This is a genomic window from Pirellulales bacterium, from assembly GCA_019636335.1.
Lineage (GTDB): Bacteria > Planctomycetota > Planctomycetia > Pirellulales > JAEUIK01 > JAHBXR01.
This window is the reverse complement of sequence record JAHBXR010000006.1, coordinates 115343-173013: the sequence shown is the minus strand read 5'-3', so window position 1 is coordinate 173013 and position 57671 is coordinate 115343. Positions and strand designations below refer to the sequence as shown.

Sequence of the window (57671 nt, the reverse complement as noted above, 5' to 3'; positions counted from 1 at the left end):
GTTTTTTCCGCAAAGAGCGAAGTCTGGGGAGGACCGTTTTGATCGCGCTCGGCTCTGCACGTTGCAGGCGTTGCAACCGGTTTGCTTGTCGCGGAATCGTAAGCAAGGCTACACTACGCAGCGCCTGCACGCCGCGAGTTTCTTCGCCCTACGCAAGGACAGCGCTATGCAATCAGAACAGTTCGAGACAGGTTTTGACATGACTGAATTTCCGACCGAACCGGCCGCGGCCGCCGGTGGTGGCATCATGGGGATGTGTTGCTTCGTCCTCGAGATCGCCATCCTGATCGTGGTCATCATTGGCCTCTGGAAGACCTTCCAAAAGGCTGGCAAGCCAGGTTGGGCTAGCATCATTCCCTTCTACAACATGTATGTGTTGACCGAGATCGCCGGCAGGCCGATCCTGTGGTTCATCCTGATGTTGATTCCCTGCGTGAACATCATCGCGCACATCGTGGTGTCGATCGATGTGGCCAAGAATTTTGGCAAAGACACGCTCTACGGGGTGGGATTGATTCTGTTTCCCTTCATCTTCTACCCTTTGCTCGGTTTTGGTGACGCCAAGTATCAGCCGGTGCAGCACGGACCGTAATGGCCACTGCCCCCAGCACATAACACAGCCTGCCGGCGGAGTGCCCAAGGCGCTTCCGTTCGGGTAGGATGGAACGGCATCGGATCGGGCTCGGCGAGCGTTTCGCCGGGCCCGGTCCTTTCGTCGAACACGTGTGGCGGGGGTCGCGTCTTGCTCGTCGGGCCGGTATTTACGCGCGAGGTACTGACCTCACCCAGACGCACGCGCACGTACGTTGCCCGCGCTGCCTATCCCGGCGTGCTGCTGGTCTTGATGTGTACGGCCTGGCTCTTGCTGGCCGGTATCCAGGTCGTGGAAGACACGGGCGAATTCGCCCGCTTTGGGCTGATGCTGTTCCAGGTGTTGGGACCGCTGCAGCTTGGCCTGGCGCTCTTCTGCTCGGCGCTGCTGGCGGCCGGCGCCGTGGCCCAAGAGAAGGATCGCGGCACGCTCGTGTTGCTGCTCATCACGCGTCTGACCAACGCGGAGTTGGTGCTGGGGCGATTGCTGGCCAGTCTGCTCAACATCCTGATTCTGGTCGCGGCGGCGCTCCCTTGCTTCATGTTGGCGTGCCTGTTTGGCGGCATCGCCTGGCAGCAGGTGCTGCAATCGTTCGCGGTGACGCTGGTAACGACGTTCGCCGCCGGAAGCTTGGGCTCGACGCTGGCTCTATGGCGCGAGAAGACGTTTCAAACGCTGGCCATGACGGCACTCGCTATCGTCTTTTGGCTCGTCGCCTGGGAAGTCGTGGCCCTGGGATTGCTGGGATCGAATTGGCTGGAAGTGCCCACGGCGACTTGGGCGACGGCCTTCAGCCCCTGGCAGGCGATCCTCGAAACGACGCGGCCCGCCACGTCGGCGGCCGATCTCGCGGCCTGGTGGAGCGGACCGGTCACGTGGTACATCGCCCTGGCGCTGATCGCCACGGCCGTGCTCAACCTGGTGGCCATCTGGCGCGTGCGTGTCTGGAATCCCTCGCGAGAAATCCAGGCCGTGCCGCGCGAGGCCGAGGATCGCGACAGCATCTGGGGACTAGTGCCGGTCGAGCAGTCGGCCGCCCCCGTAGCGGCGCCCGCGAAGCAACCGCTCCCCTCGCGCGAGGTGTGGGACAACCCCATCCTGTGGCGCGAGATTCGTACCCGGGCGTACGGCCGGCGGATGCTCGTCGTGCGCGTGGCGTATCTGCTGCTCTTTACCCTCAGTGCGGCTGGATGCTGGTATCTCGCCCAGACCGAGGCGGGGCTGACTCGCTGGAACGTCGCCGCCGTGCTCGTGCCGCTGGGCTTTCTCAGCCTCGTGCTGATCAACGCGCAGGCGGTCACTTCGCTCACCACCGAACGTGACGGGCGCATGCTCGATCTGCTGCTCGTGACCGACCTGACGCCCAAGGAGTTCGTCTTCGGCAAGCTGGCGGGCGTGGCTTACAATACCAAGGAGATGATCCTCTTGCCCCTGGTACTGGGCATCGGCCTGTGGCTCTCGCCGCGGGGGCTGCCGCTCGAGAACGTGATCTATCTCGTCGGTGGCTTGTTGGTCGTCGAGCTCTTCGCCATCACGCTCGGGTTCCACTGCGGCATGACCTATGCCAACTCGCGCGTGGCGATTGCCACGAGCATCGGCACGGTTTTCTTCCTGGTGGTAGGCATTGCCACCTGCATGCGCTTGATGGTCGCCTTCAGCGGCTCGTTCTCGGTTCAGTTGCAACCGTTCCTGGCGTTCATGCTGGGGGGGGGCGTGGGGCTCTACATGGCGCTGGGGGCGCGCAACCCTTCGCCCGCGATCGGTCTGGCGTCGCTGCTCTGTCCCTTTGCCACGTTCTACGCCATCACGAGCTTCATGCTCGACCACACGCTGACGGTGTTTCTCGTCGTCGCCTGCATGTATGGCTTTGCGACGGTGGCCATGCTCGTACCGGCGCTTTACGAGTTCGACGTCGCCACCGGTCGCACCACCTTGGGCGAGGAGTAGGCGCGCACGTCGGGCGCACGAGCTATTGCCGGGAAAGTTGGCGACGTACGAGAATCGATCGCAGCTTAGCGCTGATAACCCAGCGAGCGGAACACGCTGAGCAGTTCTTCGTACGTGATGAAGCGGCGGCGGTGCAGCAGCTTGTACTGATCGACGGCGGCGGCCAGCTCGCGCGCGTCGGGCGAGAGATCGTCGTGGCTGTTCGCAAACTGTCGCCGCTCGCGCCCGATGGGCTGCACCGGCGTCTCCCCGTGACGGCGGTCGATAAACGGACGCGGGGCTACCGGAACTTCCGCGGCGAAGATCATCGGATCCATAGTTTGCGACATGAGTTCAGCTCCAAACCGCCTGTTCGATGCCAGAAGATGAACGTGTCGCCAGACCGCTCGGCGACATGCAAACATAGATCGCAGCGGGCGCTTGTCAAACAGGTACTAGGCGTCGCGCCGGTGGTAGCGGTGGCGCGGGCGAACGGCCGCGAATATCCTCGGCAATCGCTACGGTCGCGGGCCGGCGAGTCTAGCTTGCCCCTGGCGTTCGTCAACGTAGCGTGGTGGGCGCGGGAGAGGGGGCCGGGGCTTGAGACGGAGTCGCCGGTCGTGCGGCTAGCGCCCGCGCGGCAATGGCCTGCTGCTCGAGCGCGGTGGCCTCGGCGTTCGCCCGGCTGGCCAGGTCGGTTCTTCCTGCGGCCTGCCAGATCGTGGCGAGCCGACGGCACACTTCGAGCGGGGGTGCGCCTCGTTCGCGCGCCGCGAGGAACGATTCGGCCGCCTCGTCGTACCGGCCGTTGGCATGATAGGCGCCCCCCAGGGCCATTTGCACGTCGGCCGGTTGCTGGCCGGCCTCGTACGTTTGGGCGAGCATCTGCCAGTTGATCAGCGATTTGTGCGGCAGATTCAGCTTGTCCTGCAGCTCGGCCAAGGCGCGCAGGGTGGCGCGATCGTCGGGGTCCATGACCAGCGCACGGTGATAGTACGTCAGGGCGTCGTCGGTCTGTCCGGCGCGCGCGCGCAATTGACCCAGGACGAGCCAGGCACTCGCCGAGTGGGAGTCGAGCACCAGCGCCCAGCGGACGTGGGCTTCGGCACGCTCGGGCTGCCCCAGGTCGAGCAGCATTTGAGCCGCGCGGACCTCGAGTGCCGGATCGTCGCCGCGGAGCTTGATCGCCTGTTCGATCTGCGCCAGCGCTGCTGCGCGTTCGCCGCGGTGCCAGAGGGTTTCGGCGTAGTGTTCGCGCGCGACGGCATCGACCGGACAGGTCTCGATCGCTTGCGAAAGCATCCATTCGGCCTCGGCCCAATTGCCCTGCTCGATCGCCAGCATGCCGCGCTGCGAATACTGGCGACACGTGGCGAGGGGTTCTGAGACGGGTCCGTCGCGCACCGGCGCCTTGCAACCGACGCAAAGGCTGCCAGCCAGCAGCAGCGTCGCCGCGATCAGCGCGCAGCAGCGATCGTCGGTCGCACGACCAGCGCCGACCTTGCGCAGAGACGACCATCGACGATCCGTCGTCACGCAGTGACTCCCAGACCTGCGCACGCGATTGCCCGAATTGAAGCCAAAGAGTTGTCGCGGTTACGGCCGGATCAACTGGCCGCGCACCCCGGAGGTGTCAACACGCGCGATCTAGACGAAATAGGGCGGAATGCTACCAACGGGGGCCGCTAGGAACAAGATCGGCCTCTCTAGGGTGCTTCCGCCAATCGGGCTCGAACGGGGTGGCAGCGCGGTGGCATCTGCGTAAAGCCTGACGTTTGCGGGAGATGAGACTGTGCCGGAGATGCCACTTTTGACGTCGAGGGACTCTTTGACGTGCAGGTCAGATTGAATGTTCCAACTACGGTGGGGCCGCCGATCCATCTTGCGAGGGGTACTCGCAACGCGGTTGAGGTCTCGCCGGAATCGACCGGTCGAGCTCGCTGCGGCTAGTTATCGGACAAGGCAGATCTTAGCGCGCCGTAACGCTAGGCGCGCGTCACGCGGCCGGGGCACAGTTACGAAGGGGGCAAGCGATGTTGCGACGCCAGAGGGGTGCGCGTTGCCTGGTGTTTTTTCTCGCCATGCAAATGGCGCTGCCGTCGCCGCTTTTGGCCGAGGGCTACATCTGGTCGGCGCTCGACGGCATGGCCGACCGGATCTTCCGCACGCGTAAGGCAGATATTCCCCCCGACGATCCCATGCTGTGCCTGGCGCGCTCGGTGACGTGCCTCGAGGACAGCATCCGCCGCGACGGGTCGATCACGATCAAGCAGCCCGACGTCTGGGGCGACGCCAACCTGATGCAGTTCATCCAGGAGTACGAGACGCAGATGAAGCGTCTGGGGGTCCGCGATGAATTCAAGCAAACGCTTCAGGCGATGATCGCCCGCAGCGATCAAATGGAGTTTCAAGCGACAACGGCTTTGGGAATAGCGAGCGGCAATCGTAATACGATCAACAACGACAAGCCGTCGACGACGGTGATACCGGTACCGAATGTGGCCGTTGCTGGAGCCACTGTAGAAGGGCAGGGAACAACCCCGGGCACGGTGACCGCAACGCCGATTGATATCAAGGAAGTGGATCTCTACAGCTTGTTGACGAAGTCTGCCGCAACCAGCGGAGTGGGGGAACTCAAGGTCGGCGTCGAGCCTACCGAATTCGAGCGACAGTTCGGCACTTATCTTTCCGTCAATCACGCGCTGCGCCGGCGCAACATGGGGGACGATAACAGCCGCATGCCCGGCTATGGCCTGTTCCTGTTTCGTGTGCCGGTTTCCGTCCTGCCTGGGAGAGAAACGTATCGCGGGCATTCGGCGGTCGTCACGTTGCGGGCGCAACTTCAGCTCGAAGCGACTCACTTGCGCAAGACGTTTCCCAAGCTCGCGATTGCCGATGCCGTCGATGCGTTGGCACCGGTGTTGTCCGCAGAATGGGATCGCAAACTCTCCGACTGCTACGTGGAAGAGTGTTGCGAAGGTAGCCATTCTCAGACACCTCCGAGTTCGAACTGGCAGTCTTTGGAAGCGCCAGATCAACAATTCCAAAGGGAAGACAAAGGCCTTCCTACTACCGAGAACATCAGCACGCCGGAGGTCGTTGCGGGGTTTGCGGGCATCTACGGAGAAGCGACGATCGAGGGCATTCTCCGGCGTGCGCGTTTCGAACTAGGCAAGGACAAACCAAAGCACGCGGAGTTGCGGGCCTTTCTATTTCGCTACTTCATGTCGTTGCAGGTGGGGCTCGAGCGGCGCGGCGTGTACGACCACCCTGGCATGCAGTGCCTGCTCGTCAATGTCGGCAAAATGCTCAACGCTGGGGCGACGTTGCCCGGCCTTTGTCAAAAGGACCGATGCGGTGACGAGCAAACGTTGACGAAGCTGCGAAAGTGTTGGATCGACTACGTGAAGGAATGCCTGCCTGCCGACGCCTGCCTAGCGGGCGCGTGCATGACGCCGAATTGCTTTCCCGATCCTGTCGGGCTCGATTTGTCGACGGCGGCCGCGACTTGGGTCCTGGCCGTCCACGCGGCTGAACTCGATGCGAATCTCAAGCTGTTGTTGCGCGACCTGGCGGACAACGGTCGCATTCCCCCGGATCATGGCGCTTTGCTCGAGCAGGTTTTCTTTTTCTCACCCGGCCGCTGCGAGGGAGTGGGGCCTACGACGGCGGCAGCCCGCATGTTGTGGGAGGAACTGGTCCGGCTTTCTTTTCCCTTGTACGTATTCGCGCTCGATCCCCAGGTTGAAGAGCAGAATGTCTGGGACGCCTTCTCGATGCGTCGCGAAATGCAACTGGCGCTCGCGATCGGCGTGGCGAGAAGTAACTTCAACATGGCACAGCGCGTGGCGTTGAGCCGTCAGCTTGGCCTCGACCAGGCCGGGATCGATTTGAATCGAACGGCAGTCGCCTTCACCCACGGCGCCGAGACCTTCGGCTGGTACTTCTATCCGCGCGTCCAGGCACCGCCCCCCGAAGAGAACAATCTGGCCGCGCTGACGCGCTTGATTTGGAAGGGGGGCCCCGGGCGGTGCTACGATCTCAATCACCGCGAGTTGGAACCGGGCATTCGCGAATGCGAGGTCATCCTTGTCATGCCGGGTTTCGTCAGCGGGGTGAAGTTCGACGTCACGACCAACTGGGAACTGCTGGCCAAACCGGGGACTACCTTGCGCAGCTACGAAGAAATGCTCGTGCAAGGTCGCCAGGTCATGGCGACGCGCCGGCAGGCCTTCGCCGGCGGCGATACGGGTTGCTACCGACCCGGCGATTACGAACGCCTGGTCAGTCGCGTCGATCAACTCGAACAGATGCTGGGGATGCAAACCTACGAAACCCGGGTGCCCTACGAATACGAGTTGGCCGGCCGCGATCTGTTCGACTTGGGCGATACGCAGCTACGGCCGGTGATCCACGACTTCTACGGCCTCGAGTACCTCAAGGATGGCGCCGGGTTGGCGGCTTCGTTCTTCCTGACGGGCAAGAACTTCCATCCGATACAAACCCATGCCATCGTCGGTGGTACCGAGATCCATACCACCGAGACGGAGATCGCGGCCAACGGAGTGCCCGTGACCCAAACGGACGTCGAGGTCATCAGCCGCGAGTTGATTCATGTACGCGTGCGCAGCCTGGTGCCAGAGTTGAGCCGGGTCGTCGGGGGCGTGCCGCAGTTCCAGGTGCGCGTCGGCACGCCCGCGGGCATCTCGAATGGATTGACCATTGACGGCAAAGCCGCGAAAGCCCCCGAGCAGGGCTTCGTCTGGGCGAACACCGGCCCCTTTCCTGCGACCTTTCAGTGTTGCGAGGGCAGCATCGACGTCGATCTTTCGTGCCTTGGTCCTTTGTCGCTCAAGTATTCGGGGGCGCCGCCGATCGATCTGAGAGCGGTCGGTGATGCCGACGTCGCGATCGAATTGAAGGGCACCGCCGAAGGAGAAACAGCCGCCGCATTCCGCGTCTATACAGGCGAAATCGACGCGAGCATCTCGAACGGGATCATTACGCTCGATCCGCGCGAGGCCCGCTCGAAAATCGAACAGGCGATCGAGTCTCTGCCGTGGATCGATCCGGCAAAGAAGTGGGGATTTACGGGGACGGCCCATCTGCGTTTCGGCGCGCACATGCCGTTGCACACGTCGATCTCCCCCCCGATCAAGCTGGTTTTGACCGTCGCGAACAAGGAAACCACGCCCTGCTGCGAAGAAAAAACGAGTAGTGTCGAGCGACTACCCGATCCGCTTGTCGTGGGACCGGCACAACCACTTGGACGGTAGTGGATGACGGCCCTCAGCGTGCGCTCGTCCCCGGGGCAAGTGAGGACTTGCTGCACGGTTAAAACGAAACGGCTACCGCCCGATCTTCTTCACGATCTGCTCGGCCTCGATCCGGGTCTTGCAGACTTGCGTGCGGAAGGCGTGGATCGTGCCCGGGTCGCTCGTGGCTTGTTCCTTTTCTTCCTGCTCCTTCCACTCGCGGGCGCGGCCGGGTGAAAGCGTGATCGCCACCGAGACGGTTGCCGTGCGGCCGCGCTTCGTCGTGTGGACCACGACGTAGTGCGTCTGGTAGATCATCGGGTCGCGGTAACTCTTCTGGATCTCGCCGCTGGTGAGGTGCCGCTGCACGGCCGTTTCGAGCGCGGCAAAATCGCTGCCGAAGTGCTTGGTGAAGAGCGAGTCTTCTCCCTCCTGGCGTTCGAGCGGACCCATGCGGCTGATCTCTTGCAGGTAGGCGCCGAAGGGCTTCTTGGCCTTCTCGGCCAGGTAATGTGTCAGCCCCCAGGCGAGCGCGTAGCCGTCGGCGTCGAGCTGTGGCGCGTTGACGATCCGCTGGATGGCGTCGCCACTCTTCGACGACATCTTGAGCAGCGCCGCCATCCGCAGGTCGTTCACCAGACCGGCCCGCGTCCACTTCAAGTTCCGCTGGGGCAGGGCCGCACCTTGTTCGTTCACCACCACCGAGCTGACGTTGATCGGGCAGAAATACTCGGGCAATCCTTCGCCCAGCCACGCGGGCCAGCCCGAGAGTCGCTGCTGGATGCCCACGTTGTGCAGGATCTGATGAACCCCCTCGTGAGCAATCGTGTACGAGGCCTCTTTCAGCGCGAACTCCGGCGCGCGGTCGGAAAGCAACGGATCTTCGTACAGCACGATGTGATTCGACAGACCACTGTAGTAGGCCGCCACTTCCGGTGGCATCGGCTTGAGGGCGTCGAATTCCTGCCGGTTGGGAAAGATCATCACTACCAGCGGCACCGACGGCGCCGTCGGCTGCAAGTCCCACTGCTCGAGCCGCGCGATCACGCCCGGGTAAAGCGATTCGAGAATATCGCGCGTCGATTGATAGAACTGCTCCGAGCAGGAGTAGACATAAAGATAGTGTTCGCTGGCCGCCGTCTTGAAGCTCGAGAATTTACCGGTGCGCAGACGGGCCATCATCGTCTGGGCATCGGCCGCCTGAAACGGCTTGTTCGAGGGGCGCGTGTCGACGCGCGGCACCAGGTTCAGCTTGCCGTCGGGGAGCAACACCAGGCATTGGTCGCCGATCGCACAGTGCAGCCGGCTGACGAGCGCCTTGCCATTCTCGTCCCGGACGTAGAGCAACTCGCCGCCGCCGGGCCGGACTTCGGCTCCACTCGCTAGCAGTTGGCTGAGCGAATCGGGCTCGGCCTGCGGCGCGGGGCGACGCTCGCCGGCGACCGGCTTTTCTTCGTCACCACCTTCCGCAACGGGAGACAGACCCTGGGCGCGGGCCACCGGGGCGAGACAAACAAGTGCCAACGCCACGCCGAGATGTCTCCAACGAACGAGCACGGGCGTACGCAGGCGCAGACCGGGAAATCGCATCGAAGATAAAAGCCCCTGCTGAGAAGTGATGGCGCTCTGTTGCGGCAGACCGAAGTTGTTCGGCGCCGCAATCTTCTGATTCCAGCGTTCAGGCTAACGCGCCGTTCCGCGGGAGGCCAGCATTCTTTGTCCGCCGCCGGCCCAGCCCGCGCGATCGATCGTGCGCCTTAGTGCCGGCGGTCGCGCGTCTAGGCCAGCACGTCGCGGACCACATTGCCGTGGACGTCGGTCAGGCGGAAATCGCGTCCCTGGAAGCGGTAGGTAAGCCGCGTGTGATCGATGCCCAGGCAGTGCAGGATGGTGGCATTCAGATCGTGAATGTGGACCGGCTTTTCGACGATGTTGTAGCTGAAGTCGTCGGTCTCGCCGTAGACGATGCCCGGCTTGATGCCACCGCCGGCCATCCACATGGTGTAGCAGCGCGGGTGATGATCGCGGCCGTAGTTCGTCTTGGTGAGCGTGCCCTGGCAATAGACGGTTCGCCCGAACTCGCCCCCCCAGATGACTAGCGTATCGTCGAGCATGCCCCGTTTTTTCAGATCGGCAATCAGCGCGGCGCACGGCTGATCGACGTCGTTGCACAGCGCTCCCAGGTCGTTCGGTAAATCGCCGTGCTGATCCCAGTCGCGGTGGAAGAGCTGCACGAAGTTCACCCCGCGCTCGGCCAACCGCCGCGCAAGCAGGCAATTCGCGGCAAACGTGCCGGGCTTCTGCACGTTCGGCCCATAGGCGTCGAGCACGTGTTGCGGCTCGTCTGCCGTGTTGGTCAATTCCGGCACCGAGGTCTGCATGCGGAAGGCCATTTCGTACTGCGCGATGCGCGCGTTGATCTCGGGATCGCCCACGGTGTCGTACTGCCGCTCGTTCAGTTGTGCGACCGCATCGAGCATCCGACGGCGCGTCTGGCCGCTCACGCCGGGGGGATTCGAGAGGTAGAGCACGGGATCGCCGATCGAGCGCAGCGCTACCCCCTGGTGGCGCGAGGGGAGGAAACCGGCCCCCCACAGACGTGCGTAAAGCGCCTGCGCGTCGCGTTTTTGCGAACCCATCGAGTGCAGCACGACAAAGGCCGGCAGGTCGGCATTCGAGCTGCCCAGTCCGTACGAGAGCCACGCCCCCATGCTCGGCCGGCCGGGAATTTGTGCGCCGGTCTGAATGTACGTGATGGCCGGATCGTGATTGATCGCCTCGGTGTTCACGGTCTTGATGACAGCCAGGTCATCGACGATCTGCGCCGTGTGGGGCAACAGCTCGCTGACCCAGGCGCCCGATTCGCCGTGCTGCGCGAACTTGAACATCGAAGGGGCCACGGGCAGACGCTTCTGCCCCGAGGTCATCGTCGTGATGCGCTGCCCCATGCGAATCGAGTCGGGCAGATCGGCGTCGAACAGATCGGCCAGCTTCGGTTTGTAGTCCCACATGTCGAGCTGCGACGGACCGCCCGACATGAACAGGTAGATGACGCGCTTCGCCGTGGGGGCAAAATGCGGACCGCCGAGAACGCCGCGATCGGCCGAGCTTGCCTCGCTGGCGCCGGCCGACAAGAGTTGCGGGTTCAACAGCGAGGCGAGTGCCGCGGCGCCGATGCCGCTGGCCGAGCGACTGAAGAAGTGCCGCCGCGTCAGCAAGAGGCGTTGTGTTTCAAAGTCGTGCATCGTGGCTTCCTCGTCGCAAGTTCGCGGCGACTATGTCTTGGCAGGTCATCGAGCGACTCGTGATCCGTTGCTTCAGGGCCGCGTCACCGTTTCATCCAGGTTCATAATCGTGCTGGCTACCATCGTCCAGGCGGCGAGCTCGGCCGCAGGGAGCGTTTCATCGCGCTTCGATTCGCCGACGGAGAGCAACGCGACAGCGGCCGCTTCGTCCGCCTGGTAGGTCGCCAGGTGGTCTTGGTAGGCGGCGAGCAGCACCCCGATCTCGCTGGAGCTCGGCGCGCGCGACGTGCCGAGTTGGAAGGCCCATTCGATCCGGCTCGTCGGGGTGGCGCCTCCTTCGCGCACGATGCGCTCGGCGAAATGCCGCGCCGCTTCGACAAACTGCACGTCGTTCAATAGTGCGAGCGCCTGCAGGGGCGTGTTGGTCCGCGCCCGGCGCACGGTACAGGCCTCGCGCGAGGGGGCGTCGAACGTCGCCATCGAGGCCGGCGGCGCCGTCCGCTTCCAGAACGTATACATGCTCCGCCGATAGAGCTTGTCGTCGTGGTCTTGCACGAACTTGGCCGTATTGCTCGTGGGGTAGCCCACCGCTTCCCAGATGCCCGGTGGCTGATAGGGCTTCACGCTCGGACCGCCCACCTGCGGGACGAGCAACCCACCGAGCGCCAGGGCATTGTCGCGCACGACTTCCGCGTCGAGACGGAAACGCGAGCCGCGGCTCAACAAGCGATTTTCGCGATCGTGCGCGTAGGCCTCGCTGCCGACATGCGACGTCTGCCGATAGGTGGCCGAGTTGACCATCAGTCGCACCATCTGCTGCACGTCCCAGCCATCGGCAATGAACTCGGTCGCCAGCCAGTCGAGCAGCTCGGGATGCGTCGGCCACTCCCCTTGCGAACCGAAATCTTCCGGCGTGCGGACGATCCCAGCGCCATAGAACTGCTGCCACAGGCGGTTCAACGTGACGCGCGACGTCAAGGGATGCGCCGGATCGACCAGCCACTGCGCCAGCGCCAGCCGGTTGGCCGGCGCTCCTTCGGGCAGCGGCGGCAACGAAGCGGGCACGCCGGGTTGCACCTTGTCCCCCGGCTTGTCGTACGCGCCGCGAACGAGCACGAACGAGTCGCGCGGCGCGTCCATTTCTTGCATGACGAGCGAGGTGGGGGCCGTCTGTTCCAGCTTGTCGCGTTCTGTGCGTAGCGCGGCGAGGGTGTCGGTGGCCGCCTTCCACTCGGGAGCCAACGTGGCACGGAAATACTCGGCCAGCCGTCGGCGGTCGTCCTCGCTGCGCTCGCCGGCCGGCTTCGAGAAGATCGTGGCGAGCGCCAGTGCCTCGCCGCCGCTGGCCTGCTCGAGCGACTGGAACGCGAACGCATACGCGCCGCTGTAGTTCACCACCTTGACGAGCAGTTGACTTTCGCCCGCGGGCAGATCGAGCGTAAGGCGGTCTTCGTCCGCCTTGAGGCCACGCTCGACGTTCTTCGAGTGGACGTTCTTGCCGTTGAGCCACACCTTCACGGCGTCGTCCGAGCCGAGCACGACGTCGAGCTTGCGAGCCTCCGGGGCGTGAATCGTGCGGTAGAGATAGGTCGCACACGATTCGCCCGGCAACCCATGCGGCACGCCATCGGCGAGATCGGTCCGCTCGCGCCAGACGAGTTGATCCGATTCGTACCTGGCTTGCAGATCGACGCCGTTTTCGGGTGGGTAGATTTTCTTGAACGCGCGGCTGCCGTTCGGCGCCGTGAAGGGACCGATCGAATGCCACGGGCCCAGCGACGTGGCGCGCAAGGCCGGATCGCGCGAGACGGCCAGCCGAAAACGGCCGATCCCATGCTGCGCGAATTGCGACTCGTGCCGCAGGCGGAAGCGGAGCGCCGTCCCTTTCTCGAAGCCGATCGGCTCGGCCGGCACGAAGACGGCGCTGCGCGGCTCGTGACGCTCGTAGCCCGCGATGGCCCAACCGTTCGTGGCGTCGCGGTTGCCGTCGATCGCCTTGGAAATGTGATAATCGCCGCCATCGGTCTTTTGCGAGAAGTCGGCTTGTGCGGCGACGAACGTCACCGGCCAGACCTGCGCCGGATCGGCGAGCGAGACGGCTTCGAGCTCGAATTCCGTCAGCACGAAGTTCGAGTTCGACGAGCGCCCCGGCCCGTTGTTGACGAGACTCGCATCGGTGAGGGCCTCGAGCCGCACGGCGGTGATGTCGGCCAGATCGGTGTCGGCCGTGATTTCGTAGACGTCGACCGCCGGGTTCTCTCCTTCGACCAGGATCGAATCGTCTTCCAGCTTGCGCAGCGTCGAACCACCGGTCGAGGCCATCTCGCGCGGCTGCAGGATCTGCCATTGCCCGGCGAGCTTGGCCGAGTGTTCGCTCTCCCAGGCGACTTGCGCTTGCTGCGCCTCCGGCTCGAGTGCCGCGAGTTTTGTCTGGGCGGCGGCGATCTGTTGATCGAGCTTGGCGATCTGCTCACGCAGCTCGCCGCTGGGGACGCGCACCACCGGGGGAGGCGATAGGGCGTTGCCGTCCATCGCGCGTTCCGTCTGGCTATTGAAGTAGGCAAAGAGCTGATAGAACTCGTGCTGCGTGAAGGGGTCGTACTTGTGATCGTGGCAGACGGCGCAGCCCAGGGTCAGCCCCATCCACACGGTCGACGTCGTCTCGACGCGATCGACCGCGTAGCGCACGAGGTACTCGGCATCGATCGAGCCCCCTTCACTCGTCGTCACGTTGCAGCGATTGAAGCCGGTGGCGATCTGCTGCTCGAGCGTGCGGTTGGGCAGCAAGTCTCCCGCCAGTTGCTCGACGGTGAACCGGTCGAAGGGCATATTGCGTTGAAAGGCGTCGATGACCCAATCGCGATAGGGCCAGATCGAGCGTTCGTTGTCGAGGTGCAGCCCGTGCGTGTCGCCATAGCGGGCGGCATCGAGCCAGTGACGCGCCATGTGCTCGCCGTAGTGGGGCGAGGCGAGCAAGCGTTCGACGACCTTCTCGTAGGCCTGCGGGCTGTTGTCGAGCTGAAACGCGCGGACTTCCTGCGGCGTCGGCGGCAGTCCCGTCAGGTCGAACGTCAGGCGGCGCAGGAGCGACGCACGATCCGCCTCGGGCGCCGGTTGCAGTTGTTCTTCTTCGAGCCGGGCGAGCACGAAATGGTCGATTGGATTGCGCGGCCAGTCGGTGAGCTTCACCGCCGGTAGCTCGGGACGCTGCGGCGCGACGAAGGCCCAGTGTTCGCCCCAGCGGGCTCCCTCGGCGACCCAACGTTTGAGCAGGGCCACTTCCTCGGCCGTGAGGGGTTTGCCCGTGTCGGCCGGAGGCATGCGCATCGTTTCATCCTCGGCCGAGATGCGGGCCACGAGGGTGCTGGCCTCGAGATTGCCCGGCACGAGGGCATGATCGCCTGAGGGGAGCTCGGCGAGCGCGTCGTCGCGCAGGTCCAGTCGCAAGCCGGCCTGACGCTGCCCGGCATCGGGACCGTGGCAGGTAAAGCACTTGTTCGAGAGGATCGGACGAATATCGCGGCTGAACTCGAGCTTCCGTGGCTGTGGGGTATCGTCGGCTCGGGCACTTTCGGCCGACTCTCTTGCTACCAGCGCAACCAACAACGGCAAAGCGAACGTTTTTAACGCAAAGACGCAAAGGCCGCGAAGGCGCAAGGGCGTGCGTGGCGGATAACGGAGACTTGCCAAGGCATGGTTGAAGTGGCGGGCGATGGGCATCGCGCGTCCTCGGGAGTGGCGATTTCTTCGAGGCAGGTACCCGGCCGCCAGGTGCGGTGCCAGGGCAGGGGAGGGCCAAGCCGCCAGTATAACACGGAACCGCGAGAAAAAGGTCAGTCCGTGTGTGCCGCCAGCCGTGTCAGGCAGGCTAATGAGCTGCAATTCAACGTTGGTAGCACCGACGAATCGGCGCAGTGGATTAGCAACTTAGGCGGCCTGAGTCGCCGAATCGTCGGTGTTGCGCAGCAACAAGAGGAGGGTGGAGGGCTCTTCCAGTGAGTTCGCGTGGCAACAACTCACACGACCTCTTGTAATTCCAAGACACCGAGATTGTCGCGCAACAGCCGTGCTTTCGGCCACTGTGTCATATCGCACATTACTTCAACCCCGACAGATACTCCACCACGTCCAGCACCTCGACCGGCGCCAGCGAGCCGGCCAATCCCTCGGGCATGCTGCTTTGCTTGAGCGTTTCGCGCTGGTCGATGTCCGCCTTCTTGATCGTCACGGCGTCTTTGCCGTCGAAGATCACCAGTTCCGTTTCCGTCTCCTGGGAGAGCAGGCCGGTGATGATGCGCCCGTCGCTCGTGGCGACCGCCGTTGAGTTGTACTTGGCGTCCACCTCGGCGTTCGGGTCGATCAGCGATTCGACGAGTTTTAATTTGGAGAGCTTTTTTCCTACCTGAGATAGGTCGGGCCCGTACTCGCGACCGTCGTGGCCGATTTTGTGGCAGGCCGTACAGGTGCGCAGGAAGACCTGCCGCCCGTTGTTCGCGTCTCCTTGCATGTCGGCCAGGGCCTGCATCGACTTGTTGCGTACCTCGTCGGGCTGCGTCTCCTGGCCGAGCAGGTTGCGCAGATAGGGGAGCGCCTCGCCGCCGGCCTTCGATTGCGAGAGGATGTGCGCGAGCAGTTCCTGCCCCGTCGGATTGTCGCTGGCGATTTGGCCCGTGAGAAACGGTTGCCGCCAGACGTTCTCATTGGCGGAGAGCGCGTGTTCGAGCGTGTAGCGCGTCCAGTAGTCGAGCGGCAGCTTGGCCGTATCCAGCAGCATCTGCACCGACTCTGGTGTCGAAATAAAGCTCAAACCGCGAACCGCCTCAGTACGGACGCGCGGATGCTCGTCCTGCGACATGCGTGCCAGAATGCCAAACGAGTCGGGCAAGCTATCCGCCGCCACGCGCGTTGCCGCGGCTCGGGCCTGGAAGCTGGGAAGCGCCAGCACCTGTTCCATCGTCGCCGCGTCGATCGAATGATGCGCCTGCTGAATCCACAGCGCCTCGGTCAACAGCCGGTCGTGCGCGGGATCTTTGGGATCGAGTCCCGCGGCCCAACTCGTTACGGCCGATAGGACTTCCTCTGTCGGGCGATCGCGCAGTTCGCGGCGTGCCCGTTCGCGCGTGCGCCATTCGTAGGTGCGAAGCTGTTCGAGCAGTTCCGGCACTGGCTTGCCGGCTTGCGTCACCGGCTCGACCAGTGGTCGAGCCTTTGCCACCAGGCGATAGATCCGGCCGCGCTGGTGATCGCGATTCGGATCGCGTTGCGAGTACTGCATGTGGCCGATGAGCGCGTTCGCCCAATCGCCAAACCACAACGCGCCATCGGGTCCGATCTGTGGATCGACCGGGCGGAAATGCTTGTCGGTCGAGCGAATCAAATCGTCGGGCTGACCGTCGGCCATCTTTAGACGGCTGCCGTCGAAGCCGGCGCCGTCGTCGTGGATCTCGAACCGCGGCAGGCCGTTCATGTTGATCACGCAGGCATAGATGAATTGCTTCTGCACGTCGTCGGGAAACTGTCGCGTGACCAGGAATTCGCTGCCGATGCAGGGACGCATGCCCTCGTTGTTGAAGATCGGCTTCAATCCCTGACGTTGGCCACGCTGCGCGCCCGACAGCGGCGTGTCCCAGTGCTGCACAGCGCCGGTGCCGTCGCCGACGATGCCTTGTCCCCACTCGTCGAAGATGTAGCACCAGGGGTTGCCGTAGCCGGGCGTGATGTAGTGCGAGAGACGATGCGCGGCCGGGTCGAGCACGTAGGCGCCCCCCGTGCCGAAATTACGGAACGGACCCCAGGGAGTCTCGACGGTCGTGCTCATGGCGATGCCTTCGAGCATGTGCAGCAGGCCGCCGTGATTCGTCTCGAACGAGCCCACCGTATGATGCGTGTCGTCGGTGGCGAAACCGTCGTACAGGTGGACGACTTCATCCGCACGATCGTCACCATCGTGGTCCTTGAGCCAGATCAACCGCGGCTGATCGACGACGAGCACGCCGCCGTTGAAGAAGTCGAAGCCGGTCGGGCAGTGGAGCTTGTCGTAGAACGTCTGGCAGTAGTCGGCGCGTCCGTCGCCGTCGGTATCCTCGAGAATGAGCAGCTTGTCGGCCGGCTTCGGATCGCCCGGCTTCCACTGCGGATAGCTGGGCATTGTCGAAACCCAGAGCCGTCCCTTGTTGTCGAACGACATCTGCACCGGCTTGGCCAGTTCGGGGAACTGCTTCTCGTCGGCGAAAAGCTTGATTTCAAAACCTTCGGGCACCGTGCAGGACTCGATAAGTTCATCGGGCGAGAGGTAGCGCAACTCGTCCGCTTCGGAATACTTCTGCCGCGGTTCGCCGAAGCGCGTCGCGGGAGTGAAGAGCTCGCCGGTATTGCCGTCATCGGGAGCGGCTGAAACCGTTTTGCCTTGTGCCAGGTCGCTCACGTAGCGATCGCGCACTTCGGCCATCTTGCGAATCTTGGCGTACTCGCGCGGGAAGGTCTCGGTATCCCACGTGCGTCGTCCGCCGTAGACGTACCAGCCGTTGAGCATGCGGTAGTCTTGCAGGTGGATCCAGGACTTGTCGTTCACCGCCGCGCGTAGCGCCTCGAATGCGGGTGAGCCAATCTCGGCTGGATGGTCGCCACCGAAGAGGGCGCGATCGAGCACTTCGGCGACGGCACGATCGCCCGCCTCGTTCACGTGCGCGCCATTGACCGTGAATTGCAGGCCGGGCTCGGCGGCGAAAAGCTGATGGGTCGAGTCGAAAACGTCGACGAAGGCCAGGTTGCGCTTTTTCGTCACGGCGGCCGCCGCGTCGCGATAGAGACGCAGATGCTCGTTTTCTCGTGTGCCGTCGGGCAGCAGTCGATCGGCGGGCGCTTCGAAGGCGATCGGCGAAACGATGACGAAGCGCGGCGTGGCGCCTGTGTCGTCGCGCGGATATTTCTGCGCCAGCTCGTCGAGCAGACGTTCGTAATCGGCCTGAAACTTTTCCACTCCCTCAGGTCCGGCGAACGATTCATTGAAACCGAAGAAGAGCAGATACGTATCGGCCGAAAAGGCCGCGATCGGATCGTCGAGCTTGTGGTAATCGCTGGGACGTTGGCGAACCGAGACTTCATCGGCGGGGCGGGCGAAGTTGCGCACCACCAACTCGAGCTCGGGGAAGCGCGAGTGAAGCAACGTTTCGAAGTGACCGAAGAGATTCATCCGTTCGGCCGTCGAGTTGCCCACCAGCGCGACACGTTCGCCCTTGGTCAGCTTCAGCGGCAATACGCTGGGGGGCAGGGCAGGGCGGGCCGGACGCGGTTGCGGCGTCAGCAATTGCTCGGCGCTCGGCTCAGGTTTGGCTTCGTCCGCGCCCGACTCGAGCACGGGAAGGATCAGCAGGGCAACGGCAAGCGATAGCGCAGCAAGTCCCAACAGGCGGACCGATCGAGAGCCGATCATCGACGAGAACTCCGATAGAACGCGTGAGCGCAAGAAGGCAGGTAAGTACAGCAGGCGGGCGACAAGTCACGCCGCACGAGGCGGGTGCGATTCGAACCTGGTCGCAGCGCGATCAGGTTTCGCTTCCGTTGGTCAGGCTACCAGCTTACGCAGGCGGCACCAACAAAGTACAACAGTCGTCTTCGAAGAAGTCGACCGGTCGCTGAATGCCTGACGAGTGGTCGCGGCAAGGCGTTCGCATCCGAGTCTTGGGAGGAGCAGTCGCAGCGCAAATCTCGCCCAACGCGCGACACGAATTTACTGAGCGCAGCAGCGAGACGTGTCGGCGGAGTCGCGTGGTCAGGCGTTGCAAAGAGGAGGGGCATCGATCGCCCAAAGTGTGGTTGACTTCTCGACTGGTTCGGATAAAAAGGATAAGGCGAGTTTGTGAAATTTGTCACAGTGTCGCGCCGTAAGTGCTATCAAACAGCGCAACTTGTTGTGGCATATTGGCTTGCTGCCGAGGGAGTGGTCGGCCAGGGATGTTCGCCTTCGGTACGGCACTGCGGGGGAATTCATGCCCGGCGGTGAAATGTACTGGTAATTGTCTCGCTGTGGAGTGAAGGTCAGCCGCATGGCAGACAAGAAAAAGATGTCGGTGGCGGATATTCTGGCCGCCGCACGACGCGCGGATGGTGGCGCAGCATCGGAGCCCCCCGCGAGCCCGCCCCCCGCAGAGGAATCGTCCGCTCCGGTCGAAGAGGCGACGGCTGCCGTGCCTGCTGAAGAAGCGGCCAGCGAGCCGGCGCCGAAGCCGGCGGCCCCCCAGCCGGCCGCGGGTGGTGCTCGTCCCAGTGTGAAAGACATTCTGGCGGCGGCGCGTTCCGGCGGTTCGGCCGGCGCGGCCAAGCCGGCTGCTCCCGCGCCGAAGAAAGAGGTCCCCGCCGCGGCCGCCAAGGCTGCTCCGGCGAAGAAGGAGCCGGCGGAAAAGAAGGTGGCTCCTGCCAAGGCCGCTGGCGCGAAGGACACGGCCAGCATTCTGGCCGCCGCGCGAAACCCGAACAAAGCCGGCCCGGTTTCGAAGGCCGAGGCTGCTGAAAAGGGAGTGGTCGCCAAGGAGAAGCCCGCCAAGGCGCCGCTCGTGGCGCCCCCCATGCCGGCGAAGCCCGCCGCGGTGGGCAAGCCCCCGGGCAAGGGCGCTGCGGCCGCGGATGCCGATCGTCGCGGCATTCTCGGTTTGATTCTGGGCTCGTTCCTGGGAGCGGGCTTTACCTCGTTGGCCGCCACCAGTGGCCTGTGGGGGTTGGGGGCGGCGCGTTTTGCGTTCCCCAATGTGTTGACCGAGCCGCCGAGCCGTTTCAAGGTTGGCTTTCCTAATGACTTCCCACCCGGCCAGGTGGCCGACAAGTTCAAGGCGCAATTCGGGGTCTGGGTCGTGAACACCGAGTGGCAGGGTCAGCAGCAGATCTTCGCCCTGCGCACGGTTTGCACGCACCTGGGTTGCACGCCGAACTGGCTCGAGGGTGAACAGAAATTCAAATGCCCCTGCCACGGCAGCGGTTTTTATAAGGATGGCATCAACTTCGAGGGTCCCGCTCCGCGTCCCCTCGAGCGTTATGCCATTCGGCTGGCAGACGATGGCCAGTTGGAAATCGACAAGAGCCGGATTTTCCAGGAAGAAATGGGTCAGTGGAAAGATCCCAACTGCTTCGTGATGGTTTGATCCAGTCGAGCAGGTGGGGTGTGGATGACCTTTGAGTTGTGAGTGTGAGAGCCCGCCTTTGCAGGGATGTTGAAGCGAGATCGAGCGGTAGTCCCGCTGTCGCCGGTTTCCGCGGTCGTTGTACCCAGGTAGTGAACCTCCCAGGCCCTTTTTGTTGAAAGACTCGACAACCGCTCATGTCCCTCGGCGAGACGATCCGCAATAGTCAGGTTTGGAAGAGCATCTTTCGGCACCCGATGCCGCAAGACCGTCGTAACCGCATCGTCGTGATGCTGACGAATTTCTTCCTGCATCTGCATCCCGTTTCGATCAAGAAGCAAGGCATCGCCCTCAGCTACACCTGGTGCATGGGGGGCGTGACCTTCTTCCTGTTTCTGGTCGAGACGGTCACCGGCGTGCTGCTCATGTTCTACTACCGGCCCACGCTCGAATGGGCCTACAACGACATTCTCGCGCTGCGCGACGTGACGTCGCTGGGCATCTTGCGCGAGATCCATCGCTGGGGCGCCCACGCGATGGTGATTACCGTCTGGTTGCACATGTACCGTGTGTTTCTCACGGGAAGCTATAAACCTCCGCGCGAATTCAACTGGGTCGTGGGGGTGATCCTGCTCTTGCTTACTCTGCTCTTATCGTTCACGGGCTACCTGCTGCCGTGGGATCAGTTGGCCATCTGGGCCATCACGGTGGGATCGAACATGGCTCGTGCCACACCGGTGCTGGGCTACGAGGGTCCGCTGCAGGGCATCTTGAACGTCAAGGGAATCGACATGATCAGCGATGCCTCGGACGCGCGCTTCATGCTGCTGGGTGCGCGCTTCGTGGGCGAAGAGACGCTGAATCGCTTTTATGTGTTGCACTGCATCGGCATTCCGCTGGCCGTGGCGCTGTTGCTGGCGATCCACTTCTGGCGGGTGCGAAAAGACGGGGGTATCAGCGGCCCGCTGTAGGCTTGCCGCACCGGCGCCGTCCGCCCGGGCTGCGGGTCGCCAGATGGCGACCGCGAGTCGGCGTGTAGCGGCGACGGGAAGCGGAAAGGTTTACGGTGCGGCTCGCCGGATGCCGTTGGGAATCCATTGAGTTAGCCAGCCAGAGCGCAGCGGTCGCGTGACTCGTGGCCGGCAAGCGTCGAGCAAGAATATCATGCACGGACCAGACCCCGCTGTCTTTGTCAACGACATCAAGGGGTTCCTCGGCTTCTACTACTTGTCGCTCAGCGTGATGAACGCGCTGGCGGCGATGTATCTCTGGCTGCGCTTGGATAAGATTCGTCAGGCGATCGTCTGGCTGGTCGTGTCGACCGCCTTTCTGGTGCTGGCCCCGCTGGCCTTCAGCGGCCGGCTGCCCGGTTTGCCCGAGGCGGTGCGCCATGCCATCGACGCGGCCAGTGGCGCCGTGACTTACACGCTCGGCACGACGATCGTGCTCGTCGTGCTCTATCTGGGGCGCGAATTCTTCGTCAAGCCGGTCGTGGCATGGACGGGTTTCAATCTGGCCCTGCTGCTGATGGGGCTGTCGATGGCGAACGCCAACTTCGCCTCGATCGTGACCAAGCCCGACAACGTGCCGATCGTGGGCCTGGTGTTCCTGCTGGGCTTCTTCACCTGGCTGGCGACGGCCAAGGCCGTGGAGAACGATCGCCGGCACGAGCAGGGGCTCGAGCCGCTCGAGAAGCTCGACAACGAGAAGGTGTTGGTATGGCCCGATCTCGTCTACACCGAGATGATCTGCATGATCGCCCTGACGGCGTTTTTGATCGTCTGGGCCATCGCCCTGCAGGCGCCGCTCGAGGAGCCTGCCAGCTCGGTGAAAACGCCGAACCCGTCGAAGGCCCCCTGGTACTTCCTCGGCTTGCAGGAAATGCTCGTCTACTACGACCCCTGGATGGCGGGCGTGGTGTTGCCGAGCCTCGTGCTCTTCGGCCTGATGGCGATTCCGTTCATCGACTTCAACAAGGCCGGCAACGGCTATTACACGATCAAGGAACGCAAGTTCAGCTACATCATGTTCCAGATCGGCTTTCTGGAACTGTGGATCACGCTGATCATACTGGGGACGTTCCTCCGCGGACCGAACTGGAACTTCTTCGGCCCGTTCGAGTACTGGGATCCGCACAAGGTGTTGGCGCTCAACAACATCAACCTGTCGGAGTTCTTCTGGGTGATTTCGCTCAATCGGGGCCTGCCGAAGGCCCCCGAGGGGGCGAGCTTTCTGACCCAGGCGCTGTTCATCGTCTATCGCGAGTCGCCGGGCATCCTCATTCTGGCGCTCTACTTCCTGCTGTTGCCGCCGGTCATGGCGGCCACGGTCTTCCGCAAGTTTTTCGTCCGCATGGGTTTCATCCGCTACATGATTCTGGCCAACCTGCTGCTGTTCATGGCGGCGTTGCCCTTGAAGATGTTGCTCCGCTGGACGTTCAACCTGAAATACATCGTCTACATTCCCGAGTGGTTCCTGAACTTCTGAACGAGAGCGTGCGAGAACGTGTCGTCCCTGCCGCGAACCGCGGTTGCCTGCTCCTTCTCGTCTGATTAGCAAAACATGCCAGCGAACGAACAAACTTGGCGCGATCAAAAGCTGTTGCACACTGCCTTCGGTGTGACCGGATTCTTGATGCTCGCCGGCACGATCTGGATGCTAGCGGCCGACCATACGCGCGAATGGAAGGGCTATCAACGCCGCTTCCGCGACGTTGAGGCCTGGACCAACAACGTGCGCCTCACGGCCGAAAAGACGCACGAATGGGGCGCCAAACGTCTTGAGCTCGAAGAGTCGCTCGCTGCGGCTCAGGCATCGGTTCCCGCGAAGAGCGACATCGACGAGTTCGTCGGCGTGACGAATGAGAACCAGCCAGGCGCGAACAGCGCGTCGATCGCCGATGCCTACGCCGCGCTCGAGGCCGCTCCCACCCCCGCTACACGTGCGACGCTCATTTCTGAGCTCGACGACGTGCTGGCCAAGGCCCGCGTCCGCGAGGAGAACGCCTCGCGCGAGATGAAGTTCCAGCGTGCCGAGCTCGACGTGGTGCGCAGCCAGTATGAGGCCGCCGTGGGGCACGAGGCGCCGCAGCCCGAACTCGACCGCATGCAGGAAGTGGTCAACAAGGCAAAGAATCGCGTCGATCAACTCACGGTCGATTACCAGCAGGCGAACACCTTCCGCAAGCAACTCGACGAGATTGTGGCGCGCATCAACACGCCGATCACCGATGCGACGAAGGCCTTGGCCGATCATGACGGCGCCGTGAAGCGGCTCGACGAGTCGCTCGAGGACGTGCGCTGGAATTGGGCCGACCAACTGTTGTCGATGCCGATCATCGACGGTTTCGGCCGCCCGCTGAAGATCGACCAGATCTGGCTGCCCAAGCTGACGATCAACAACAATTTCCGCGACGTGGCGCGTTTCGATCGTTGCACGACGTGCCACCAGGGAATCGAGCGTACGATGCCGGGCTCGCCGGCAGATCCGGCGTACGTCGCCGCCGAGGAAATCTCGATTTCGCTGGCGACCCCGGAAGAGAAGCCGGCCCCCGTCGGCCGCAATGCCGAGGATGAACCCGCCCCCCCCACGCTCGAAGATGTTTATGGCCTCGATTTGGCCGAGACGTCGCTCGAGCGCGGTGAAGTCACCGTGGGTGTCGTGCGTCCGCAGAGCCTCGCCGCGATGGCGGGCCTCTTCCCGGGGGATGTGATTGTCCGTGTGCGCGACGTGACGATTCTCAGCCGTGGGATGGTGGAAGAGTATCTGCTCGGCCGGGTCACGTGGGGCGAGTCGATTCCGCTCGTCGTGCGTCGCGGGGTCAGCCAGCCGTTTGCCTCGCATCCCCGCTTGGATCTCTTTATCGGTTCGCTCAGCCCGCACAAACTGGGCGATCTCGGCTGCACGATTTGCCATGAAGGGCAGGGGAGCGCCACGGACTTCCAGTGGGCCTCGCACACGCCGAATACGCCGCGCCAGATGGAAGCGTGGCGCAACGAACACGGTTGGTTCGACAACCATCACTGGATCTTCCCGATGTACCCGGAGCGGTTCATCGAGAGTACCTGCTTGAAGTGCCATCACGAGGTGACCGATCTCGAGCCGAGCGAGCGTTTCCCCGAGCCCCCCGCGCCAAAGGTGACCCAGGGCTACGACCTGGTTCGCACCTATGGCTGCTTCGGCTGCCACGAGATCCTGGGCTGGGACGGTCCGCGAAAGCGAATCGGCCCGGATCTGCGCACCGAACCGAATTACTTTGCGGCTGCCGAGCAGTTGCTCGCCACGCAGTCGTTGAGCGCGAAAGAACAGCAGCTTGCCCACCAGGTGGTCGAGCATCCCGAGTCGGAGCGTTCACGCAAGCTGTTGGCCGAGTCGCTCAAGCTGCGCATCCAGGCTCAAGAGAAGGCCAAGCAGGGTGCAGAACCGGAGGCGACCGAAGAAGCTGAAACGCCGGCCGAGGATCTCAAGCCGCTGACGCGCGAAGCCGCCAAGCTGGCCAACATGCTCGGCTCGGACGATGAGCTTCCCGGCAAGCAGCGTCGTGTCGGCCCCAGCCTGCGACATCTCGCGTCGAAGGTGGACATGAAGTGGGTCTACGACTGGGTCCGCGATCCGAAGAACTTCCGTCCTTCGACGCGGATGCCCAAGTTCTTCGGCCTGTGGGATCACCTCGAGCCGTTGCAGGAGGTCGACGCCGAAGGGAACCTCGTCTTCGAGCTGGATCCCGATGGTCGGCCGACCGACAAGCCGGTGATGGTCGAGTCGCCGGGGCTCGCCACGGCCAAGCTCTACGAACCGGTCGAAATCTATTCGATCTCGCACTACCTGATGCAAGCCAGCCAACCGTTCGAGTACCTGCCTCGTCCCGAGGGTGTGACGGAAGATCCCTCCCCCGAACGCGGCAAGCGCCTCTTCGAGCAACGGGGCTGCCTCGCCTGCCATCAGCAGTACGAGTTCCCCGCGGGCGAGGCCACCCAGGGTCCGGACCTGTCGCGTCTGGCGGGCAAGCTCAACACGCCCGACGGTCAGAAGTGGCTCTATAGCTGGGTGCGCGAGCCGAATCGCTATCACACGCGCACCGTGATGCCGAACCTGTTCCTCGAGCCGATCGCAAGCGAAGTGGACGGCCAGACAGTCGTCACCGATCCGGCGGCCGATATCACCAGTTACCTGCTGGCCAGCTCGGAGCCGTGGGAGGCGACCGTCGACGTGCCGAATGTCGAAAGCCTGGCCGCGCCGCTCGACGAATTGGCCTACCAGTATCTCTCCGGCACGTTCACCTCGGCTCAGGCCGAACGCTATCTCGAAAACGGCATTCCCGAGAGTCTCGCCGACAGCCTGAAGGGGGATGAAATCGTCCTCGTGGGCGAAGGCCAGATGACGCTCGAGAAGAAGCTGGCCTATGTCGGTCGCCGCTCGATCGGCAAGTATGGCTGCTTTGGTTGCCACGACATTCCCGGCTTCGAGGACGCCAAGCCGATCGGCACCGGGCTGGCCGACTGGGGACGCAAGGATCCGTCGCGACTGGCGTTCGAGCAGATTGCCGCTTACCTGCACGGTCATGGCACCGCGCCCGGTCACGGTGGTGGCCATGGGGCCGACCCGCACGCGGCGGCAGGGCAGGGCGATCATGGTGCCGCGGCGGCCGACGATCCCGCGGCCGATGCGTCGGCCGAGGACATCGGCTTCTTCATGCATGCCTTGTTGTCGCAGCATCGCTCGGGCTTTGCCTGGCAGAAGCTTCGCGCACCGCGCAGCTTCGACTTCCGCAAGACGGAGAACAAGCCCTACAACGATCGCCTCCGCATGCCGAAGTTCCCCTTCAATCAGGAGGAGATCGAGGCGGTGGTGACGTTCGTGCTGGGCCTGGTGGCCGAACCGCCGGCGAAGCAGTACGTCTACAATCCGAATCCGCGGCAAAAGGCGATCGTCGAGGGACGACAGGTCCTCGAGAAGTTCAACTGCGGCGGCTGCCACACGATGGAGATGGAGACCTGGAAGTTCGACTTCAATCCCCACACGTTCGAGGCGCCGCTGCCGTTTGACGACTACGGGTTCCTCAAGCCCCACTTCCCACCGTCGCAGCTTGCGGCTTCGGAGAAGGTCGATCGGCGCGGGCTCGGCAGTGCCACGGTATCGGGCATGCCGGTGATGGACGCCGAAGGCAATCCGATCGAAGGCGAAGACGACGACGGCAACCCCGTCTACTACTTCACACTGTGGAAGGATGTGCCGATCAACGGTCATGTCTGGTCGGTGGGTGGGGCCGATCTCCAGATCGGCGCGGACCAGATTACGGCGAAGCGTCCCCCGGTTGGTGGCGACTTCGCGCGGTTGATCTTCCCGCAGGTGTTGGAAGAAGAAAAACAGGTCAACCCGAACGTGAAGGATTCGGAAGCCTGGGGCTGGCTGCCGCCGCCGCTGGTGGGAGAAGGCCGCAAGGTGCAGTCGAACTGGCTGTACGAGTTCTTGCAGAACCCGTATCCAATTCGTCCGGCGGTCGTGTTGCGGATGCCGAAGTTCAACATGTCGCCCGACGACGCGCAGAAGCTGGTGGACTACTTTGCCGCGGTGGATGGGGCCTCGTTCCCGTACCAGTTCGATCCGCGCACGCAAGAAAGCCACCTGGCGATCGAGGAGACGGAGCATCCGGGCCGGCTGGACGACGCGCTCAAGATCGTCACGAACGGCAACTATTGCATCAAGTGTCACAACGTGGGCGACTTCGAGGTCGCGGGCAGCCCGAAGGCGCTGGCGCCCAATTTGAATCAGGTCCACTCGCGGCTGCGGCCCGACTTCATTCGCAACTGGCTAGCGAACCCGAAGCGGTTGTTGCCTTACACCGGCATGCCGGTGAACTTCCCGGAGGACAAGCCTGCCGATCAGGCGTTGTTCCCGGGGACCAGCCTCGATCAGATCGAAGGGGTGGTGGATCTGTTGTTGAACTTCGATTCGTTCTTGGCCGGCAAGACGTCGATCAAGCCGTTGATTCAGGCCCCCACGGTTCCCCCCGAACAGGCGGCGGGTGCTGGCGGTGGCGAGTAACCCTGCACGGCCCGGAGGATGACCCGATGGCTCGCCTGCGATGGTTCGCCTACAATTCGCTTTTGTTAGTTTCCTGCCTGCTCGCCGTACCTGGTTGCGGCGGCAAACCGTCGGAGCCGCCTCCCGGTGCGACCGAGGAGAACGCTCCCCCTGCCGTTGATCTCGGCGCGCCATCGGATTCGGGCGCGCCCACTTCGCCGCTATCGCCGGAAGGTGGAACGCCGGCGGATGGCCCTGGAGGTACTCAGCCATGAGTCGCGCTCGCTTTGCTTTACCTGCTGTGCTCGTTGCGTTGTCGGTGTTCGTGTCGTTCAACACGAGTGACGCCGCGCGTGCCGCGGACGATTGGGCCGATTTGACCGGCCGTTTCGTGTTCGACGGACCGCCGCCGGTGGCGCCGAAGCTCGTCGTCAATAAAGATCAGGAAGTGTGCGGGAAGCACCCGCTCGTCGACGAGTCGCTCGTCGTGGGGGATGACGGCGGCATTGCGAACGTGATCGTGTACGTTCGCTCGGCCAAGGTGAAGACGCACCCCGATCTGGCGAATCCCGAGCCGGAAGTGGTGCTCGACAACAAGGACTGCCGTTTCGAGCCGCACGTGTTGCCGGTGCAGCTTGGTCAAACGCTGATCCTGCGCAACTCCGATCCCGTGGGACACAACAGCAACGTGCAGCCGCTGGGCGACCAGGGAGTGAATCCCTTGATCGCGGCGGGGACCGACGCCAAGCACAAGTTCAACAAGAAGCAATTGTTGCCGGTGCCGGTGAGCTGCAACATCCACAACTGGATGAAGGCCTACGTCTTGCCGCGGGACAATCCCTATACCGCGGTGAGCGACGAGCATGGCAACTTCACGATCAAGAATCTGCCCGCTGGTGAGAAGCTCGAGTTCCAGGTCTGGCAAGAGAAGGCCGGATATCTCGAGGCCAAGCCGGAGTGGAAGAAGGGTCGCTTCGACATGACGCTCAAGAAGGGCGAGAACAAGCTGGGAGACATCAAGGTCAAGCCCGCCCTGTTCAAGAAGTAGGAAGCGTGTGATTGCACGCGACAGAAAGACTGCCATGCGTAACTTGTCATCGACTCGAAACTGGAAGCGGCCTAGTCCGCTCGGGGCGCTCGCCCTGGTGTTGAGCGCCGCCGTGTTGTGGGGGTGCAGCCGCTCGGCGTCGCAGGCCCCGCCCCCGGACCTCTCTGTCGCGGAGCAGATTCGCGGCGGCGCTGGCGAAGCGGCCGCCGAGAGTGGCGAGCCCGCCGCGGCGGCGGCGACCGGCGAAGGTTGGGGCGACCTGACCGGCACGTTTGTCTTCGACGGGGCCGTGCCTCAATTGGGCACGCTGGCCACGCAGGGGAAGGATGGCGCCGTTTGCGACGTGGCGCCGATTCCCAACGAGGCGGTCGTCGTCGATAGCGCCACGAACGGCATCAAGAACATCGCGGTCTATGTTCGCAAGGCCGGCCGCGTCAACGAGGAGTTGGCCGCGTTGGAGCCCGCCGAGGTGACCTTCGACCAGAAGCAGTGCTTGTTCCTCAGCCACGTGACGGGCATTCAGGTCGGTCAGAACTTGAAGATCTTGAATAGCGATCCCATCGGTCACAACACGAACATCAGCCCGCCGGCCGACACCGGCGCCAACGTGTTGTTGCCTGGTGGCGGTTCGGCCGATTTCAAGTTCAGCCGTCAGCAGGACACCCCGGTGGCGGTGCAGTGCAACATCCATCCCTGGATGAAGGCCTACGTGCTGCCGCGCAAGGATCCTTACTTCGCGGTGACCGACGCGGAGGGCAAGTTCACGATCAGCAAACTTCCCGCGGGCGAGGAGTTGGAGTTCCAACTCTGGCAGGAAAGCGCCGCGGGGGGGCCGAAGGGAGAGCTGGTCGTGCCAGGATTGACCGACAACAAGGGACGCTTCAAGCGGACGATTCCCGCCGATGGCGTTCTCGATCTGGAGACGGTCTCGATTCCGGCCGCTGCGTTCAAGCTGTAACAGGGGCAGCCTGGAGCCGGCCGTTCGAGACGAGTAGTGCTCGCGGTGCCCCCCGCACGGCGAGTGTGGATTCGCAACACAAGAAGATACGCACTTTCATCAGGAGCGCGGTGGTCGCGCCGTTGCACGTGTCGTTGCCGTGGTGGCGACACGCGGCGGGGGACAGCCACCCAGGGTTAGGTTAAGAACCATGAGCATTGCGTCGTTGGCCGGTTGGCGTGGCGTCGCGGCGATCTGCCTGGCGGCGTCGCTGCTGTTCGCGGCCGGTTGCGGTCAGGCACCCGTTCCCCAGTTCACGCTGAACATGGAGGGGGTCGATCCCGGCAACTTCCGCCTCACGGGGGGCGAAGAATCGGAGGACGAGGTCGACGAAAAGAAGCGGATGCAGGAAGGCCTGCAAAACCTCTCCACGGCGCTCTATGCCTTGTTCGGCACTCCCGACGCGCCGTTCGTCTTCCCCGAGTCGGGGCTTGACCTGCGCAAGCTCGAACTGGCGGCCGGTCCGGCCGGCGGCGATCGGCTCGGCAAGCGGCGTGGCCTGTACCGCGAGAATTGCGTCCACTGCCACGGCATCACCGGCAGTGGCGATGGTCCCACGGCGTTGTTCCTCAAGCCCTATCCGCGCGACTTCCGCCGTGGCATCTTCAAGTTCACTTCGACCGGACCGGGGGCTCGGCCGACGACCGAAGATCTGAAACGCACGCTGCAGAACGGTATTCCGGGTTCGGCCATGCCGAGCTTCGGCCTGCTGCCCGAGGACGAAATCGATGCCCTAGTCGAGTACGTGAAGTATCTGTCGTACCGCGGCGAGACCGAGCTGAGCTTGCGTTACTATCTGGATCAAGAAGAGCCCGTCCCGATGGAGCGCGATGCGCTGTTGGGGGAGATGATGGCGGTGGTCGATACGTGGAACGCCGCGGAGAGCGAGATTGTGATTCCCGATCAGGCGGCCCTTCCGCCCCATCAGACCGACACCGAGCTCGCGGCCTCGATCGCGCGCGGCCAGGAGTTGTTCCGCGACGGCAAGACGGCCCAGTGCATCAAGTGCCACGGACCGACGGGGCTGGGGGACGGCGGTCAGGAACTGTACGACGACTGGAACAAGGACAAGACCGCCGAGAACCTAGTCTTCTGGCGATTGCCCCCGCAGCGACTCGATCCACGTAACCTGCGCTTGGGCATCTACCGCGGCGGCCGGCGGCCGGTCGATATCTATCGCCGCGTCTACGCCGGCATCAAGGGCACGCCCATGCCGGCCGCGGGCAACGTTCTGCAACCGAACCAGATCTGGGATCTGGTGAACTACGTACTTTCGCTCCCCTACGACCACGAAAGCATGGCCCACGACGAGCAGATTACGCTCGATCGTCCGCGGCTTTGAGCGGAGATTCCGGCCAGCCGAATGACCTTTGTCGATGCCCCCCGGGCGAGTCATCGCACGCGACATCGCCAGCCGGAAGAAAAACTCTGAAGGAAGTAAGCACGTGAAACGACTTTGGGCCATCTTTTTTGCTCTGGTACCGATCCTGGGCGTGGCGCTCTTTGTCTGGGCGCCCAACAACAACCATTGGTTGCCGCGCGACATCTCGGAGCACGGCCATCAGATCGACCACCTGTTCCTGTTCATCCTCATCCTGACGGGCGTCGTGTTCGTCGCGACCGAGTTGGCCCTGGTCTGGTTCATGTGGCGCTACGAGCGCGATGCTCGCCGTGACTCGACCGCGTCGTACACGCACGGGAGCCACAATCTCGAAATCATCTGGACGACCGTCCCCGCGGCCACGCTGCTGTTCATCGCCTTGTATCAGATGAACGCCTGGGCGGAAGTAAAGATCAATCAGCCCGACGTGGCCCCCACGGTGCGCGTTACCGCACGCCAGTTCGAGTGGCGTCTGCAATATCCCGGCGCCGACGGCAAGTTGGGGACGTCGGACGATATCTACCACGTGAATGATCTGCACCTTCCGCTCGACGAGCAGATTTTGCTCGAGCTCGAGAGCGCCGACGTGCTGCACGATTTCTTCGTGCCGTCGCTCCGCGTGAAGCAGGACGCCGTGCCGGGCAGCCGAATCAACATGTGGTTCCGCGCCAAGGAGACGGGGTTGTACGACCTCGTCTGCGCCGAGCTATGCGGCTGGGGTCATTACAAGATGAAGGGGCGGATCACCGTCGAATCGCGCGAGAACTTCGAGAAGTGGCTCGCCGAAACCTACCAGAATCAAAACGCCACCGAGTAGCGACAGCCTGACGGCGCGGAACGCAACGCGGCCGCTCGCTGCGACGACTCTCCAAGAACGAAAACGTCCAAAGGTTTTGCGATGAGCACCACGGTCGCCGGTTCGCACGATTTTGAAGGGGCGCATGCCCACGGTCACGGCCACGCGGCCGGGTTCTTGCGAACCTATGTCTTTTCGCTCGATCACAAGGTGATCGGCATTCAATTTCTCTTCTCGACGCTGCTCTGGTTCGTCGTGGGGGGCCTGTTGGCGTTGGCCGTACGCTGGCAATTGGCGTGGCCCTGGTCGGACATGCCCGTCGTGGGTCGCATGCTCTTTGCCCACGAAGGGGGGCAGATCGCGCCCGAGTTCTACACGATGCTCTTCACCATGCATGCCACGGTGATGATCTTCTTCGTGATCATTCCGGTCTTGGCCGGCGCGTTCGGCAACTTTCTGATTCCGCTCATGATCGGAGCGGACGATATGGCCTTTCCGACGCTGAACATGCTCAGCTACTGGTTCATGTGGCCGGCCTTCATTTGCATGACGGCCAGCTTCTTCGTCACCGGCGGCGCCGCGGCGGCCGGATGGACGTCGTACCCCCCCTTATCCTCCGTGCCAGCCGCGGCACCGGGCAGCGAAGCGGGGCAGACGCTCTGGCTCTTGGGCCTCACGTTTGTCGGCGTTTCGTCGATGATGGGCTCGGTCAATTACATGACTACCATCATTCAGATGCGCGCTCCCGGCATGACGATGTTCCGCCTGCCGATGACGATCTGGGGCATGTTCATCACCGCCCTCTTGCAGGCGTTCGCCCTGCCGGTGCTGACCGCGGTCGGCTTCATGCAGTTGATGGATCGTACGCTCGGCACTGGTTTCTTCATTCCCGAGTTCCTCATCGTCAACAACACGCCGGCAGGGGCGGGGGGCGGTCAGCCGCTGTTGTGGCAGCACTTGTTCTGGTTCTATTCCCACCCGGCCGTGTACATCATGATCCTGCCGGCGATGGGCATGGTCTCCGACATTATGACCACCTTCGCCCGCAAGCCGCTCTTCGGCTACAAGCCGATGATCTACTCGATCGCCGGCATCGCGGGGCTCGGCTTCATCGTGTGGGGGCACCACATGTTCATGTCGGGCATGAATCCCGCGCTCGGCATGACCTTCATGGTCTCGACCATGATGATCGCGCTCCCCAGCGCCATTAAGGTCTTCAACTGGCTCGGCACCATCTGGGGAGGCAAGATCGAGTACACCACCTCGATGCTCTTTGCTCTCAGTTTCGTGGCGATGTTCATCATCGGCGGACTGTCGGGCATCTTCATGGCGGCCACGCCGGTCGACATCTTCATTCACGACACCTACTTCATCGTGGCGCACATCCACTACGTGCTCTTCGGTGGTACCGCCTTTGGCGTCTTCGGCGGCATTTACTATTGGTTCCCCAAGATGTTCGGCCGGACGATGAACGAGTTCTGGGGCAAGGTCCACTTTTTCCTCTCGTTCATCTTCTTCAATGGCACGTTCTTCCCGATGCACATCCTGGGGGCCGGTGGCTTCCCCCGCCGCCTGGCCGATCCGTATCACTACGAGGCCTTCGCCCATCTGCAGCCGATGAACCAGTTCATCACGATCTGTGCTCTGGGCATGGGGGCCGCGCAGTTGATCTTCGCGGCGAACTTCATCTACAGCTTGTTCTTCGGACCCAAGTGCGGCCGCAATCCGTGGCACGCCAACAGCCTCGAATGGATCGCCCCGAGCCCCCCGGGTCACGGCAACTTCGACGCACAGCCGATCGTCTACCGCGGACCGTACGAGTACAACTCGCCGGAAAGCGACGAGGATTACTATCCGCAGAACGTTCCGCCGAAGCCGGGCGCCCCGAAGCAGAAGCCCGCCCACTAACGTCTCGCTGTCGAGAACCATCCGTTGAACACGCTGCACGAGCAACCGATCAGTCGCTGGCCGCATCGCCTGGCGGTGGCGCTCGTTTGCGCGGTCTTCCCGTTGATCTGGGTCGGCGGTCTGGTCACCACGTACGAGGCCGGCATGGCTGTGCCCGACTGGCCTTCGACGTACGGCTATAACTTGTTTCTCTATCCTTGGCAGACGTGGCTCTTGGGCCCTTGGGATTTGTTCATCGAGCATGGCCATCGCCTGCTGGGCGCCCTGGCCGGCCTGCTCACGATGGCGGTGGTCGTGGCGGTGTGGATGCGAGACCGTCGCACGTGGGTGCGTTGGCTGGCCGTGCTCGCCCTGGTGGCCGTCTTGGCGCAAGGCGCCCTGGGGGGCATGCGGGTGCTGATGGACGAACGCCTGCTGGCGAAGATCCACGGCTGCTTCGGCCCGGCCTACTTCGCCTTGTGCGTGGCCCTGGCTGCGGTGACTTCGGTCCGCTGGCAGACGGCCCCGCGAGCGATCGTCGCCGGCCGCATCGACCGCTTTCGCCTGGCGGCTCTGCTGACCGCGGTATTGGCCTACTTCCAATTGGTGTTGGGGGCGCAATTGCGTCACCTGACGCTCGGAGTCACCGCGCAGACGTTTCAAGTGCTGGTGCTGTTTCACCTGTTGATGGCCTGCGTGCTGACGTTCTACATCCTGCGGCTGGCGGCGTTGGCGTGGCCGCTGCGACGCTCGGCGCCGTTCGTGGCGCGTCCGGCGCTTTGTCTGGCGCCGCTGCTGCTCGTGCAGCTTTTGCTCGGCGCCGGTGCGTGGATTACGAACTACGGCTGGCCGGTCTGGTTTGCCGATCGTGGTTGGGCGGCCGGTTATACCGTCACGGCAGAAGGTCCCTGGCAGGCGATGATCACCACGGGGCACGTGGCCGTGGGTTCGTTGATTTTGGTGACGGCGGTACTGACCGTGCTTCGTACGTGGCGATTCTTGGGCGGCCCCGCGGCCAACGATCGTTCGGCCAGTCCGTTGACGAAGGAATCTATGCCGCTCGTTCTGTTGGGCGCGGCCTGGGGGATGGCGCGATGAGTACCTCGGTCGTCTCCAGCTACGCAAGCCGCAGCCAGGGATGGGCGCTCGTGCGCGACTATGTCGAGTTGACAAAGCCGCGGATCGCCATGCTCGTGCTGGTCACCGTGGTGGTCGGGGCGTTCGTGGGAGGATGGGGGCCGAACGTCCCCCCCCTCGTTCTGCTGCATGCCCTGATCGGCACGACGCTCGTTGCCGCCAGTGCCAGTGCGTTCAATCAATGGCTCGAGCGGAAGACCGACGCGCGAATGGCCCGCACGGCCGATCGGCCGCTTCCCGCCGGCCGGCTCGGTTCGCGCGAGGTGATCGCCTTCGGGTCGGTCACCTTGTTGACGGGCGTCGTCTGGTTGCTGGCCGCCGTGAACCTGCTCGCGGCCTTGCTGGGCGTGGCCACCTGGGTGATCTATGTCTGTATCTACACGCCGCTCAAGTCGCGGACGACGCTCAATACCATCGTCGGCGCCGTGGCGGGCGCCTTGCCGGTGCTGATCGGCTGGGCCGCCGTCGAAGGTCGCATCGGACTACCGGCCGCCACGCTGTTCACGATCGTCTATCTGTGGCAGTTCCCGCACTTCATGGCGATCGCCTTCCTTTATCGCGAAGACTACGCCCGCGCGGGCTTGAAGATGCTCGGCAGCGTCGAAGGGACGCTCCCCCGCGCCGGCGCGCACGCGGTGACCGCGGCGCTGGCGTTGGTGCCGGTGAGCGTGTTGCCTTTTGTATTGCAACTGGCGGGGCCGATCTACTTGAGCGTGGCGGTAGCGCTGGGGGCCGCGTACGCCGCGGCCTCGTTGCGATTCGCGCGGACGCTCGACCGGGCGAGTGCCCGCCGGTTGTTGCGGGTGTCGCTGGTTTATCTGCCGGCGCTGTTGGTGTTGTTGATGTTGGTGCCGCTGTTTTATCCCTGGATTTAACTGGCCGTTGGCGAGCCGCCTGTCGGCGGTCGCGACGTCCGAGATAGCCCGAACGACGAAGGATCAGGTAAACGCCGATGTCTGTGGCTGCCCACGCACATGCCCCTGATGACGCCCACGCGCATCATTTGAAGTTGGAGTATCAGCCGGCGCTGCCGTTGCCCAACGGCAAGCTGTTCATGTGGCTGTTTCTCTCGACGGAAATCATGTTTTTCGCCGCGTTGATCGGCACGTACATCGTGCTGCGATTCGGTGCTCCGGTCTGGCCGCAGCCGCACGAGGTACACCTGAGCGAGCCGATCGGCGCGTTCAACACGTTCGTGCTGATCTGCTCGAGCGTGAGCATCGTGCTCTGTCTCGAGGCTGCCAAGGCGAACAAGACCGGCAACGCGCGCTTCTGGATGTTGCTCACGTTCGTGCTCGGCTCGCTCTTCCTGGGCATCAAGGCGTTCGAGTACCAGGCGAAGTTCTCGCACGGTATTTATCCGGCCTTGCCACGCAGCCGCATCTTCGAGAAGCCCGACCTGTACTACGCCTCGGCGGTGCGACTGCGCATTCAAGACATCAGTGCCGAATACACGGCCCGCGAAACGGCCCTCGCGCAGCGCGAGAGCAACGCCTCGGGCGACGAACAGGCCGCGTTGACCCAGGAGAAGGAACTGCTCGCCAAGGAGAAGCAGTTCTTCGACGGGCTGGTGGCCAACGAGCTGGCGGCGGCCAACAATCCCGATGCCACGCAGGCCGACCTGGTGGCGCTCTCGGATCGTATCGCCCCGGCGCCGATCCCGGGCCAGGCCGATCATGCCCACGGCCTCAACGACGCACACCCCTGGCTCAAGATGCCGTTCGTGATTCCGGGCGGCAACATGTGGGCCAGCACGTATTTTCTGCTCACGGGCTTCCACGCCATCCACGTGGCGGTCGGTTTGTTCGTGTTTGCCTTGATGATCCCCATGAAGCTGGGCGTCGCGGCGGCCGTGGCGGTCGAGAACATCGGCCTGTACTGGCACTTCGTCGACCTGGTGTGGATCTTCCTGTTCCCGCTCTTGTACCTGTTCTAAGCGGCGCGCGAGCGTCTCGATCGAAAGAGAAAAACATGTCGGACCACGCAGTGCATGCGGACGCGCACGACGACCATGGCGATCATGGCGTGGCAAAATACGTCTATGTCTTCCTCGCCTTGTGCGTGTTGACGGGCGCTTCGTTTTTCACCTATTCGGAACTGTGGCCCTATCGCGATCTGCCGGCGGTAGGTTGGGCCTTCATGATGGCCGTCTCCTGCACGAAGGCCATGCTCGTGATCCTTTTCTTCATGCACGTGAAGTACGAGGCGAGCTGGAAATACGTGCTGACGATCCCGGCGGCGATCATGTCGGTCTTCTTGTTGCTCGCGCTCATTCCCGACATCGGTCTCCGCATGCGGCACTACTCCGACGTCCGTCTGCGGCATGTCGGCACGCCCGAGATTCAGAATCAATTGATCAACGTAGAACGGGCTCACGAAGCGGCCGAGCACGCGGGCGAACATCACGAGTAAGCCCGCCGCGAGCACGGACGCCTCGTGCCTTTCGTACCGTGCCATGAATAGCTCCGCGATCGAGGTTGTCGACGTCGTCCACGAATACGGCTCGCGCCGCGCGCTTGACGGGCTGTCGCTCGGAGTCGAGCAGGGAGAGATCTTCGCTCTGCTGGGGCCCAACGGCAGCGGCAAGACGACCCTCTTCCGGCTGTTGTCGACCTTGATTCCGCTCCAGTCCGGGGCGATACGCGTGCTGGGGGACGACGTGCGCCGCGAGACGAACCGTGTGCGCCGCAAGCTGGGCGTGGTGTTTCAGGCTCCCAGTCTCGATCGCAAGCTCACGGTCTCGGAGAACCTGCGCCATCAGGGGGCGCTGTACGGTCTATCCGGCAGCGTGCTTGCCCAGCGCGAGCGCGCGATGCTCGAACGGCTGGCGCTGGCCGATCGTGCCCGCGATCTCGTCGAGACCCTCTCGGGCGGATTGCGCCGCCGCGTGGAACTGGCCAAGGGCATGCTGCACGAACCACCCATGTTGATCCTGGACGAACCGAGCACGGGGCTCGACCCCGCCGCGCGAACCGACTTGTGGAATTACCTCGCCGAGGTGCGCCGCGAGGGAGTAACCGTCGTGCTCACGTCGCATCTGCTCGAAGAAGCGGAACGGGCCGACCGGATCGCCATCGTGGCCGAGGGGCGACTCGTGGCGCTCGACACGCCCGAGCGCTTGCGCGCCAGCGTCGGCGGCAACACGATCACGATCCAGACCGCCGAACCAGGAACGCTGGCCGAGCGTATCCGCGAGCGCTGGGGAATCGACACGCAGGTGATCGATGGCAGCGTGCGTCTGGCCCAGGAGGCCACGCACGAGTTGATCGCGCGCCTCGTCGAGGCATTTCCTGAAGAGTGCGATTCGATCACCCTGGGCAAACCCACGCTCGAAGATGTCTTCATCGCGCGGACCGGGCACCGCTTTTGGAATGCCGCGCGGGAGGTGGCCGTTGGTTAGTAGCATCGCCGATCGCCCCGCCGTTCGTCGGCCGGAGTACCCCGTGCGGCCGGCGGCGGTGGCAGGTTCGCTTGCCCGCCGCGAGTTGGTGCGCTTTTTCCGGCAACGAAATCGCGTGTTCGGCGCCCTGGCGCAACCGACGGTGTTTTGGATCTTGTTCGGGGCCGGGCTGGGGCCGACGTTCCACCTGCCGGGTATCGGTGGAGCCGAGCTGAACTATCGCGAGTTCTTCTTTCCCGGCACCGTGGTGTTGATCCTGTTGTTCACGGCCATCTTCACGTCGATCTCGATCATCGAAGATCGTCGTGAAGGTTTTCTGCAGTCGGTGCTCGTGGCGCCGATTCCGCGCTGGTCGATGGTAGTCGGCAAGCTGCTCGGCGGCACGGCGATCGCCTTTATCGAGGGGTTCTTGTTCCTGCTGCTCAGCTACACGACGGGCATCACGCCGGGGCCCCTGGCGCTGCTGGCCAGCACGCTGTTCATGTTTCTGGTGGCGTTCGCGCTCGCGGGGCTCGGATTCGTCTTCGCGTGGCGCACCGATTCCACGCAGGGCTTTCACGCCGTGATGAGCGTGGTGCTGTTTCCGATGTGGCTCTTGAGCGGCTCGTTCTTTCCGGCCGAATCGGGCCTGCTGGGCTGGATCGCCACGTTCAATCCGTTGACCTACGGCGTGGCCGGGCTGCGGCAGTTGCTCTACCTGGGACAGGCCGAACCGCCGTTGCCGCCCGGGTTGCCGAGCTTGACGCTCTGCCTGTTGGTGACGCTCGCCTTTGCCCTGCTGACTTTTGCCTTGTCCTGCCAGGTGGCGGGCAAGCGCACGACGGGAGATTTGCTATGAAGTGGAGATTGCTGGTCTGGGGCTTCGTCTTTCTCGCGATCTGTGGAATGTACGGCTTCAGCAAGTATCGGCGCGCGCAACAGCATCAGGCCGCGCTCGACAAGCTGCCCCCGCTGACGTTGAACGATGCGGTGAACGGCCGCCAGGTCGAACCGTTCGAGCTGACGCGCGAGTCGGGCGAAACGTTCAACACGGACAGTCTCGACGGAAAGATCTGGGTCGCCAGCTTCTTCTTCACGAGCTGCCCCGGCTTCTGCCTGAAGCAGAATCGGTCGATTGCCGATCTCACGGAAACGCTGGGAGACAAGGACGTCACGTTCGTGAGCGTCTCGGTCGATCCCAAGGTCGATACGCCCCCCGAATTGGTGAAATACGCTTCGCACTTCCAGGCCGATCCCGCGCGCTGGGTCTTCCTGACGGGCGACATGGACACGATCCGCAACGTGGCCAAGGATACGTTCCTCGTCACGGCCGACCGTGAAACGCATTCGGGCCGGCTGTTCCTCGTGGGGCGCGACGGCAAGATCGTGGCGAGTTACAACGGTACCGATCCGGTCGACATGAAGATGCTGTCCCGCGAGATCGACAAGCTCACGTCGGAGTCGACCTGATGCCCGAGGTTTCTACAGATGCGCCGGCAGCGTGGGTGCTGTGGCTTCCCACGGTGAACGCGGCCCTCAATTCGCTGGCCACGGTGTTGCTGGTGGTCGGCTATCGATTGATTCGCCAGCGTCGCGAGCAAGCCCACAAGCGTACGATGCTGACGGCGTTTGGCGTGTCGATCGCATTCCTGGCGTGCTACGTGGTGTACCACCTCAACGTGGGCAGCGTCCGCTTCGTGGGGCCGCAACCGGTGAAGACGGTCTACCTGGCGATTCTCGCCTCGCACGTCATTCTGGCGGCGACGGTGCCATTTCTGACCGTGGCGACGATCTACCTGGGGCTGAAAGACCGCCGGCAGGCCCACCGTAAAGTTGCCCGGTGGACTTTTCCGATCTGGCTTTATGTCTCGATCACCGGCGTGGTGATCTATCTGTTCCTGTACCACGTCTATCCTGCCCCAAGTCCCAGATCTATAATCCCTGAACCTGGGGTGACGTCGGTCGCACCGTCGGAGAATGCTCCGTCGGCCGTGCCGTGACGCCGCCTCGCAGGAGAGGAGAAAGCCCCCCATGTACCGATTGCGATCAGCCCAGCGCGTGCTGTTTGTTTTCGCCGTTGCCGTGCTGGTGACGAGCATGGTGGTCGACGAAGCGCTCGGTTGCCCTAGCTGCAAGCAGGCCTTGGCCGACAGCAAGGGGGGCAACATGATCGCGGGCTACTTCTGGAGCATCTTGTTCATGATGTCGATGCCCTTCACGCTGCTGGGGGGCTTCAGCGGGTATATGTACCTGCTGGTTCGTCGTGCCCGCAACCAGGCCAACAAGGCCGCGGCGTCGTCGGCTTCTGTGGAGCAACCCGTCGACGAGCTCGAGACGGTCGACGTCTGAGCGCCGCCTGCCATGCAGGCGCCGACTACGGCTCAAGGCACGGCTTCCTTGCCGGTGCCCGCTTCCGGGACGGTTTCGTCCGGATCCCAATATTGGTCCCAGCCCCGCCAAAGGCTGCGCGCGTAGCGGAAAAACCACAGTGGGAAGAGGACGCAGAACGCGGCCAGCGGCCACAGCATCTGGTCGGGTGAGATGCCAGCCAGGAAGAAGAGGGCGAAGAAGGTGACCACCAAGATCAAGGCGGTCAGCCCGTAGTTGAAATAGATGGCCCCCAGATAGTACCCCTGCTCGGGATGAAAGTTCAATCCGCAGGCGGGGCATTGCGGGTTCATTTTGAACCAGCCGCTGAAGAGTCTGCCTCGTCCGCAGGCAGGGCACACGAGACGTAGAGAACGCTGGAGTATCGTCCGAAATCGCATTCCATCCACCGGGATTGGCAGTCGATAGCTAGTTGACGCGGCGCGCAGTAAGATTGCCGCACGATTGCACGTCTCGTTCACCTCGACATGCCGCTAGCTCACTATGCGCGTCCTTGGCCGCTTTCTGCAACAGGTCGGCTTGATTGCACCGCCGATCTCGATCGTGCTGCAATTGATGAACGTCTTATCTTTGGGGCAGATGCTGACCGCCCTGGTGGCCGCCGTGTGCTCCTTCGGGATCGGTCGAATCCTGGAAGGCTATGCGCCTTCTTAGATCTTCTTCCTGGTGGTGCCGGCCGGCAGATTTTCCCCCTTGTGGTTTTGGCTCGATTTGGGGGATTTGCCCCCTCGCGATGGGGGGTGGCCTGCCTTTTCCCGTTTTCCCGATTTGCACCGGTCTCTATACTGAATTAGATCGCGCAAGTTGCGGCGGTATGCCCCGTTACGAAGTCCGAACGATCAGTCGGCAGCCCGGCGCAGGAGGCGGCGGTTCGTTATGGCACGGTGATGCCATCGTGGCCCAAGGATAAGGTGTCGAGCATGGGCTCTGTCTGCCGACCTGGGAGAGGCCATCCAGCGCTCTGGCTGGGTGTCGCGTGGGCGATGCTCTTATCGGGGCCGGCTGTCCAGGCTCAGCTCGGGCCGACGAGCCAGTACGAACTTTCTGACTCGATCTACCTCGACGAGGCCGATAGTGCCGCTCGACGGCACCTGACTCAGGTCGACGCCTTTCTGGCGGCGGGGCAGTGGGACGAAGCGATCGAGTCCCTCCGCCAGATCTCGTCCGAGCACGGCGACAAGATGGTCAAGCTCGTCGAGCGCCGTTATCTGAACGTGCGGGCCTACTGCCAGCTCCAGTTTTGCCGTATGCCGGCCGAGGCGCTCGCGCTGTATCGCAGCCGGGTCGATTCGCAAGCCCGCGAATGGTTTGAAGCCGGCGCGGCGCAACGCGACCAGGTCTTGTTGCGGCGCGTCGTCGAGCAGTTCTTTGCCAGCAGCTCGGGGGATGACGCGCTCGATGCACTGGCCGAGATGTGGCTCGAAGAGGGGGACTACGGAGCCGCCCGGGCCGCCTGGCGCAGGCTCGTGCCGCGCGAGGCGGGCATGCCTGCCGACAGCGCCGGCGTGACGACGGCGATTGCCTATCCGCAGACCGATCTGGATCCAGGGCGACTGCTCGCGCGGCTGACGCTGGTCTCGATTCTCGAAGGGGATCTGCCGCGTGCCGAGCGCGAACTGGAAGAGCTGCGCCAGCATCATCCCGGCTCGATGGGGCGTCTTGGCGGTCGCGAAGTGAATTACGTGAAAGGGCTCGCCAAGCTGCTCGAGGATAGTCGTGAGTGGAAGCCCGTGGCGGATGATCTCCCCTGGTCGACATTTGGGGGCTCGCCCGAGCGCACGAAGGTCATGCCGGTATTGAAGGATGTGGGCGCGTACCAGTGGAGTGTGCCGCTGTTGAACCATGCGTCGGAGCCGCTGGCGATGATCGCGCACGGGGCCTCGCAATCGCGTCCTGCCGAAAGCCACGGCCGCCTGCTGAGCTATTACCCGCTGGTGGCAGGCAACCTGGTGTTGGTGAACGACGACGCAGAGATTCGGGCGTACGATCTGGCCACGGGCAAGCCCGCCTTTTCGAACGCGGTGATCTTTTCTGCCGAAGAATCGGACAGCAAGTTCAAATACGGCGCGCGGCAACATCGACCGCGCCATCTGGGCGTGCCGCGTTTTACGATGACCGTCCACGGCAACAAGCTGTTCGCGCGGATGGGTTCGAGCATCACGGCGGTAGCGCCGGAGATCAATCCCCAGGTAGCGCCGGGGTATCTGGTGTGCCTTGACCTTGCGGCGCAGGGCCGATTGCTGTGGCGCTTGGAGCCAGGCGCCGAGAAATGGGCCTTCGAAGGCTCACCCATTTGCGACGGCAAGAACGTCTACGTCGCCATGCGGCGCAGTGATGTACGACCCCAGGCGCACGTCGCCTGCTTCGACGCCGAGACGGGCCAGGAACGCTGGCGAAGGTTTATTTGCGCGGCCGAAACTCCCGGTCGCGGTCAGATCAACGAATGCACGCACAACCTGCTCACGCTCCATCGGGGCATGCTCTATTTGAATACGAACCTGGGTGCCGTCGCCGCGCTGTCGTGTCAGGATGGGCGTGTGTCGTGGATTTCGCTCTATCGGCGGACGACCAAGGGAGACCTGAGCCAGCCGGCCTCGCACGTGTATCGCGATTTGAATCCTTGTATTTACGATCGCGGTCGGCTGTTCGTCGCCCCCTCCGATTCGGAGTTCATTTTTGCCTTCGATGCCGACTCGGGCGATCTGTTGTGGGACTCGCGCAGTGCCAGTGGCGCCGTCCACCTGCTCGGAGTTGGCAATGGCACGCTCTTCGTCAGCGGCGAACGGCTGGCTGGCTTTAACGCCGAGACGGGCAAGTTCACGCACGAGTTTCAACAGGAGAGGGGCTACGGACGAGGAGCCCTGGTAGGAGACAGTATCTACTTCCCCGTGCGAGAGGGGAGCCGGTTTGCATTGCGTATCGTCGATCAACGGCTCGACAAACAGGGAAAAACGCGGTCGATACGGACGATCTCGTTGAACGACAAAGCCACGAACGTGAAGGGCGAACAAGAAGAGGTCGCGATCACCAGCGGCAATCTGCTCGTGGCGGGAGATCGCTTGCTCGTGACCACTTCGGAATCGATCATGGCGTTCGGTCAATACAGCCGCACGCTCGACCGGGCGCCGAAACAAACCTCGCTCGGTCGCGTGGCCGAGCGACTGGTGGCCGACGTCTCCGCGCCGCAACCGGACGGCGCCGAATCGAGTTTCCCTCGCCGCCGATCCACTGCTCCGAGAGTTTCCTACCGCCCCGAGAGGAATTGATGTCGCCCGACGACGACTTGCAGGCCGTACAAAAGCTCCATGACGCCTACCGGCTCATCACCGCCGAGTTGTCGAAGGTGATCGTCGGCCAACAACACGTGATCGAAGAACTGCTCGTCACCATGTTCGCGCGGGGGCACTGCCTGCTGGTGGGGGTGCCCGGACTGGCCAAGACGTTGATGATCCGCGCGCTGGCGAGCACCCTGTCGCTCAAGTTCAATCGCATCCAATTCACGCCCGACTTGATGCCCTCGGACATTACCGGCACCGAGGTGATTCAAGAAGACAAGCAGACGGGCCGGCGCGAGTTCAAATTTCTGCCGGGACCGATCTTCGCGAACGTGATCCTGGCCGACGAGATCAACCGCACGCCGCCGAAGACGCAGGCCGCGCTGCTCGAGGCGATGCAGGAACAACAGGTGACCGTGGGGGGGGATGTCCACAAACTCGACGCGCCCTTTTTCGTGCTGGCCACGCAAAATCCGATCGAGCAGGAGGGGACCTATCCGCTGCCCGAGGCGCAATTGGATCGCTTTATGTTCAACGTCTTCGTCGACTATCCCGACGAAGACGACGAGCTGGAGATCGTGCGTCGCACGACCTCCGATCAGGGGAGCGGGATCGTGGCGTCGCTGTCGGCCGAGGAGATCATCGCCTTGCAGCAGATCGTGCGGCGCGTGCCGGTGGCCGAGCACGTGATGCGCTACGCGCTGCAGTTCACGCGGTTGACCCGCCGCGAGAAAGGTGACGTGCCCGACTTCGTACGCGACTACGTGAGCTGGGGCGCCGGACCGCGCGCCAGTCAGTATCTCGTGTTGGGGGCCAAGGCACGGGCCGTGCTGCACGGACGTTTCTACGCCAGTTGCGAGGATATTCGCGCCGTGGCGATGCCGGTCTTGCGGCATCGTATCATGACCAACTTCAACGCCGAGGCCGAAGGCATTCGACCCGACGACATCATTCGCCGCCTGATCGAGGTGATTCCGGGCGACGAGCAGGAAACGGGCACACGTGGAAGACTACCAGAAGTATTTAAGTCCGCAGACGCTGGCTAAGCTCCAGGGTCTCGAGCTGCGCGCCCGGCTGATCGTCGAAGGGTACGTGTCGGGCGTACACAAGAGCCCCTTCCACGGCTTTTCCGTCGAGTTCGCCGAGCATCGCGAGTACGTTGCCGGCGACGACCTGCGCCACGTCGACTGGAAAGTCTTTGGCAAGACGGACAAGTTCTATCTCAAGCAGTACGAGGAAGAGACCAACCTGGTCAGCTACCTGCTGCTCGACACCAGCGAGAGCATGCGTTACCAGAGCGCCGGCACGCCACTGTCGAAGCTCGAGTACGCCAAGTGCGTGGCCGCGTCGCTTTCGTACCTGATTCTACAGCAACAAGACAGCGTGGGGCTTGTCACGTTCGATCGCGAGATCCGGGCGCTGGTCCGCTCGAGCAGCAATCCCTCGCATCTGAAGCAATTGCTGCACGTGATGCAGGAGTCGGTACCCGAGCGCAAGACGGCCACCGGCCCGATCTTTCACGAGTTGGCCGAACGTCTGAAGAAACGGGGCATCGTGGTGATCCTTTCCGACTTGTTCGACGACATTCCGTCGATCCTGGCGGGGCTGAAGCACTTTCGCCATCGCCGCCACGAGGTGATCGTCTTTCACGTGCTCGATCCGGCGGAACTCGATTTTCCGTTCCAGCAGACGACGCTGTTTCGCGGGCTCGAGGGGTTGCCCGAGGTGCTCACCGATCCGCGTGCGCTGCGCAAGGCCTATTTACAAGAATTCGAACGCTTCGTTACCGAGGTGAAACGCGGCTGCCGCGCGCATCGCATCGACTACGTGCAACTGCGCACCGACCAGTCGCTCGATGTGGCCTTGTCCAGTTATCTCGCCTCGCGTCTCAGCCACCAGTCGTAATCCTTCCCCCGCACGCAGATGGTCACGCACGGAATATTGTTGGCCTTCGGATTCGGCAACCTGCTGATGCTGGGTTGGCTGGGCGCCGCTGCCATTCCGCTGATCGTGCATCTGTGGAACCGCCGTAAGTATCGCGAAGTATCTTGGGCGGCCATCGAGTTTCTGCTGGCCGCCATGCGACGCAATTCCAAACGCATTCGCGTCGAGCAGTGGCTGCTGCTGGCCGTGCGCACGCTGTTGATCGCGCTCTTGGTGCTGGCCTTGGCCGAACCTTACCTGCAACGGGTCGGTCTGCGGCTGGCCGCGGGCGAACGCTCGCACCGCGTGCTCGTGATCGACGGTTCGTACTCGATGGGGTATCGCCCCTCGGACCGGAGCCGCTTCGAACGGGCCAAGGAGCTGGCCGCACAGATCGTCGAAGAGGGCGCCCAGGGAGACGGCTTTTCGCTGATCGTGTTGGGCAAGCCTCCTCGCATCATCGTGGGCACGCCCGCCTTCGAGCCGCGCGCCATCCTCGAGGAGCTCGAGGGAATCGAGCTGCAGCACACGGCGGCCGATCTGCCGGCAACGTTCGAGAAGGTCGAAGAGGTACTCGTGCGCGCGCGGCGCGAGCACCCGCGCCTCGTGCGCGAAGAGGTCTATTTTCTCACCGATCTCCAACGCTCGACCTGGCTGCCCGACTTGGGGGCCGGTGAGGCCGCCACGGCTTTTCGCGGCCGGGCCACTCGACTCGACGAGAACGCCAATCTGGTAATCATCGATCTGGGGCAGCCGACGAGTGCCAATCTGGCGCTGGCCGACTTGCGCCTGAACGAGCCGCTGGCCACGGTCGGCCGCGACGTCACCATCGAGGCCGAGGTTGCCAGACAAGGCACTCAAGCAGGTGGCCTGCAATTGGTCGAACTGCTGGTCGATGGGCGCCGCGCGGGCGAAGCCCAACTCGACTTGAACGCGCCCGACAAGGCCGTTGCGACGTTCAACTATCGCTTCGACTCGGGGGGGGAGCACGCGATCGAAGTTCGCATCGCGGGCGATCCGCTCGACGTGGACAACCATCGTTGGTTGGCGCTCTCCGTCAAGCAGGAACTTCGCGTGCTGTGTGTGAACGGCAAGCCGGCCGGCGGCGCGTTCCAAGGAGCGACCGATTATCTCGTACGGGCCTTGTCCCCCAATGACGATCCCGAGCGGGCTTTCGTACGTCCCGAGGTGGTTCCCGAGAGTGCCCTCGTCGAGCGCGACCTGTCGCACTACGACTGTATCTTTCTGGCCAATGTCGGCCAGTTCACCCCCAGTGAAGCGCAAGTGCTCGATCACTATCTGCGTCAAGGTGGCGGGCTAGTATTCTTCCTGGGCGACCAGGTGCAGGCCGACAGCTACAACCGCCAGTTGTCGGGTGAAGGGGAGCAGAGCGTGCGCGTCCTGCCCGCGCTGCTGGGGCCCATCGCCGACGAAGGCAACTACCAGATCGATCCGCTCGACTATCGCCATCCGCTGGTCAGCGTGTTCCGCGGGCAGGAGCGGAGCGGACTGCTCACGACGCCGGTCAAGCGTTATTTCAAACTGAGCATGCCCGAGCAGTCGCGCGCCAAGGTGGCGCTAGGACTGGTCGATGGTGATCCGCTGATCGTGGAAGAGCCGATCCATCGTGGTCGCTCGATTCTCGTGGCGACTTCGGCAGATATCTCGTGGACGCCCATGCCGATGTGGGCCAGCTACGTGCCGATCGTGCAAGAGTTGGTCTCGGCGGCGGTGGGTGGTCAGCTTGGACAGCGCAACGTGCTCGTCGGGGCGTCGCTGGGTGGTGGGGGAGCGTCTTGGTCGGGCGATGCCACGGTGTCGCTGGTGCCGCCGGCGAATTCCGATACGGAACTGCCGCCGATCCGTGTGCCGGTTTCTCCAGGCGATGGTGTGTGGAGTTACTCGGATACCTATCGCAGCGGAATCTACGAGGCCCGATTCGCGGCTCCTGCCGCGACGCGGCAATTATTCGCGGTGAACGTCGACCCGGCCGAGAGCGATCTCACGCAACTCGAGGCCGAGGAGTTGCGGTCGGGCGTCTGGGAGGGGGTGGATCTAATTCATCAAACCACCTGGAAGGATCTCGACGAGCGTCCCCAGGGGGAGATCAGCCAGCGTAGCCGGCTGCACCGCTGGCTGTTGTATGGCGTGCTGGGGCTGCTGCTGACCGAGACTTACCTGGCGCGGCGTTTTGGGCATCACCACGTATGAACTCTTCCCTTCCGCCCTGGATCGAACGCCTACTCGGCATCGAAACGGCCGAGAGCGGGGAAGGTACGGCCTACACGCTCAATTCCGCCTGGAGTTGGGCCCCTTGGATCACGGTGCTCTTCGTGTTGTTCGTGGTCGGGTTCGTCGTCTGGAACTACGCTCGCGAAGGGGGTGAGGCCGGGCCCAAGCTGCGCACGCTGTTGGGAGGCATACGACTCTCGCTCTTCGCGATCTTGCTGTTCATGATCGCCGAAGTCGTGCTTTCGCTCGAGCGTACGGGGCTGCCCTACGTGGTCGTGCTCGTCGACGATTCGGCGAGCATGGGCGTGGCCGACCGCTATGAGGACGAGCGCGAGCGCGCGGCGTTCGAGAGCCGCGCCCAGGGGGTCGGAGCCGAGGAGCCGACGCGGCTCAATCTGGCCAAGTCGGTGTTGCTCGAAGACAACGCCGCCTTATTGCGCGGCGTCGATCGCGACTACAAGCTCAAGCTTTACACCGTCTCGACAGCGGCGCGGCAACAGCCCGGCACGGTGCAGGAGATCGAAGCGGCCGTGCGGCACCTGGAACCGACCGGCGAGTCGACGCGTCTGGGCGATGGCATTCAAAGCGTGCTCGCCGACTTGCGCGGCACGCCGCCGGCCGCCATGGTGTTGTTGACCGACGGCATCAACACGGACGGCGAGTCGCTGGCCGCCGCAGCGCTGGTCTGCCGGCGGAAAGGAGTGCCGCTCTACTCCGTGGCGCTGGGCAGCGATCGGCCGGTGCGCGATATCGAGTTATCTGATCTGCTGGTCGATGAAGTCGTCTTCGTCAACGATATCGTCAATTTCGAGTTCAAGCTGACGGCCACCGGCCTGCAAGGGCGCCAGGTCGAAGTGCGACTACGCGAAAAGAACGGCAGCGAGCCGTTGGCGCGGCTGCCGGTGACGCTGGGTGGCGATGGCGAACCGCAACGCGTGCGTTTGCCGTATCGTCCGACCGAGGTGGGCGAGTTCGAATATGTCGTCGAGGTCGACGTGCTCGACGGGGAGGCCCACGATCACAACAATGCCCGCGAGCGCGTCGTCAGCGTGCGCAAAGAACAGATTCGCGTGCTCTTCGTACAGTCGTATCCGAACTTCGAGTTCCGTTATCTGAAGCACATGCTGGAGCGTGACGGCACGATCGAATTGCACACGCTGTTACAAGAATCGGATCCGGAATACGCCGCGCAGGATCGCACGGCGCTGCGCACATTTCCGGCGCGGCGTGACGAGTTGTTTGCCTACGACGTGATTATTTTTGGCGACGTCGATCCCGCGTTTCTGAGCGGTTCGATGCTGGGAGACGTTTCGGCCTTCGTCAGCGAGAAGGGGGGAGGCGTGGTGTTTATCGCCGGCCCGCTCTTCACGCCGGGCGAATACCGTGGCACGCCGATCGATCCGCTGCTGCCGGTCGACCTTTCGTCGACGGGGAACGTCTTCGTCGCGCAGTCGTCGGACGAGGGGTTTCAGGTCGCGCCGACCGATCTCGGACTTGCCAGCCCGCAGATGCAACTCGGCGATACGCCGGCCGAAACCGAATCGATCTGGAAGAACCTGCCCCGCTTGTACGGGCTGTACGAGATGGCCGCCTTGAAGCCGGCGGCGCGGGTACTGGCCGAGCATCCCACGCGGCTGGCAGCCGACGGCACTCCGTTGCCGATCCTGGCGATGCAGTTCGTCGGCGCCGGCAAGGTGCTGTTCCACGCCACCGACGACACGTGGCGCTGGCGGTTCCAGGTGGGAGATGTCTATTTTGCCCGCTACTGGGTGCAGACGATCCGCTACCTTAGTCGTTCGAAGTTGCTGGGCAAGGATCGATCGGCCGAGCTGACAACCGACCGGCGCGAATACCAGCAGGGCGAGGTCGTTCGGCTGCGCGTGCGATTCGTCGATGAACGGCTGGCGCCGGCCAACGACGAGGGGGTTTCGGTCGTCTTGGAACAAGAAGGGCGGCAAAAGCGACCAATACAACTCCGGCGTAACGCCTCGAACCGCGGTATTTTTGAAGGGACGTTCTCGCGGCCGGTCGCGGGCAGCTACCACGCCTGGGTGGCCGAGCCGACGCTCGAGGGTCAGGCCCCGGCCACCGATTTCGTGGTGGTGGCGCCGCCGGGCGAGTTCGAGCAGGTTCGCACCGACCGTGCCGAGCTGGAACGAGCCGCGGAACAGACCGAAGGACGTACGTACGATCTCCATACGGCCCGCCGGCTGGTCGACGATCTGCCCCGCGGACGGCAGATTCCGATCGAGTCGTTGCCGCCGGTCAGCTTGTGGAATCGGTGGCCACTGTTGGCGCTATTCCTGGCGCTCATCAGCGGCGAATGGTTACTGCGGAAGCACCAGGGATTGATGTAAGTCGAGCGGATAGCCCCGGACGAAGGCCGACACATGCCACATCCCATCGAACGCAAGATCGCGGAAGTTCGCCGCCGCGCGCGGGGGCTGGCCGCGTTGTTTGGCGCAGGCCGGGTGGTGGCGTTTGTCGTGGCGGCGGTCGTGGCGGTGGGCCTGCTCGATTACCTGGTACGCTTCGAGGATCGCGGTCTGCGGATCATGAGCAGTCTGTTCGTTGCTGCCTTGGTGCTGTGGACGGTCTATCACTACCTGTTGCGGGGCCTGCTCACACGACTCGACGACGTCGATGTCGCGCTTCGCATCGAACGCCGCTATCCGCATCTGAACGACCGTCTGGCCAGTGCCGTGCAGTTCCTGCGGCAAGCCGAGGACGAGCCTTATGCCGGTTCGGCCGCGCTGCGCCGCGCCGTCGTGATCCAAACCGAGCAGGAGGCCGAGAAGCTCCATTGGCGCGACTTGTTCGACTTGCGCCCCGTGCGACGTTCGGTAATCGCGGGGGGGGCCATGTCGATCGTGGCGCTGGCGGTCGTGCTGTGCGATCCGACCTCGGCGCGGGTGGCGGTGGCGCGACTCATTCATCCGCTCGAAGACATCGCCTGGCCGCAAAAGAATCACCTGGTGTTTCGGCAGGCCATTCATCGCCTGGCGATCGGACGATCGCTCGAGCTGGAAGTCGTCGACGCCGAGGGGGCGGAGTTACCGAGCGACGTGCGTCTCGAGTACCGCTACGAAGGAAGCTCGACGGTCGAACAAGTCGACATGGTGCGGTTGGGAGACGCGATGGTCGGTCGCCTGGAGGGGGTGATCCGACCGTTCGCTTACCGTGCGGTGGGAGGAGACGACCGCTCCATGCCGTGGGTCGAGCTCGAGGTGGTGGAGCCACCGGCGCTCGATACGCTGACCGTCATGGTTCACTATCCGGAGTACACCAGTTGGCCGCCGCGCCGTCTCGAGCGACATCTGCGTGCCCTGGTGGGGACGCGGGTCGAGATGCAGGGGACCACAACCAAGCCGATCCACAGCGCCACGATCGCCTTGGAGGATGGCGCCAACGTGCCGGCCGAGGTGGCGCCCGATGGTCTCGGCTTCGCGCTGGCCGCGAACGCCGATCCGGCGTTTGTCATCGCGCGCAGCGGCTCGTATCGAATTCTGCTCGAGGATAGCGAGGGGCTCGTCGGAGGCGAAGATACCCGCTACGAAGTTCGCGCAGTGGCCGACTTGCCGCCGCATGTATCGATGGAGCAGCCCGAGGCGAACATCTATGTCACGGCCGAAGCGGTCGTGCCTGTGCGGGTGACGGTGAAAGACGATCTTGCCATTCACGACGCCTGGCTGCGCTATCGTCGTCTCGACACAGCCTTGACGGAATCGCCCGCCGCCGCGCCGGAGCCTGTCGTCAGCGTGCCCGGCAAGCAGGCCCAGGCTGAAGGAGAGGGAGCGGCAGCTCAGGAGCCTGCACAAGAGTCAGAACCAAGATTCGAGTCGTTGCCGCTTTATGCAGGTCCGCCTGCGGCGCCGGCGCCGACCGCGGAGATGCTGGCGGCCACGACGCTGCCGGGCGAGACACGATCGCTCGAGTATGCGTGGGACTTGGCCTCGTTGAATCTGCCGCGCGGCGCGCAGCTCGACTTCTGGTCGGCGGCTAGCGACTATCAGCCCCAAGGGGGAGAAAGTCCCCCACGGCGGATCACGATCATCAGCCCCGCCGAATTGCAGGATCGCCTGGCCGAGCGTCAGAAATTCATCCTGGGGGAGTTGTCGCGCGTGATGAAGCTCGAGCGCGATGCCCGCAACCAGGTGAAAAATCTCGAGATCCAGCTCAACGAGGTGGGCCAGCTCAAGCAGCAAGACCTCGATCACCTGCAGGGGGCGGAGCTCGCTCAGCGGCAGGTCGATCGCGAGCTGTCCAGCCCGCATGAAGGCGTGCAGGCGCAGATCGCGGGGTTGCTCGAGGATCTGCGGAACAACAAGGTCGACAGTCCCGATCTCGAACGTCGCATGTCCGAGCTCTCGAAGCAGCTCGAGCAGGTGGCAGCCGATCATTTGCCCGAGATCGCCCGCGAGTTGACCAATGCTCTCAAGCAGGGGCAGGCGGAAATGCGCGACGAGGGGGATGCCCGGGCCACGTCCGACGCGCTGGCCCGCGCCGGGCAGCAGCAGGATGCCGTGCTCGCTTCGCTCGAGCGCATGTTGGGAGACTTGTCGCAGTGGGACAATTACCGGCGATTTCACCGCGAAGTCGGCGCCCTGCAGCGCGAACAACAGGCGCTGACCGAAGAGACGGCCAGGCTCGGCCGCGAAACGGTGTCGCTCGACGCGCAAGAGCTCACGCCCCAGCAGCAGGCCGATCTCAAGAAGCTCGGTGCGCGACAGGTCGATCTTGCGCGCCGGCTCGAAGCGCTCGAGCAGCAGATGTCCGAGGCGAAAAAAACGCTGGCCGAGGAAGACCCCCTGGCGGCCGACACGTTGAACGACGCGGTGCATGCCTCGCGTCAATCGGGGCTGGGGGGAGCGATGCGCGACGCGGCGCGCCATGTCGAGGGCAATCAAATCGGCCAGGCCGCGCAGCAGCACCAGCAAATCGCCGAGAATCTGCAAGAGATGCTCGACGTGTTGTCGAACCGGCGCGAGAACGAGCTGGAGCGGCTGGTGGCCAAGTTGCGCGAGGCCGAAAAGCAACTCGCCAAGATCGAACAAGAACAAGAAGGCCTGCGCAAGCGAATGCAGAAGGCAGCGCAGATCCCCAATGCCGAGGAGCGGCGCCGCGAGTTGGAACGGCTGACCCGCCGTCAGCAGGAATTGCAGCAAGAGGCCGAACGCCTGGCGCGGCGGTTGCAGCGTCTCCAGGCCAACGACGCAGCGCAGTCGATGGCGCGTGCCGGGTCGAGCATGCAGCAGGCGGGGCAACAGGGCGAACAGGGAGACGCGGGCGAAGCCTCGCAGGGGGCGCAACGCGCCGAACGGGATCTGGAAGCCGCGCAAGAGCAGCTTGCCCAGGCACGCCAACAGGCCGAAGCGGACCTGGCGTTCGAGCAGTTGCGCCGCATGCGCGACGAGCTCGCGGCGCTGCGCGATAGCCAGCAAGGCGTGCAGGCCGAGACCGTCCGTCTCGACGAGCTGCGGAAGGAAAAATCGAATCTGACTCGGGCGCAGATTCTCAGCCTGCGCGAGCTGGCACGTCAGCAGGCCACGCTCGAAGCGGCAGCCGCGGAGCTGGCCGAGCGACTATCGGCCGCTGCCGCGTTTCGGCTGGCCCTGCAGGGGGCCGGACGCGACATGCGCCGCGCCGCCGACTTGCTCGAACGCCGTGAGACGGGCCTGCCGGCACAGCGTGCCGTCGCGCAGGCACTGACGAGGCTCGCCCAACTGGTGTCGGCGCTCGACCTGGCCAAAGACGATCCGGGGGGCCAGCAGCAGGATGACCAGCAGGGGGGCGAAGGCCAAACTCAGAATCAATCCGAAGGGGATGCCATTGCCAACGTCTCGCAACTCAAGCTGATCAAATTGATGCAGGAAGAGATCAATCGTCGCACGCTCGAGATGGATGACGCCTATCAGCAGAACGGTTCGCTCACCGAGGATCAGCAGGTTGAATACACCGCACTCGGTCAAGAACAGGGCGAATTGGCCGATTTGCTGCAAAGTTTGATCGAGCGTGCCCCGGCCCCCGAAGAGCCCGACGAGCTGGATCTCGAACGCCAGGACCCCGCGCCCAGGCCGGGGCGTGGTACTGGAGAGCCGGATGAGGCAGAATTAGAGTTGGAGCTCGAACCATGAATGTCGCGCCGAAGAACTTGCGGATCGCCCTGCTCTTGCTGCTCGGCGCGTTGCTGGGGGGGGGCGTGCCCGCGGTGGTTCGGGCGGGCAGCGCGGCTGCGCCGAACGCGGGGGACGACGCTGCGGCCGATTCGCTCGACGACGAGCTGCTGAAAGAACTGGAAGACACGCCCCCGCCCTCGCGAAAGCCCGCTTCGAAGGCCGCTCCCGCGGCCCAACCTCCCGCATCGAAGCCAGATGATAAGGACGAGGCGGCGCCGGCGGGCCGCGAGACCGACCCGCTCGACGAGGAATTGATGCGCGAGCTGGGCGAAGGAGAGCAGGAACAAGCCGGCGAAGAGAATCGCCTGGGGCGGGTAGCACGCACGATGCGCGAGGTCGAGAACCGTCTCACGCGGTCCAAGACGGACCAGGAGACGCGCGAGCTGCAGACGAAAATCGTCTCGGATCTCGAGCAGATGATCGACGAAGCCATGAAGCAGGCGAAACGCTCGAAGTCGAAATCCTCGAGCAGTGGCAGCTCGGGCGAGCAGCAGGCCCGGCGATCGAAGCCCGAGCAGGCCCAGCAAGAGAACCAGCAGAAACAGCAGGGCGAGCCCCAGGACGACCGGCCGGCCAGCGACAGCACCGAACGGCTGAGAGCCGATCGAGCGTTGCGTCCCGATCCGGGACAGGTGCGCGAGAGGATGAAGCATTTGTGGGGGCACTTGCCCGAACGCGAACGAGAGATGATGCTCAATGCATCGATCGAGCAGTTTTTGCCGAAGTACGAGCTGCTGATCGAACAGTACTTCCGCCGCCTGGCCGAAGAGCAACCGCAGAAATAGAGCGCGTGTGATTGCACCGTCGTTGCGAGCCAAGGGAGTGCCAGCCATGTTCCGACATGTCGTGCGTGCCCCGGTCGCGTGCGCGGTGCTGGGGCTGGTCTTGCTGGCGGGCAACCGGCCTGTGTTGGCAGAGCCTGAAAGTCCCGAGCAGACGGCGGGGCAATTCGTCACGCCCGCTTCGCGCAAGGCCGTCGATGCCGGCCTGTCCTTCCTGGCGTCTCGGCAGCAGGAAGATGGTTCGTTCGGCAGTGGCGGGTATAGCAAGAACGTGGCCGTCTGTGCCCTGGCCGGCATGGCGTTCATGGGCAATGGCAGCACGCCCGGACGTGGTCCCTACGGCAAGGAATCAGAACGCTGCGTCGACTTTATCCTCGCCCATACCGAGGACAGCGGCTTCATTACCGTCGAGGGGGCATCGAGTCACGGGCCGATGTACGGCCACGGTTTCGCCACGATGTTTCTGGCCGAAACCTATGGCATGAGTAAACGTCCCGAGCTGCGCGAGAAGCTGGGGAAGGCGGTGCAGCTTATTGTCGAGACGCAGAACGACGAAGGGGGCTGGCGCTATCAGCCGCAGCGCCGCGATGCGGACATCTCGGTCACGATCTGCCAGGTGATGGCTCTGCGCGCCGCACGCAACGCGGGCATCAGCGTGCCCAACGAGACGATCGTCCGCTGCATCGATTACGTCAAGCGCAGCCAGAATGCCGATGGTGGCTTCATGTACATGATTCAAGGCGGGGCCAGTGCCTTTCCGCGCTCGGCCGCCGGGGTCGTCGCACTTTATAGCGCCGGCATCTACGAAGGGCCCGAGGTCGACAAGGGGCTCAAGTATCTGATGGAGCAACTTCCGCGCGGCGGATCGTTCAAGCGCGAGAGTCATTACTTCTACGGCCACTATTACGCGGTGCAGGCGATGTGGCATGCCGGGGGCGATCATTGGACCCGCTGGTATCCGGCGATCCGCGACGAGCTCGTCTCGCAGCAGCACCCCGATGGCTCCTGGGTCGATTCGATCTGCTCGGAGTATGGCACCGCGATGGCCTCGATCGTGCTGCAGATTCCCAACAATTATCTCCCAATTTTCCAGCGTTAGATGAGATTTCCGGCGGCCAGCCTGTTGCTCTTGCTCGCTACGCTGGCGGCCCCGTTCGCCGCCACCCAGGCTGCCGAAGGGACGCTCGTTACCGCGGCGTCGCGCGCGCCCGCCACGCTACGCCGTATCGAGGCCGGCGGGACCTACGTCTTCGACGTCACGGGGCAAAGCCGCACCCTCACGGGAAGCGAGTTCATCGCCTGGGGGACTCCGATCGAATCGGGCCGGGGCGTGCAGGTGGTGTTGGATCGCGGGGGCGTGCTGGTCGCGGGCGCTGTCTCGCTGGCCGACGAAACGCTCGAAGTCGAGGATTCGCTGTTGTGGAGCGACATGCGCCGGACGGCCACGATTCGGATTCCCCTCTCCCACGTCGCCGGCGTGATGTTTCAGCCCTGTTTCGATGCGATCGAGCGCGATCGTCGACTGCATGCCCTGGCGGCGACCGAGGCCGACGCCGAACGTCTTTTTCTGGCCAATGGCGATGAATTGAAAGGGACGATCGTTCAACTCTCCCCGGACCGAATCGAATTCGAATCGAACGTCGGCCAGCTCGACGTCGAGCTCGAGAAGGTAACCGCCGTGGCCTTCGATCCTGCCTTGCGCTTGTCTTCCGATGGGCCCGCGACCGGCGTGCTGGTTGGCCTGGCCGATGGTACGCGTTTGCAGGTGGCTTCGCTTACCAGCGACGAAACGACCGCCACGCTACAGCTTGACGACGAGACTTCGTGGCACGTAGAGAAGCAGGAGATCGTCTGGCTCTTGCCCTCCCACGAGAACGTTGCCTGGCTCTCGGATCTCGAGCCGGCCAGCTATCGCCATCTCCCCTTCCTCGAGCTCGAGTGGCCCTACCAGCTCGATCGGTCCGTCACGGGGGGCCTGCTACGCAGCGGCGGCCGGCTCTATCTCAAGGGGGTGGGCATGCACAGCACGGCGCGATTGAGCTGGGATCTCGCTCAACCGTGGCGCCGGTTCGAGGCCGATCTGGCGCTCGACGACAGTGCCGGCAAGAGGGGCAGCGTCGTGTTCCGCGTGTTCGCCGATGGCAAAGAGGCCTTCGCCAGTCCCGTCATCCGGGGTGGCGAGCCGCCGCGTCCGATCTCGGTTGACATCACGGGGGCGGAACGCTTGAGCCTGATCGTCGATTTCGCCGATCGGGGGGACGAGCTCGACCACGCCGATTGGCTGCATGCTCGACTCGTTCGCTAGCCCGCCCCTTCCCACCTGGCCGGACCATTCTTCGCACGATGAGACCCTGATGCCCAAGTACCGCTTGCTCGCGATCGACATCGATGGAACGCTCGTCAACAGTCGCGACGAGCTCACGCGGCCGACGTTGACAGCATTGCGCAGGGCGCGCGAGGCCGGGGTGAGGATCGTACTGGCGACGGGGCGCCGCTATGGCCGTGCGTTGCCCCTGGTCGCGCCGCTCGAACTCGACGCGCCGCTGGTGTGCAATTGCGGCGCCTTGATCAAGCGGCCCCTCGACCATCAGACGCTGTTCGAGGCGACGCTCGATCGTGACCTGCTGGGGGCGGTGCTCGCGCACGTTGATCGGGCGGGCTACGATCCGATCCTGTACGCCGACACGCACGCCGAGGAGTTCGATTTCTATTGCCGGCATCGACGGCCCAAGTCGCCCGAGCTGGCGGAGTTCCTCGACTTGAACGACGGCTACGAGCGCGTGTCGCCGAGTCTTGTGGCCGATCCGCCGCCGGGCATCTTCGCCCTGTGTGCCATGGGAACGCGCGATGAGATGCTACTGCTCGAGCGGCAGTTACAGGCGGCGCTACCCGAGCGGCTCTACACGCACGTGCTGCGCAGCCCGCGCTATCGCGGCTACATGTGCGAAATCGCGGGAATTGGCATCACGAAGTGGTCGGGCATCGAGCGACTGGCCCGCGAATGGGGCATCGCCGACGCGGAGATCTGCGCCGTCGGCGACGACGTCAACGACCTCCCCATGATTCGCGCGGCGGGCCTCGGGGTGGCCATGGGCAATGCCCTCGACGAAGTGAAG

Annotated in this window: 39 protein-coding genes (1 of these 39 cut by a window edge); 32 read left to right on the top strand and 7 right to left on the bottom strand. The window is 63.6% G+C overall.

What is annotated here, in order from left to right; genetic code table 11:
• Positions 1-199: 199 nt before the first annotated feature.
• Positions 200-592: a signal peptidase I gene (locus tag KF708_08370; protein MBX3412688.1), complete on the top strand. Its 393-nt coding sequence runs from the start codon at positions 200-202 to the stop codon at positions 590-592.
• Between the two features lie 150 nt (positions 593-742).
• Positions 743-2539, top strand: a complete 1797-nt coding sequence (locus tag KF708_08365; GenBank protein ID MBX3412687.1) for an ABC transporter permease subunit — start codon at positions 743-745, stop codon at positions 2537-2539.
• Positions 2540-2604: 65 nt separating this feature from the next.
• On the opposite strand, the gene KF708_08360 is transcribed toward KF708_08365, so the two are convergent.
• Positions 2605-2847, bottom strand: coding sequence for a hypothetical protein (locus tag KF708_08360; protein MBX3412686.1), 243 nt, complete (start codon positions 2845-2847; stop codon positions 2605-2607).
• Between the two features lie 232 nt (positions 2848-3079).
• Positions 3080-4054, bottom strand: a complete 975-nt coding sequence (locus tag KF708_08355) for a tetratricopeptide repeat protein (GenBank protein ID MBX3412685.1) — start codon at positions 4052-4054, stop codon at positions 3080-3082.
• 497 nt (positions 4055-4551) lie between these two features.
• Between KF708_08355 and KF708_08350 the strand changes: the two genes are divergently transcribed.
• On the top strand, positions 4552-7794 hold the full coding sequence (locus tag KF708_08350; GenBank protein ID MBX3412684.1) for a hypothetical protein: 3243 nt from the start codon (positions 4552-4554) through the stop codon (positions 7792-7794).
• Between the two features lie 72 nt (positions 7795-7866).
• On the opposite strand, the gene KF708_08345 is transcribed toward KF708_08350, so the two are convergent.
• From KF708_08345 to KF708_08330, 4 genes are all read right to left on the bottom strand, one after another.
• Entirely contained in the window at positions 7867-9363 is a 1497-nt protein-coding gene (locus tag KF708_08345; GenBank protein MBX3412683.1) for a DUF1570 domain-containing protein, read from the bottom strand.
• Between the two features lie 188 nt (positions 9364-9551).
• Positions 9552-11018 carry a DUF1501 domain-containing protein gene (locus KF708_08340; protein ID MBX3412682.1) on the bottom strand — a complete coding sequence of 489 codons (1467 nt, stop codon included), beginning with the start codon at positions 11016-11018 and terminating at the stop codon, positions 9552-9554.
• A 72-nt stretch (positions 11019-11090) separates the two neighbouring features.
• On the bottom strand, positions 11091-14738 hold the full coding sequence (locus KF708_08335; GenBank protein MBX3412681.1) for a DUF1553 domain-containing protein: 3648 nt from the start codon (positions 14736-14738) through the stop codon (positions 11091-11093).
• A gap of 376 nt (positions 14739-15114) precedes the next feature.
• A complete protein-coding gene (locus KF708_08330; protein ID MBX3412680.1) occupies positions 15115-18450 on the bottom strand; it encodes a c-type cytochrome in 3336 nt (1111 codons plus the stop codon).
• A 613-nt stretch (positions 18451-19063) separates the two neighbouring features.
• Between KF708_08330 and KF708_08325 the strand changes: the two genes are divergently transcribed.
• The 18 genes from KF708_08325 to KF708_08240 all read left to right on the top strand — a co-directional run bounded on the left by KF708_08325 (position 19064) and on the right by KF708_08240 (position 40128).
• Positions 19064-20152: a ubiquinol-cytochrome c reductase iron-sulfur subunit gene (locus KF708_08325; protein ID MBX3412679.1), complete on the top strand. Its 1089-nt coding sequence runs from the start codon at positions 19064-19066 to the stop codon at positions 20150-20152.
• 176 nt (positions 20153-20328) lie between these two features.
• Positions 20329-21102 carry a cytochrome b N-terminal domain-containing protein gene (locus KF708_08320; protein MBX3412678.1) on the top strand — a complete coding sequence of 258 codons (774 nt, stop codon included), beginning with the start codon at positions 20329-20331 and terminating at the stop codon, positions 21100-21102.
• 193 nt (positions 21103-21295) lie between these two features.
• The gene (locus KF708_08315; GenBank protein ID MBX3412677.1) at positions 21296-22618 is read left to right on the top strand and encodes a hypothetical protein; all 1323 of its coding nucleotides are present in this window, start codon (positions 21296-21298) and stop codon (positions 22616-22618) included.
• A gap of 75 nt (positions 22619-22693) precedes the next feature.
• Complete coding sequence (locus KF708_08310; protein MBX3412676.1) at positions 22694-27175, top strand: c-type cytochrome; 4482 nt, start codon at positions 22694-22696, stop codon at positions 27173-27175.
• A gap of 250 nt (positions 27176-27425) precedes the next feature.
• Positions 27426-28202: a methylamine utilization protein gene (locus tag KF708_08305; GenBank protein MBX3412675.1), complete on the top strand. Its 777-nt coding sequence runs from the start codon at positions 27426-27428 to the stop codon at positions 28200-28202.
• A gap of 34 nt (positions 28203-28236) precedes the next feature.
• Positions 28237-29160: a hypothetical protein gene (locus KF708_08300; GenBank protein MBX3412674.1), complete on the top strand. Its 924-nt coding sequence runs from the start codon at positions 28237-28239 to the stop codon at positions 29158-29160.
• A gap of 190 nt (positions 29161-29350) precedes the next feature.
• Positions 29351-30541 (top strand): cytochrome c, encoded by a 1191-nt coding sequence (locus KF708_08295; GenBank protein MBX3412673.1) that lies wholly within the window; start codon positions 29351-29353, stop codon positions 30539-30541.
• Positions 30542-30644: 103 nt separating this feature from the next.
• Positions 30645-31397: a cytochrome c oxidase subunit II gene (gene coxB, locus KF708_08290; GenBank protein MBX3412672.1), complete on the top strand. Its 753-nt coding sequence runs from the start codon at positions 30645-30647 to the stop codon at positions 31395-31397.
• A gap of 81 nt (positions 31398-31478) precedes the next feature.
• Positions 31479-33284: a cbb3-type cytochrome c oxidase subunit I gene (locus KF708_08285; protein MBX3412671.1), complete on the top strand. Its 1806-nt coding sequence runs from the start codon at positions 31479-31481 to the stop codon at positions 33282-33284.
• Positions 33285-33308: 24 nt separating this feature from the next.
• Positions 33309-34361, top strand: coding sequence for a COX15/CtaA family protein (locus KF708_08280; GenBank protein ID MBX3412670.1), 1053 nt, complete (start codon positions 33309-33311; stop codon positions 34359-34361).
• Complete coding sequence (gene cyoE, locus KF708_08275) at positions 34358-35275, top strand: heme o synthase (protein MBX3412669.1); 918 nt, start codon at positions 34358-34360, stop codon at positions 35273-35275. The genes KF708_08280 and cyoE overlap by 4 nt, the downstream gene beginning before the upstream one ends.
• A 77-nt stretch (positions 35276-35352) precedes the next feature.
• Entirely contained in the window at positions 35353-36336 is a 984-nt protein-coding gene (locus KF708_08270; GenBank protein ID MBX3412668.1) for a heme-copper oxidase subunit III, read from the top strand.
• Positions 36337-36371: 35 nt separating this feature from the next.
• Positions 36372-36812, top strand: a complete 441-nt coding sequence (locus KF708_08265) for a cytochrome C oxidase subunit IV family protein (GenBank protein MBX3412667.1) — start codon at positions 36372-36374, stop codon at positions 36810-36812.
• Positions 36813-36855: 43 nt separating this feature from the next.
• Complete coding sequence (locus tag KF708_08260; protein MBX3412666.1) at positions 36856-37800, top strand: ABC transporter ATP-binding protein; 945 nt, start codon at positions 36856-36858, stop codon at positions 37798-37800.
• Positions 37793-38638 carry an ABC transporter permease gene (locus KF708_08255; protein MBX3412665.1) on the top strand — a complete coding sequence of 282 codons (846 nt, stop codon included), beginning with the start codon at positions 37793-37795 and terminating at the stop codon, positions 38636-38638. The genes KF708_08260 and KF708_08255 overlap by 8 nt, the downstream gene beginning before the upstream one ends.
• Positions 38635-39249 (top strand): SCO family protein, encoded by a 615-nt coding sequence (locus tag KF708_08250; protein ID MBX3412664.1) that lies wholly within the window; start codon positions 38635-38637, stop codon positions 39247-39249. The genes KF708_08255 and KF708_08250 overlap by 4 nt, the downstream gene beginning before the upstream one ends.
• A complete protein-coding gene (locus KF708_08245; GenBank protein ID MBX3412663.1) occupies positions 39249-39779 on the top strand; it encodes a DUF420 domain-containing protein in 531 nt (176 codons plus the stop codon). The genes KF708_08250 and KF708_08245 overlap by 1 nt, the downstream gene beginning before the upstream one ends.
• Before the next feature lie 31 nt (positions 39780-39810).
• Positions 39811-40128: a hypothetical protein gene (locus KF708_08240; GenBank protein ID MBX3412662.1), complete on the top strand. Its 318-nt coding sequence runs from the start codon at positions 39811-39813 to the stop codon at positions 40126-40128.
• Positions 40129-40160: 32 nt separating this feature from the next.
• Here KF708_08240 and KF708_08235 read toward each other — a convergent pair whose 3' ends face one another.
• Positions 40161-40460 carry a DUF983 domain-containing protein gene (locus KF708_08235; protein MBX3412661.1) on the bottom strand — a complete coding sequence of 100 codons (300 nt, stop codon included), beginning with the start codon at positions 40458-40460 and terminating at the stop codon, positions 40161-40163.
• Positions 40461-40650: 190 nt separating this feature from the next.
• Here KF708_08235 and KF708_08230 point away from each other — a divergent pair, with 190 nt between their 5' ends.
• From KF708_08230 to KF708_08180, 11 genes are all read left to right on the top strand, one after another.
• A complete protein-coding gene (locus tag KF708_08230; protein ID MBX3412660.1) occupies positions 40651-40821 on the top strand; it encodes a hypothetical protein in 171 nt (56 codons plus the stop codon).
• A 329-nt stretch (positions 40822-41150) separates the two neighbouring features.
• Positions 41151-43433, top strand: coding sequence for a PQQ-binding-like beta-propeller repeat protein (locus tag KF708_08225; protein MBX3412659.1), 2283 nt, complete (start codon positions 41151-41153; stop codon positions 43431-43433).
• Positions 43433-44488, top strand: coding sequence for an AAA family ATPase (locus KF708_08220; protein MBX3412658.1), 1056 nt, complete (start codon positions 43433-43435; stop codon positions 44486-44488). Before KF708_08225 ends, KF708_08220 begins: the two co-directional genes overlap by 1 nt.
• On the top strand, positions 44445-45347 hold the full coding sequence (locus KF708_08215) for a DUF58 domain-containing protein (protein ID MBX3412657.1): 903 nt from the start codon (positions 44445-44447) through the stop codon (positions 45345-45347). Before KF708_08220 ends, KF708_08215 begins: the two co-directional genes overlap by 44 nt.
• Positions 45348-45386: 39 nt before the next feature.
• The gene (locus KF708_08210; GenBank protein MBX3412656.1) at positions 45387-47576 is read left to right on the top strand and encodes a BatA domain-containing protein; all 2190 of its coding nucleotides are present in this window, start codon (positions 45387-45389) and stop codon (positions 47574-47576) included.
• The gene (locus tag KF708_08205) at positions 47573-49954 is read left to right on the top strand and encodes a VWA domain-containing protein (protein ID MBX3412655.1); all 2382 of its coding nucleotides are present in this window, start codon (positions 47573-47575) and stop codon (positions 49952-49954) included. The genes KF708_08210 and KF708_08205 overlap by 4 nt, the downstream gene beginning before the upstream one ends.
• Positions 49955-49987: 33 nt before the next feature.
• Positions 49988-53731 carry a hypothetical protein gene (locus KF708_08200; protein MBX3412654.1) on the top strand — a complete coding sequence of 1248 codons (3744 nt, stop codon included), beginning with the start codon at positions 49988-49990 and terminating at the stop codon, positions 53729-53731.
• A complete protein-coding gene (locus KF708_08195; protein MBX3412653.1) occupies positions 53728-54558 on the top strand; it encodes a hypothetical protein in 831 nt (276 codons plus the stop codon). The genes KF708_08200 and KF708_08195 overlap by 4 nt, the downstream gene beginning before the upstream one ends.
• 46 nt (positions 54559-54604) lie before the next feature.
• The gene (locus tag KF708_08190) at positions 54605-55654 is read left to right on the top strand and encodes a terpene cyclase/mutase family protein (GenBank protein MBX3412652.1); all 1050 of its coding nucleotides are present in this window, start codon (positions 54605-54607) and stop codon (positions 55652-55654) included.
• Positions 55655-56860 carry an NPCBM/NEW2 domain-containing protein gene (locus KF708_08185; GenBank protein ID MBX3412651.1) on the top strand — a complete coding sequence of 402 codons (1206 nt, stop codon included), beginning with the start codon at positions 55655-55657 and terminating at the stop codon, positions 56858-56860. It begins immediately after the preceding gene.
• A 49-nt stretch (positions 56861-56909) separates the two neighbouring features.
• A protein-coding gene (locus KF708_08180) for an HAD family phosphatase (GenBank protein MBX3412650.1) crosses the window boundary here: on the top strand, positions 56910-57671 show its 5' portion. It continues 75 nt past the right edge of the window; only the first 762 of its 837 coding nucleotides appear in the window; its start codon is at positions 56910-56912; its stop codon lies beyond the right edge, outside the window.

Coding starts and splice junctions, on each gene's coding strand:
- KF708_08345 (MBX3412683.1), bottom strand. CDS start 9,363: ATGCGATTTCCCGGTCTGCGCCTGCGTACGCCCGTGCTCGTTCGTTGG.
- KF708_08205 (MBX3412655.1), top strand. CDS start 47,573: ATGAACTCTTCCCTTCCGCCCTGGATCGAACGCCTACTCGGCATCGAA.
- KF708_08340 (MBX3412682.1), bottom strand. CDS start 11,018: ATGCACGACTTTGAAACACAACGCCTCTTGCTGACGCGGCGGCACTTC.
- KF708_08245 (MBX3412663.1), top strand. CDS start 39,249: ATGCCCGAGGTTTCTACAGATGCGCCGGCAGCGTGGGTGCTGTGGCTT.
- KF708_08315 (MBX3412677.1), top strand. CDS start 21,296: ATGCACGGACCAGACCCCGCTGTCTTTGTCAACGACATCAAGGGGTTC.
- KF708_08320 (MBX3412678.1), top strand. CDS start 20,329: ATGTCCCTCGGCGAGACGATCCGCAATAGTCAGGTTTGGAAGAGCATC.
- KF708_08185 (MBX3412651.1), top strand. CDS start 55,655: ATGAGATTTCCGGCGGCCAGCCTGTTGCTCTTGCTCGCTACGCTGGCG.
- KF708_08305 (MBX3412675.1), top strand. CDS start 27,426: ATGAGTCGCGCTCGCTTTGCTTTACCTGCTGTGCTCGTTGCGTTGTCG.
- KF708_08220 (MBX3412658.1), top strand. CDS start 43,433: ATGTCGCCCGACGACGACTTGCAGGCCGTACAAAAGCTCCATGACGCC.
- cyoE (MBX3412669.1), top strand. CDS start 34,358: ATGAGTACCTCGGTCGTCTCCAGCTACGCAAGCCGCAGCCAGGGATGG.
- KF708_08250 (MBX3412664.1), top strand. CDS start 38,635: ATGAAGTGGAGATTGCTGGTCTGGGGCTTCGTCTTTCTCGCGATCTGT.
- KF708_08230 (MBX3412660.1), top strand. CDS start 40,651: ATGCGCGTCCTTGGCCGCTTTCTGCAACAGGTCGGCTTGATTGCACCG.
- KF708_08360 (MBX3412686.1), bottom strand. CDS start 2,847: ATGATCTTCGCCGCGGAAGTTCCGGTAGCCCCGCGTCCGTTTATCGAC.
- KF708_08200 (MBX3412654.1), top strand. CDS start 49,988: ATGCCACATCCCATCGAACGCAAGATCGCGGAAGTTCGCCGCCGCGCG.
- KF708_08300 (MBX3412674.1), top strand. CDS start 28,237: ATGCGTAACTTGTCATCGACTCGAAACTGGAAGCGGCCTAGTCCGCTC.
- KF708_08195 (MBX3412653.1), top strand. CDS start 53,728: ATGAATGTCGCGCCGAAGAACTTGCGGATCGCCCTGCTCTTGCTGCTC.
- KF708_08370 (MBX3412688.1), top strand. CDS start 200: ATGACTGAATTTCCGACCGAACCGGCCGCGGCCGCCGGTGGTGGCATC.
- KF708_08350 (MBX3412684.1), top strand. CDS start 4,552: ATGTTGCGACGCCAGAGGGGTGCGCGTTGCCTGGTGTTTTTTCTCGCC.
- KF708_08335 (MBX3412681.1), bottom strand. CDS start 14,738: ATGCCCATCGCCCGCCACTTCAACCATGCCTTGGCAAGTCTCCGTTAT.
- KF708_08260 (MBX3412666.1), top strand. CDS start 36,856: ATGAATAGCTCCGCGATCGAGGTTGTCGACGTCGTCCACGAATACGGC.
- KF708_08265 (MBX3412667.1), top strand. CDS start 36,372: ATGTCGGACCACGCAGTGCATGCGGACGCGCACGACGACCATGGCGAT.
- KF708_08270 (MBX3412668.1), top strand. CDS start 35,353: ATGTCTGTGGCTGCCCACGCACATGCCCCTGATGACGCCCACGCGCAT.
- KF708_08295 (MBX3412673.1), top strand. CDS start 29,351: ATGAGCATTGCGTCGTTGGCCGGTTGGCGTGGCGTCGCGGCGATCTGC.
- KF708_08225 (MBX3412659.1), top strand. CDS start 41,151: ATGCTCTTATCGGGGCCGGCTGTCCAGGCTCAGCTCGGGCCGACGAGC.
- KF708_08190 (MBX3412652.1), top strand. CDS start 54,605: ATGTTCCGACATGTCGTGCGTGCCCCGGTCGCGTGCGCGGTGCTGGGG.
- KF708_08235 (MBX3412661.1), bottom strand. CDS start 40,460: ATGAACCCGCAATGCCCCGCCTGCGGATTGAACTTTCATCCCGAGCAG.
- KF708_08240 (MBX3412662.1), top strand. CDS start 39,811: ATGTACCGATTGCGATCAGCCCAGCGCGTGCTGTTTGTTTTCGCCGTT.
- KF708_08285 (MBX3412671.1), top strand. CDS start 31,479: ATGAGCACCACGGTCGCCGGTTCGCACGATTTTGAAGGGGCGCATGCC.
- KF708_08330 (MBX3412680.1), bottom strand. CDS start 18,450: ATGATCGGCTCTCGATCGGTCCGCCTGTTGGGACTTGCTGCGCTATCG.
- KF708_08310 (MBX3412676.1), top strand. CDS start 22,694: ATGCCAGCGAACGAACAAACTTGGCGCGATCAAAAGCTGTTGCACACT.
- KF708_08325 (MBX3412679.1), top strand. CDS start 19,064: ATGGCAGACAAGAAAAAGATGTCGGTGGCGGATATTCTGGCCGCCGCA.